At 71.7% G+C, this 57314-nt stretch carries 49 protein-coding genes and 1 tRNA gene; 33 read left to right on the top strand and 17 right to left on the bottom strand.

The genetic code is table 11. The features are described 5' to 3' along the window. Positions 1–58: 58 nt before the first annotated feature. Positions 59–1708, bottom strand: coding sequence for an ABC transporter substrate-binding protein (locus QL987_RS08410; protein ID WP_290157193.1), 1650 nt, complete (start codon positions 1706–1708; stop codon positions 59–61). 32 nt (positions 1709–1740) lie between these two features. Between QL987_RS08410 and QL987_RS08405 the strand changes: the two genes are divergently transcribed. Continuing rightward, the gene (locus tag QL987_RS08405; RefSeq protein WP_181439361.1) at positions 1741–2340 is read left to right on the top strand and encodes a TetR/AcrR family transcriptional regulator; all 600 of its coding nucleotides are present in this window, start codon (positions 1741–1743) and stop codon (positions 2338–2340) included. 72 nt (positions 2341–2412) lie between these two features. Further along, complete coding sequence (locus tag QL987_RS08400) at positions 2413–3279, top strand: hypothetical protein (RefSeq protein WP_290157190.1); 867 nt, start codon at positions 2413–2415, stop codon at positions 3277–3279. Between the two features lie 18 nt (positions 3280–3297). Here QL987_RS08400 and QL987_RS08395 read toward each other — a convergent pair whose 3' ends face one another. Continuing rightward, positions 3298–4371 carry a cation diffusion facilitator family transporter gene (locus QL987_RS08395; protein WP_290157188.1) on the bottom strand — a complete coding sequence of 358 codons (1074 nt, stop codon included), beginning with the start codon at positions 4369–4371 and terminating at the stop codon, positions 3298–3300. Positions 4372–4625: 254 nt separating this feature from the next. Between QL987_RS08395 and ileS the strand changes: the two genes are divergently transcribed. Genes ileS through ndk form a run of 4 tightly spaced genes read left to right on the top strand, consistent with a single transcriptional unit; the run spans position 4626 to position 10259 of the window. Next, positions 4626–7907, top strand: coding sequence for an isoleucine--tRNA ligase (ileS, locus tag QL987_RS08390; RefSeq protein ID WP_290157186.1), 3282 nt, complete (start codon positions 4626–4628; stop codon positions 7905–7907). Continuing rightward, complete coding sequence (locus QL987_RS08385) at positions 7904–9391, top strand: folylpolyglutamate synthase/dihydrofolate synthase family protein (RefSeq protein WP_290157184.1); 1488 nt, start codon at positions 7904–7906, stop codon at positions 9389–9391. Before ileS ends, QL987_RS08385 begins: the two co-directional genes overlap by 4 nt. A gap of 41 nt (positions 9392–9432) precedes the next feature. Further along, positions 9433–9804, top strand: a complete 372-nt coding sequence (locus QL987_RS08380; RefSeq protein ID WP_111076203.1) for a DUF4233 domain-containing protein — start codon at positions 9433–9435, stop codon at positions 9802–9804. 35 nt (positions 9805–9839) lie between these two features. Continuing rightward, positions 9840–10259 (top strand): nucleoside-diphosphate kinase, encoded by a 420-nt coding sequence (gene ndk, locus QL987_RS08375; protein ID WP_111076204.1) that lies wholly within the window; start codon positions 9840–9842, stop codon positions 10257–10259. 77 nt (positions 10260–10336) lie between these two features. Here the strand turns inward: ndk and QL987_RS08370 are convergent, their stop codons facing one another. From QL987_RS08370 to QL987_RS08360, 3 genes are all read right to left on the bottom strand, one after another. Continuing rightward, a complete protein-coding gene (locus QL987_RS08370; RefSeq protein ID WP_290157182.1) occupies positions 10337–10657 on the bottom strand; it encodes a hypothetical protein in 321 nt (106 codons plus the stop codon). A 168-nt stretch (positions 10658–10825) separates the two neighbouring features. Next, a complete protein-coding gene (locus QL987_RS08365) occupies positions 10826–11692 on the bottom strand; it encodes a thioredoxin domain-containing protein (RefSeq protein WP_290157180.1) in 867 nt (288 codons plus the stop codon). A 114-nt stretch (positions 11693–11806) separates the two neighbouring features. After that, positions 11807–12412: a vitamin K epoxide reductase family protein gene (locus QL987_RS08360; RefSeq protein ID WP_290157179.1), complete on the bottom strand. Its 606-nt coding sequence runs from the start codon at positions 12410–12412 to the stop codon at positions 11807–11809. Positions 12413–12739: 327 nt separating this feature from the next. Here QL987_RS08360 and QL987_RS08355 point away from each other — a divergent pair, with 327 nt between their 5' ends. After that, positions 12740–15856: an Rne/Rng family ribonuclease gene (locus tag QL987_RS08355; protein WP_290157177.1), complete on the top strand. Its 3117-nt coding sequence runs from the start codon at positions 12740–12742 to the stop codon at positions 15854–15856. 130 nt (positions 15857–15986) lie between these two features. Further along, positions 15987–16487, top strand: a complete 501-nt coding sequence (locus QL987_RS08350) for a hypothetical protein (protein ID WP_290157175.1) — start codon at positions 15987–15989, stop codon at positions 16485–16487. Between the two features lie 101 nt (positions 16488–16588). Here the strand turns inward: QL987_RS08350 and QL987_RS08345 are convergent, their stop codons facing one another. Then, a complete protein-coding gene (locus QL987_RS08345) occupies positions 16589–16876 on the bottom strand; it encodes a DUF4031 domain-containing protein (RefSeq protein ID WP_221850535.1) in 288 nt (95 codons plus the stop codon). 176 nt (positions 16877–17052) lie between these two features. Here QL987_RS08345 and rplU point away from each other — a divergent pair, with 176 nt between their 5' ends. From rplU to QL987_RS08270, 15 genes are all read left to right on the top strand, one after another. Further along, positions 17053–17361: a 50S ribosomal protein L21 gene (rplU, locus tag QL987_RS08340; RefSeq protein ID WP_111052511.1), complete on the top strand. Its 309-nt coding sequence runs from the start codon at positions 17053–17055 to the stop codon at positions 17359–17361. A 13-nt stretch (positions 17362–17374) separates the two neighbouring features. Beyond that, positions 17375–17626: a 50S ribosomal protein L27 gene (gene rpmA / locus QL987_RS08335; protein WP_110903977.1), complete on the top strand. Its 252-nt coding sequence runs from the start codon at positions 17375–17377 to the stop codon at positions 17624–17626. An 86-nt stretch (positions 17627–17712) separates the two neighbouring features. Then, entirely contained in the window at positions 17713–19257 is a 1545-nt protein-coding gene (gene obgE, locus QL987_RS08330) for a GTPase ObgE (protein WP_290157169.1), read from the top strand. Between the two features lie 61 nt (positions 19258–19318). Next, complete coding sequence (proB, locus tag QL987_RS08325; RefSeq protein WP_290157196.1) at positions 19319–20098, top strand: glutamate 5-kinase; 780 nt, start codon at positions 19319–19321, stop codon at positions 20096–20098. 68 nt (positions 20099–20166) lie between these two features. Further along, entirely contained in the window at positions 20167–21447 is a 1281-nt protein-coding gene (locus QL987_RS08320) for a glutamate-5-semialdehyde dehydrogenase (protein ID WP_290157167.1), read from the top strand. A gap of 41 nt (positions 21448–21488) precedes the next feature. After that, positions 21489–21689: a hypothetical protein gene (locus QL987_RS08315; RefSeq protein ID WP_110903974.1), complete on the top strand. Its 201-nt coding sequence runs from the start codon at positions 21489–21491 to the stop codon at positions 21687–21689. A gap of 11 nt (positions 21690–21700) precedes the next feature. Then, the gene (gene nadD, locus QL987_RS08310) at positions 21701–22300 is read left to right on the top strand and encodes a nicotinate-nucleotide adenylyltransferase (RefSeq protein ID WP_111076213.1); all 600 of its coding nucleotides are present in this window, start codon (positions 21701–21703) and stop codon (positions 22298–22300) included. After that, complete coding sequence (locus QL987_RS08305) at positions 22297–23937, top strand: hypothetical protein (RefSeq protein WP_290157164.1); 1641 nt, start codon at positions 22297–22299, stop codon at positions 23935–23937. Before nadD ends, QL987_RS08305 begins: the two co-directional genes overlap by 4 nt. Before the next feature lie 127 nt (positions 23938–24064). Further along, the gene (gene rsfS / locus QL987_RS08300) at positions 24065–24457 is read left to right on the top strand and encodes a ribosome silencing factor (RefSeq protein WP_221850540.1); all 393 of its coding nucleotides are present in this window, start codon (positions 24065–24067) and stop codon (positions 24455–24457) included. Between the two features lie 130 nt (positions 24458–24587). Next, positions 24588–24663 (top strand) — tRNA-Ala (locus tag QL987_RS08295). A gap of 102 nt (positions 24664–24765) precedes the next feature. Beyond that, a complete protein-coding gene (locus tag QL987_RS08290) occupies positions 24766–25704 on the top strand; it encodes an aldose 1-epimerase family protein (RefSeq protein WP_290157160.1) in 939 nt (312 codons plus the stop codon). Next, positions 25683–27404: an anthranilate synthase component I family protein gene (locus tag QL987_RS08285; RefSeq protein WP_290157158.1), complete on the top strand. Its 1722-nt coding sequence runs from the start codon at positions 25683–25685 to the stop codon at positions 27402–27404. Before QL987_RS08290 ends, QL987_RS08285 begins: the two co-directional genes overlap by 22 nt. Before the next feature lie 256 nt (positions 27405–27660). After that, on the top strand, positions 27661–28287 hold the full coding sequence (locus tag QL987_RS08280) for a hypothetical protein (protein WP_290157156.1): 627 nt from the start codon (positions 27661–27663) through the stop codon (positions 28285–28287). After that, positions 28284–30011, top strand: a complete 1728-nt coding sequence (locus QL987_RS08275; protein WP_290157154.1) for a DNA polymerase Y family protein — start codon at positions 28284–28286, stop codon at positions 30009–30011. The genes QL987_RS08280 and QL987_RS08275 overlap by 4 nt, the downstream gene beginning before the upstream one ends. Before the next feature lie 13 nt (positions 30012–30024). Continuing rightward, positions 30025–33465: an error-prone DNA polymerase gene (locus tag QL987_RS08270; RefSeq protein ID WP_290157151.1), complete on the top strand. Its 3441-nt coding sequence runs from the start codon at positions 30025–30027 to the stop codon at positions 33463–33465. Between the two features lie 49 nt (positions 33466–33514). On the opposite strand, the gene QL987_RS08265 is transcribed toward QL987_RS08270, so the two are convergent. Next, entirely contained in the window at positions 33515–34984 is a 1470-nt protein-coding gene (locus QL987_RS08265) for a HAMP domain-containing sensor histidine kinase (protein WP_290157149.1), read from the bottom strand. Positions 34985–35039: 55 nt separating this feature from the next. Beyond that, positions 35040–35717: a response regulator transcription factor gene (locus QL987_RS08260; protein WP_110903965.1), complete on the bottom strand. Its 678-nt coding sequence runs from the start codon at positions 35715–35717 to the stop codon at positions 35040–35042. 241 nt (positions 35718–35958) lie between these two features. On the opposite strand from QL987_RS08260, the gene QL987_RS08255 reads away from it, so the two are divergent. Continuing rightward, positions 35959–36243: a hypothetical protein gene (locus tag QL987_RS08255; RefSeq protein ID WP_290157146.1), complete on the top strand. Its 285-nt coding sequence runs from the start codon at positions 35959–35961 to the stop codon at positions 36241–36243. Between the two features lie 43 nt (positions 36244–36286). Here QL987_RS08255 and QL987_RS08250 read toward each other — a convergent pair whose 3' ends face one another. Next, on the bottom strand, positions 36287–37348 hold the full coding sequence (locus QL987_RS08250) for an FUSC family protein (protein ID WP_290157144.1): 1062 nt from the start codon (positions 37346–37348) through the stop codon (positions 36287–36289). A gap of 79 nt (positions 37349–37427) precedes the next feature. Here QL987_RS08250 and QL987_RS08245 point away from each other — a divergent pair, with 79 nt between their 5' ends. Beyond that, complete coding sequence (locus QL987_RS08245) at positions 37428–38669, top strand: aminoglycoside phosphotransferase family protein (RefSeq protein ID WP_290157142.1); 1242 nt, start codon at positions 37428–37430, stop codon at positions 38667–38669. Between the two features lie 490 nt (positions 38670–39159). Beyond that, positions 39160–41286, top strand: a complete 2127-nt coding sequence (locus tag QL987_RS08240) for a DEAD/DEAH box helicase (protein WP_290157141.1) — start codon at positions 39160–39162, stop codon at positions 41284–41286. Positions 41287–41445: 159 nt separating this feature from the next. On the opposite strand, the gene QL987_RS08235 is transcribed toward QL987_RS08240, so the two are convergent. Beyond that, positions 41446–41718, bottom strand: coding sequence for a mycoredoxin (locus QL987_RS08235; RefSeq protein WP_111076225.1), 273 nt, complete (start codon positions 41716–41718; stop codon positions 41446–41448). Between the two features lie 68 nt (positions 41719–41786). On the opposite strand from QL987_RS08235, the gene QL987_RS08230 reads away from it, so the two are divergent. The 3 genes from QL987_RS08230 to QL987_RS08220 are packed head-to-tail and all read left to right on the top strand — an operon-like array spanning position 41787 to position 44457. After that, positions 41787–42119: a PadR family transcriptional regulator gene (locus QL987_RS08230; RefSeq protein WP_290157138.1), complete on the top strand. Its 333-nt coding sequence runs from the start codon at positions 41787–41789 to the stop codon at positions 42117–42119. Continuing rightward, on the top strand, positions 42116–42946 hold the full coding sequence (locus tag QL987_RS08225) for a hypothetical protein (RefSeq protein WP_290157136.1): 831 nt from the start codon (positions 42116–42118) through the stop codon (positions 42944–42946). The genes QL987_RS08230 and QL987_RS08225 overlap by 4 nt, the downstream gene beginning before the upstream one ends. Beyond that, positions 42943–44457, top strand: a complete 1515-nt coding sequence (locus tag QL987_RS08220; RefSeq protein WP_290157133.1) for a CYTH domain-containing protein — start codon at positions 42943–42945, stop codon at positions 44455–44457. Before QL987_RS08225 ends, QL987_RS08220 begins: the two co-directional genes overlap by 4 nt. A gap of 112 nt (positions 44458–44569) precedes the next feature. On the opposite strand, the gene QL987_RS08215 is transcribed toward QL987_RS08220, so the two are convergent. Next, complete coding sequence (locus QL987_RS08215) at positions 44570–46774, bottom strand: S9 family peptidase (protein ID WP_290157132.1); 2205 nt, start codon at positions 46772–46774, stop codon at positions 44570–44572. A 9-nt stretch (positions 46775–46783) separates the two neighbouring features. Continuing rightward, positions 46784–47980 (bottom strand): Fic family protein, encoded by a 1197-nt coding sequence (locus QL987_RS08210; protein ID WP_290157130.1) that lies wholly within the window; start codon positions 47978–47980, stop codon positions 46784–46786. A 212-nt stretch (positions 47981–48192) separates the two neighbouring features. Here QL987_RS08210 and QL987_RS08205 point away from each other — a divergent pair, with 212 nt between their 5' ends. Then, the gene (locus QL987_RS08205) at positions 48193–49395 is read left to right on the top strand and encodes an amidohydrolase (protein ID WP_290157128.1); all 1203 of its coding nucleotides are present in this window, start codon (positions 48193–48195) and stop codon (positions 49393–49395) included. Between the two features lie 125 nt (positions 49396–49520). Here QL987_RS08205 and QL987_RS08200 read toward each other — a convergent pair whose 3' ends face one another. Both QL987_RS08200 and QL987_RS08195 read right to left on the bottom strand, forming a co-directional pair. Continuing rightward, complete coding sequence (locus QL987_RS08200) at positions 49521–50411, bottom strand: aminodeoxychorismate lyase (protein ID WP_290157127.1); 891 nt, start codon at positions 50409–50411, stop codon at positions 49521–49523. A 73-nt stretch (positions 50412–50484) separates the two neighbouring features. Further along, the gene (locus tag QL987_RS08195; protein ID WP_111076232.1) at positions 50485–50835 is read right to left on the bottom strand and encodes a tryptophan synthase subunit alpha; all 351 of its coding nucleotides are present in this window, start codon (positions 50833–50835) and stop codon (positions 50485–50487) included. A 65-nt stretch (positions 50836–50900) separates the two neighbouring features. On the opposite strand from QL987_RS08195, the gene QL987_RS08190 reads away from it, so the two are divergent. After that, positions 50901–51419: an NUDIX domain-containing protein gene (locus QL987_RS08190; protein WP_290157125.1), complete on the top strand. Its 519-nt coding sequence runs from the start codon at positions 50901–50903 to the stop codon at positions 51417–51419. Between the two features lie 78 nt (positions 51420–51497). Here the strand turns inward: QL987_RS08190 and QL987_RS08185 are convergent, their stop codons facing one another. From QL987_RS08185 to QL987_RS08175, 3 genes are all read right to left on the bottom strand, one after another. Continuing rightward, positions 51498–51782 carry a hypothetical protein gene (locus tag QL987_RS08185; protein ID WP_111076234.1) on the bottom strand — a complete coding sequence of 95 codons (285 nt, stop codon included), beginning with the start codon at positions 51780–51782 and terminating at the stop codon, positions 51498–51500. Positions 51783–51841: 59 nt separating this feature from the next. Further along, a complete protein-coding gene (locus tag QL987_RS08180) occupies positions 51842–53197 on the bottom strand; it encodes an ABC transporter permease (RefSeq protein WP_111076235.1) in 1356 nt (451 codons plus the stop codon). Positions 53198–53265: 68 nt separating this feature from the next. After that, positions 53266–54954, bottom strand: a complete 1689-nt coding sequence (locus tag QL987_RS08175; protein ID WP_290157124.1) for a sodium:proton antiporter — start codon at positions 54952–54954, stop codon at positions 53266–53268. Positions 54955–55067: 113 nt separating this feature from the next. On the opposite strand from QL987_RS08175, the gene QL987_RS08170 reads away from it, so the two are divergent. After that, positions 55068–56318 (top strand): inorganic phosphate transporter, encoded by a 1251-nt coding sequence (locus QL987_RS08170; protein ID WP_290157195.1) that lies wholly within the window; start codon positions 55068–55070, stop codon positions 56316–56318. After that, positions 56318–56614 carry a hypothetical protein gene (locus tag QL987_RS08165; protein ID WP_111076238.1) on the top strand — a complete coding sequence of 99 codons (297 nt, stop codon included), beginning with the start codon at positions 56318–56320 and terminating at the stop codon, positions 56612–56614. The genes QL987_RS08170 and QL987_RS08165 overlap by 1 nt, the downstream gene beginning before the upstream one ends. Positions 56615–57314: the final 700 nt, after the last annotated feature.

The raw sequence follows: 57314 nt of genomic DNA, 5'->3' as shown, positions 1-57314 counted from the left end.
GAGCGGGATCGTCGACCCGGGCCTCCCGGCCGTCACCGGACTGTGCACCACCGGAGGGTCAGCGGGCGAGCCAGGCGGTCCCGAACCACGGCGTCGAGACCGACGTGGTCGAGATGCCGTGCACGGCCGAGCGGTACAGGAAGTGGTTCTGCTGGTCGTAGAGCGGCAGGACGGTCCGGCTCTCGAGGATCGTCTGCTGCGCCTGCTCGACCAGATCGGCGCGCTCGGCGGAGTCCGCGGTCTGCGCGGCTCGCTCGAGCAGCCGGTCGAGTGCCGGGTCGTCGAGTTGGGCGAGGTTCGCGAAGTAGCCCGACGGTGCCGGCGTGATCGACGCGGAGTCGTAGAGGATGCGGAGGACGTCCGGGCCGACCTTCGTGTAGGGCGCGCTGACGACGTCGTACTGGTTCTTCGCCAGCGCGGCGTACCAGCTGGACAGGTCGAGTTCCTCGAGCTTGACCGAGATGCCGACCTTCGCCTCGGAGGCCTGGATCTGCTGGAACAGGCTGCGCTCGGCCGGGACCGACTGGTTCGTCGAGACCGGGAACGTGACGGTGAGGGGCTTGCCGTCCTTCTCGCGGACGCCGTCGCCGTTCTCCTTCCACCCGGCGGCGTCGAGCAGGCGCTCGGCCTCCGACGGGTCGTACCCGAAGAGCGCCTTGTCCGAGTACGAGGTCGGTTCGACGCTCGACAGCACCGAGTACGAGCGCTTCGCGGTGCCGAGGAACAGCGACTTCAGTCCGGGGTCGATCTCGGCCGCGGCGATGAAGGCCTTGCGGACGGACTCGTCCTGGAACACCCCGTGACCGGAGTTCAGCTCGAGCCGGTTCGACGCACCGGGGCGGGGCGCGTCGAGGTCGCGGATCGCGGCCTTCGACGACGCCGCCTTGAGCTGGTCGGGCTGCGCGTTGTCGATGACGTCGACCTGCCCGGACTGCAGCGCCGCGTAGCGGGAGGTCGAGTCCGGCAGGAAGCGCCAGGTCAGCCCGTCGAGGCGGGGCTTCGTGGTCGAGCCGCCGAGCGGCGTGTAGTCGGCGTTCTTCGTCAGGGTGACGCGGTCGCCGTGCTTCCAGTCGGTGACCCGGAACGGGCCGGTGCCGACGGGGGACTCGCAGTTCGTGGCCTGCTTGCGCTGCAGCGCCTTCGGTGACTCCATGCCGACCCAGGGCTGCGAGAACGACTCGAGCAACGCCGCGTCGGGGCGGCTCAGCGACAGGGTGACGGTCCGGTCGTTCGTGGCCGTGGCCTTCGCGATCGATTGCAGGGCGAGGTAGCCGGTGCTCGACGCGGTCGCCGGGTCCTGCACGTGCTCGATGTTCGCGACGACGGCGGCGGCGTCGAAGGGGGTGCCGTCGGTGAAGGTCACGTCGTCGCGCAACGTGAATGTGAGGGTCTTGCCGTCGTCGCTCGTGGACCACTTCGTGGCGAGTTCCGGCGTCGGCTCGCCGTCGTCGAGGCCGACCAGCTCCTCGATGTACTGGGTCGCGAGCAGCGCCTGCGGGTAGTTGCCGCCGACGTGCGGGTCGAGGCAGGTCGGCTCGGCGTCGCCGGACGCGTAGGTCAGGGTGCCGCCACGAACCGGGGTGCTGCTGTCGCCGGGGGCGCCACCGCCCGAGCACGCCGCGACGGCCAGGAGGATCGTGGCCGCGCTGGCGACGCCGGTCACGATGCGCCGCAGCGCCGGGCTTTTCTGTACTGGGTCCAAGATCATGGCTCGGCCAGCCTAGCGCTTTACTGGGAGGCATGGACGAACCCACCCGCCGAGGCGGTCGACCGCGCCGATCGAGTGCCGAGGTGCTCGCGGACGCCGCCGCCGAGCTCTTCCTCGAGCAGGGCTACACCAAGACGACGGTGGACCACATCGCCGCCCGCGCCGGGGTCAGCCGCGCCACCTTCTTCAACTACTTCGCCGCGAAGTCCGACGTGATGTGGCTCGACCTCGACGCCGCGGTGGCCGACCTGCCGCAGCACCTGGCGACCTCTGCCGAGTCGAGTGTCGTCCGCGCGGTCGAGGACGCCCTGCTCGCCGCGGCCCGCGCCCACGACCCGGACCGGGTGCCGTGGGCGATCGCGCAGGCCGAGGTGATGGACGTCGGCGCCGAACTCGTCGCGAGCGTCGCCACCCGGGTCACCGCGCAGCACCAGGCGGTCGCGTCCTTCGTGGCCGGGCGGACCGGGGAGCACCCGGGGTCGCTCTGGCCGCAGACCGTGGCCGGCGCGATGCTCGGGGCGGCGGCCGCGGCGTTCGGGGTCTGGGTGACGGACGGCGTCGGTCGGCGTCCACTCGTCGAGTACGTCGGTGCCGCGTTGACGCCCGTCGTCGCGGGGCTCGACGCGCGCTGACCCGCTGCCGGTCCGCTGGTAGGTTCTGGGTGCGCCGTCCGAGGGGGACGGCCTTCGAATCCAGGGGGAACCGTGCCCGACACACCCGATCAGCAGCCGTCGTCGTCCGGAACGGGTGGGCCGGACCCGGAGCGCCACGAGGGTGATGCCGCGCAGGCGCCGGAGTACCCCGCCCAGGCGCCGCAGGACGCCGCTGCACCGGCACCGGAGTACCCGGCCCAGGCGCCGCAGGACGCCGCTGCGCCGGCACCGGAGTACCCGTCGCAGCAGCCGCAGTACCCGGCCGGCCAGGCACCGCAGTTCCCGGGGCAGCCCGGCGGCCAGCAGGCGCCGCAGGACAGTGGCCAGCCGCCGCAGTTCGGTGGCCAGCAGCCCCAGTTCGGTGGCCAGCCGCCCCAGTACGGTGGTCAGCCCCCGCACTACCCCGCCGGTGCGGCCGGCCCCCAGGGCCAGCAGCCCTGGCAGGGCGGCGGTGCACCGATGATGCAGCCGGGCGGTGCCGCCGCGTACGGTGGTCGCCCGCAGCAGCCCCGCGGCCGTCGGGTCCTGGTGGCCGTCGTCGGCATCGTGGCGTTCCTCGTCGCCGGTGCCCTGGTGCGCTGGGGTCTGTCCTCGTTCGGCGGTCCGTCGAAGCAGGAGCTCGTCGACGAGGGCGTCAAGAAGATCACCGAGCAGACGACCTTCCCGAAGCAGGTCGACGCGATCACGACCTGGACCGGGGTCGACGCCGAGGACGACGCGATCCACTACCGCTACAGCGTCGCCGCCGACCCGACCGCGATCTCCGAGCGGGCGATCCGCAGCTCGGTGCTGTCGAACCTCTGCTCGACGACGGCGACGCGGGACATCCTCGAGGAGGACATCGCGATGCGGTACTCCTACGTCTTCCCGGGCTCCGACAAGACGGTCGACCTCGAGTTCACCGAAGCCGACTGCTGATCGACCCCCGCGGCCCGGTCAGGCGCGGAGGGTCCCCGCGCCGCCGGCCGCGACGTCCTCGACGGTCCCGTCCTTGACGACCTCGGGGATCTCGTCCCCGGTCGGCACGAGGGCAGCCGCACCCGGCACGGACAACGTGAGCACGGCCTCCTCGACGTACTGGCTGTCCTCGAGGGACTGTTCGATCTTCCGGAGCCGGCCGGCGACGTGCTCCTCGGTGTCGTTGCCGACCAGGTCGACCGCGGCGACCATGTAGACGCGCGACGGGCCGACGAACTCCAGGTGCAGGTAGCTGACGCTCTCGACCTGGTCGCGGGCGAGCAGCTCGACGAGCACGGCGTCCTCGAGCTCGGGCGACGTGCTCTCACCGAGCAGGAACCGGCGGTTGCGGTCGATGAGGACGATCGCGACGACACCGAGCAGCAGGCCGACGGCGATCGACCCGATGGCGTCGAACACGGCGAGGCCCGTGACCTGGTGCAGGAAGACACCGAGGAAGGCGATCACCAGGCCGACGAGCGCGGCGGCGTCCTCGGCGAACACCGCTCGGAGCGTCGGGTTCGACGACTGCAGCACGTGGCGGAGGACCGGCACCCGGCGCTTCGTCGCGGCACCGTGCGCCTGCCGGAAGGCCTGCAGGAAGCTCGTGCCCTCGAGCAGGAACGACACCCCGAGCACGATGTAGTTGAGCAGGACGTCCTCGGCCGGTCCGGTGTCCCCGAGCTCGGTGATGCCGTGGTAGATCGACACGATCGCACCCGCGGTGAAGAGCCCGAACGCGGCGAACATCGACCAGATGTAGGTCTCCCGGCCGTAGCCGAGCGGGTGCCGGGCATCGCGCTTCCGGGCGCCCCGCCGTTCGGCGATGAGCAGGAACACCTCGTTGCCGGTGTCGGCCCACGAGTGCGCGGCCTCGGCCACCATCGAGGCAGAGCCGGTGAGCATCGCGGCGACGGACTTCGCGACGGCGACGAGCAGGTTCGCGCCGAACGCGATGAGGACGGTGAGCAGGGACTCCGGCTTCGCTTGCGAGCTGGAGGACGAGGCGTCCGGAGCGGTCTCCGGAGCCTCGGATGACGTCGACGAGGGCATCGCTCCAGCATGCTCTCGTCCGGTAGAGTCGGGTGCACAGGCATCGATCCGGCCATCACCGGGGAGTCATCCGGAAGAACGCGGCACCCGACGGGGGTCGTCAGTAGAACCGGACGGGTTCGGGACCGTCACCATCCCCGACGCAGAGTGGTCACGAACAGGCGGTCGCGCCGGTCCGAGGCAAGCGAGGTGGTACCGCGGAGCGCAGGCTCCGTCCTCGTGGTCCAGTTCCACCGACCTCCAGGAGCCATCCGGTGCGTTACCCCCTGAACCGCGATCCCGCGAACGAGCCGTCGAACGGTGCGGACGGTGTCTCCCCGTCCCCGTCCTTCCCCGCGGTCGAGGACGGCATCCTCGCCTTCTGGAAGGGCGACGACACCTTCCGCGCCTCCATCGCGCAGCGCGAGGGCTCGGACGAGTGGACCTTCTACGACGGCCCCCCGTTCGCCAACGGCCTGCCGCACTACGGGCACCTGCTGACCGGCTACGCCAAGGACGTCTTCCCGCGCTACCAGACCATGCGCGGCAAGCAGGTGCACCGCCGCTTCGGGTGGGACACGCACGGCCTGCCCGCTGAACTCGAGGCGATGCGGCAGCTCGGCATCACCGAGAAGCACGAGATCGACGCCATGGGCATCGACGTGTTCAACGCCGCCGCCAAGAAGTCCGTCCTGCAGTACACCGACGACTGGCAGCGGTACGTCACCCGCCAGGCGCGCTGGGTCGACTTCGAGGACGACTACAAGACCCTCGACGTCACCTTCATGGAGAGCGTCCTCTGGGCGTGGAAGACCCTCTGGGACAAGGGCCTGGCGTACGAGGGCTTCCGGGTCCTGCCGTACTGCTGGAACGACCAGACCCCGCTGTCGAACCACGAGCTGCGGATGGACGACGACGTCTACAAGACGCGTCAGGACCAGTCCGTCACCGTCGCGTTCCCGCTGACTGGCGCCCGGGCGGACGCGCTCGGCCTGGCCGGCGTGCGCGCCCTCGCCTGGACGACGACGCCGTGGACCCTGCCGACGAACGCGGCGCTCGCGGTCGGTCCGGAGATCGCCTACGCGGTCGTGCCGGCCGGGCCGGGAGGCGCGGCGGACGGTGGCAGCGCCGGTTCGGCGCAGTACCTGCTCGCGTCCGACACCGTGGCCGCGCACGCGAAGGACCTCGGGTACGCGTCGGCCGAGGAGGCCGTCGAGGCCGTCACCCGCACGGTCGCGGGCCAGGAGCTCGACGGCGTCACCTACGAGCGCCTGTTCGACTTCTTGGCCGAGACCGAGGGCATGGAGAACGGCTGGAAGATCCTGGTCGCCGAGTACGTCGAGACCGGCGAGGGCACCGGCATCGTGCACCAGGCCCCGGCCTACGGTGCCGACGACCAAGAGGTCTGCGCGGCCGCGGGCATCCCCGTGGTGCTCTCGCTCGACGACGGCGGCGTCTTCACGTCCCAGTTCGGCGAGGTCGCCGGCATGCTCTGGTCGGATGCGAACAAGCCGCTGACGAAGGCCGTGCGCGACGCCGGACGTCTGCTCCGCCAGGCGTCCTACGAGCACAGCTACCCGCACTGCTGGCGCTGCCGCAAGCCCCTCATCTACAAGGCCGTGTCGTCGTGGTTCGTCCGCGTGACCGAGCTGCGCGACCGCATGGGCGAGCTCAACCAGGACGTCAACTGGGTGCCGGACAACGTCAAGGACGGCCAGTTCGGCAAGTGGGTCGGCAACGCCATCGACTGGTCGGTGTCCCGCAACCGGTACTTCGGCACGCCGATCCCGGTCTGGGTGTCGGACGACCCGGAGCACCCCCGTACCGACGTCTACGGCTCACTCGCGGAGATCGAGCGTGACTTCGGGCGCCTGCCGCTGAACGCCGAGGGGCAGGTCGACCTGCACCGCCCGTTCATCGACGACCTGACCCGCCCGAACCCGGACGACCCCACCGGGCAGTCCACGATGCGCCGGATCACCGACGTGTTCGACGTGTGGTTCGACTCCGGGTCGATGCCGTACGCCCAGGTGCACTACCCGTTCGAGAACGCCGAGTGGTTCGACGCCCACAGCCCGGCCGACTTCATCGTCGAGTACATCGGGCAGACGCGCGGCTGGTTCTACGTCATGCACGTGCTCTCAACCGCGCTGTTCGACCGGCCGGCGTTCACGAACGTCATCAGCCACGGCATCGTGCTCGGCTCCGACGGTCAGAAGATGTCGAAGAGCCTGCGGAACTACCCGGACGTGTCCGAGGTCTTCGACCGCGACGGCGCCGACGCCATGCGCTGGTTCCTGATGTCGTCGTCGGTGATCCGCGGCGGCAACCTCGTCGTCACGGAAGAGGGCATCCGCCAGGGCGTCCGCGAGTTCCTGCTGCCGCTCTGGTCGACGTACTACTTCTTCACCCTCTACGCGAACGCCTCGGGCGCCGACGGGTACCAGGCGAGCCGCAGCACGGCGAGCACCGACGTGCTCGACCGGTACCTGCTCGCGAAGACCCGGGTGCTCGTCGCGGACGTCACGACGCACCTCGACGCGCTCGACACCCCGCTGGCCGCCCAGGCGATCCGCGACTTCGCCGACGTGCTCACGAACTGGTACGTCCGCCGGTCGCGCGACAAGTTCTGGGCGGGCGCCGAGTCCTCCGCAGAGGCGACGGCCGCGTTCGACACGCTGTTCACGGTCCTCGAGACACTCGCCCGGGTGTCGGCGCCGCTGGCGCCGCTGGTCACGGAGGAGGTCTGGAAGGGCCTGACCGGCGACCGCAGTGTGCACCTGACCGACTGGCCGGACGCCGCCGAGTTCCCCGCCGTCGACGCTCTGGTCGCGGCGATGGACCGCGTGCGCGACGTCGCCTCGAAGGGGCTCGCGCTCCGCAAGTCGACGGGCAAGCGGGTCCGCCTGCCGCTGGCGACGCTGACGCTCGTCGTGCCGGACCCCGCCGCGGTCGAGCCGTTCGCGGACATCCTCCGCGACGAGCTCAACGTGAAGCAGGTGGTCCTCGAGGAGCAGGCCGAGGAGTCACTGGCGCAGTACGGCATCGAGCGGAAGCTCACCGTCAACGCCCGTGCCGCCGGCCCCCGCATCGGCAAGGCCGTGCAGCAGGTGATCCCGGCCGCCAAGAAGGGCGACTGGGTGGCGACCGAGACCGGCGTCACCGTCGGTGGCATCGACCTGGTCGAGGGCGAGTACACCCTCGACCTCACCGTCGCGGACGCAGCGACGGCCGTGGCGTTCCTGGACGGCGGCGGCTTCGTCGTCCTCGACACCGTCACGACGCCCGAGCTCGAGGCCGAGGGCCTGGCCCGCGACGTCGTCCGCGCCGTGCAGCAGGCCCGCCGTGACGCCGGACTCGACGTCGGCGACCGCATCGCACTGACGCTCCGGGTCTCGACCGCCGCCGCCGACGCGGTGCGCGAGCACGACCAGCTGATCGCCGGGGAGACCCTGGCGACGTCGATCGACGTCGTCGCGACCGACTTCGGGGCGGACGAGACCGCGACCGAGGTCGGCGACGACGCGAAGGTGTCCGTGGAGGTGGCACGCGCATGAGCGACAGCAACGAGTACGACGCGCACGACGACGACATGGCACCCGACGACACGGACGACCTCGCCCCCGACGGGGTCGAGATCCCCGTCGGCCCGGCCGGCGACACCGCCCCGGGCGACGCCCTGCCCTACGGCGGTGACGACGACGAGGTCAAGCGCGTCGAGGCCGCCCTCTACGCCCGGATCGGCGAGCAGTCGCCCGAGCACCGCCTGACCGCGACCCGCCGTGCCGTCGAGCTGCTCGGCGACCCGCACCTGGCGTACCCGGTCATCCACATCACCGGCACGAACGGCAAGACCTCGACGGCCCGGATGACCGAGAGCATCGTCCGCGCCCACGGCCTGCGCACCGGCCTGATGACCAGCCCGCACCTGGTGTCGATCCGGGAGCGCATCGTCATCGACGGCGAGCCCATCGAGTCGAGCCGCTTCGTCGAGAACTGGGACGACATCACCCCGATCCTCGAGATGACCGACGCCGAGCTCACCGCGAAGGGCGAGCTGCCGCTGACGTTCTTCGAAGCGCTGACCGTCCTGGCGCTCGCGTGCTTCGCCGAGGCGCCCGTCGACGTCGCCGTGATCGAGGTCGGCATGGGCGGCGAGTGGGACTCCACCAACGTCGTGCAGAGCCAGGTGCAGGTCTTCACCCCGATCGCGATCGACCACGCGAAGCAGCTCGGCAACACCGTCGCCGAGATCGCCCGGACGAAGTCGGGCATCGTGAAGCCGTCCTCGTCCGTGGTGTCGAGCGCGCAGACGCCCGAGGCCCTCGCCGAACTCGAGCGGGCCGCCGAACTCACCGAGTCGACCCTCGCGGTCGAGGGAACAGCCTTCCGGGTCACCAGCGACACCCCGGCCGTCGGCGGACAGCTCGTCAGCGTGCAGGGCATCGCCGGCACCTACGACGACCTGTTCGTGCCGCTGTTCGGCGCACACCAGGCCCACAACGCGGCCGTCGCCATCGCCGCCGTCGAGTCGTTCCTCGGCCGCGGCAGCCAGGCCCTCGACGAGGACGTCCTCAGCGAGGGGCTCGCGAACGCCACGAGCCCGGGTCGTCTGCAGCCGATCGCGACCGGGCCGACCGTCGTGGTCGACGCGGCGCACAACCCGCACGGCGCGAAGGCCCTCGCCGACGCGCTGCCGGTGGCGTTCCCGTCCGACCACGTCGTCGGCGTCGTCGGGATCCTCCGCGACAAGGACGCCCGCGGGTTCGTCCGCGCCCTGAAGGACACCGTCGCCACGTTCGTCGTGACGCAGCCGCCGGGGGAGCGGGCCCTCGACGCCGACGAGTTCGCCGGGGTCGTCGTCGACGAGGTCGGTAACGACCGGGTCGTCGTCGAGCCGTCGCTCGCCGGAGCCCTCCAGGAGGCACGTGACCTGGCCGACGACGCCGATGCCGAGGACGCGATGGTCCTGGTCGCCGGCTCGATCGTCATGGTCGGCGCCGTGATGGAACTCGTGCACCGGGAAGGCGGGTCGAAGTGACGGACGCAGGACGGGCCTCCCGGCCGCCGCGCGCACCCCGGATGCGACGTCCGCGTCGTGACCGTGGGGCGCGCGAGAGCCTGCTGTCGATCACCCTGGTGCTCGAGGCGATCATGTTCTTCTTCCCGATGCTCGTCGTCTTCGGCAAGCACACCCTGCCGGCCGGGCTGGCCTTCGGCGGCGGGATCGCGGCGATCGTGATCCTGGCCCTCGCGTCCCGTCTGACCGGTTCCCGGGCCGGTGTATGGTTCGGGTGGCTGCTGCAGGCGGCCATCCTCGCCACCGGGTTCATCGAGCCCTTCATGGTCGCGGTGGGCGTGGTGTTCCTGGCGCTGTGGGTGTTCTGCTTCGTCAAGGGCGGTCAGCTCGACCGCCAGAACGCCGCCCGCCGAGCCGCACTCGGCGAGGACTGACCCACCACCACCCCCGAACCGCAGGGAGTCCCGCTGTGTCCGAACTCGAAGAGACCCTCGTCCTCGTCAAGCCCGACGGCGTCGCCCGCCAGCTCACCGGTGAGATCCTCCGCCGGATCGAGGCCAAGGGCTACGAGATCGTCGACCTGAAGATGCTGACCGCGCCGCGCGACCTGCTCGACAGCCACTACGAAGAGCACCAGGGCAAGCCGTTCTTCGAGCCGCTCGTCGAGTTCATGCAGTCCGGTCCGGTCGTCGCCGTCCGCGTCGCGGGCAACGGCGTCATCGCCGGGTTCCGTTCGCTCGCCGGCACCACCGACCCGACCTCGGCCGCGCCGGGCACCATCCGTGGTGACCTGGGCCGCGACTGGGGCCTCAAGGTCCAGCAGAACCTGGTGCACGGCTCCGACTCCACCGAGTCCGCCGCGCGCGAGCTCGGCCTCTGGTTCGCCTGAGCTGAGTCGCAACGACGAAGGCCCCCGCACTCGAGAGTGCGGGGGCCTTCGTCGTTGCTCACTGAGCAGCCGTACGATCAGGCGGGTCCAGCCGATGCGCGACCGCTCGACAGGCACGACGTGAACTTGTACGTGACGGTGCGACCGGAACCCACCGCGATCTTCGGGCTGGTCTTCGTCCACGACGGGAACGGACCGCCGCCGTCACAGTGCGCCTTGAAGACCATCTTCGGGATGTTCTCGCAGGTGGCTGTCACGCGTCCGGAGACCGGGTCGTACGTCGTCCCGCGGCACCCGGTGGCAGCTGAAGCGGGCCCGGCGACCGCGATCGATCCGAAGACCACCGCGGCGCTGACGACGGTGGCAGCCAGGATCCGGCGCAGAGATTCGTTCTTCATGTGTTTCCCCTCAAACGACCCGTCGATCGAGCCCCCATGACTTCGACCTCGACAGGTCTTATCGGACACTATCGGCGTGACCCGACCCTGAGCAAAAATGCAGCTGCCATCGCAATGAGGAAGGCCCCCGCACTCGAGTGTGCGGGGGCCTTCTTCGTCACGTGGTGGCTACTTGCCGGCGCCGCCGTGCTGCTCGACGAACGTGGCGAAGGAGCTGGTGTCACTCCACGCGGTGGTGTTGTCGGCGTTGTACTGCTTGCCGTTCACGATCACCGTGGGCGTGCCCGTGAGCTTGGGGACGTCGGAGTTGGCGAGCGGCTCGGTCAGGACGCGGTTCGTGGCGTCACCGACCCAGGCGGCGAACTCCTGGTCGGTGATGCAGGACTGCACCTTCGCGTTCGTCGCGCCGGCCTTCTTCGCGATGTCGGCGAGCTCGTCGTTCGTCAGCCCTCGGGTGTTCTCGGACGGCTGGTTCGCGTAGAAGGCGGTGTTGACGTCGAGGAAGGCATCGGGGTCGTAGTTCGCGACACAAGCGGCCGCTGCAGCGGCACGCGTCGAGTACTTCGACCCGAGCGAGGAGCGGTCGAGCAGGTTGAAGGGGTGTACCTCGAGAGTGGCAGTGCCGTCCTTGACCCACTGCTTGATCTGGGTCATGTTGCCGGTCTCGAACTGGTTGCAGACGGGGCACATGTAGTCCTCGTACAGGGTGATGTTCGCGACCGAGTCGTCCTGCTTCGTCGCCGTCGGCTTGCCGCCCTCGGGGATCGCCTTCGTCTCGACAGGGACGATCTTGCCGCTCTTGCCCGTGAGCAGGATGCCGTCGCTCGCCATGTTCTTCGGTCCGGGCCCGACGGGCTGGATCGAGTTCGCGACCACGAGCACGACGATCGCGACGACCGCCAGGGCGCCGACGATGATGCCGCTGATCAGGAACGTCTTGTTCCGACGTCGGCGGGCCTGCTCCTTCTGGCGGGCCTCGCGGGCACGCTCGCGCGCGGCGTTGCGGCGCGCCTTCTTGCTCTCGTTGTCGCTCATCGGGAACGAGCGTAACGGCTCCGACCGTCGGGACCGGGTCCCTGCGCTGGGAAGACCCCAGGAATCAGGTGACACGTCACCGCAGCGTGGCCCTGCCGCGGTGCCGAGGAGGAGCTAGAGCGTGGTGAGGACGTGCGGGAACTCCACCAGGATCACCACGGCGATGAAGAGGTAGTTCGCGAGCGGGAAGGCCCAACAGAACGGCAGGAGCGCGCGCCCGACCCGACGGCCGCCGCTACCGAACGGCAGGTTGCCCTTCGCCAGGTTCCAGATCGTGAACAGCCAGAAGAGCGGGATGGTCATCGCCCAGACGAGCATGCACCACGGGCAGAGGTACCCGATGAACCAGACGGTCTGCGTGAAGAGCCAGGTGACGAACACCCAGGCCAAGAAGAGACCGGAGTTGAACAGCGTCCAGAACCACTTCGTGCCGCGGAAGCCAGCGAGCAACACGACCCCGACGGCGATCGGCGCGACGAACCCCATGAGCCCGAGCAGCGGGTTGGGGAAGCCGAACAGGTGTCCCTGCGCACTGGCCATCACGTTCGAGCAGTTCACGAACGGACTGACGTCGCACGTCAGCACGGCCTTCGGGTTCTCGTACTTTTCGAACTCGTCCAGCACCAGTCGGAAGGCGGCGTAGAGCCCGACGGCACCCGTCACGATCAGCAGGATCGCGACGGCGACGGGACGGCGGGGAGCAACAGACGTCGAACTCACGGCGTCATCTTCGCACGGGCCTCCCGGCGTTCTCCCTGACCGCGTGCGATGATGGGGGAGTCACCCGGCCGATCCGGGTGACGACGAGAACTTGCCGGGCCACCGCCCGGACGTGATGGTGCTGTGACAGAGCACCGTGACCGGACGACGCGTCACCTCCGACGCCGAGCCGCCGTGAGCCGGGTGCCCACGACGACCGGGCGCGGACGAGACGCCGATCGGTCACTGACAGCAGCGAGCGCGGGGGCGGAGTCGCCGCCCGCACCGATACGAGAGAGTTCCCGCCACCCTCGCGGGTGAGTGCGGGGTCGAGGAGTGCACCAGTCCATGGTGGAGCAGAACGAGAACCAGAACCAGAACACCGACGACGCGCCGAAGCGCCGGACCCGCCTGTTCGGCGGCCGTCGCGCCCGGTCCGGCGGCCTGGAGGCCCGTGACCCGTCCGACACGTCGACCGACGCCGTCGAGACGGTCGCCTCGGACGAGGTCGACGAGGCGCCCGCAGCGGCACCCGCGGTCGACGTCGCCGAGGCGCTCGACGCCTCCGACGGTGCCGACGTGACGGACACCGCGGACGTCACCGACACGGCCGAGGCCGACGTCGAGGCGGCCCCGGCCGTCGAGGTCGTCGTCGACACGGCCTCGGGTGCGAGCACCGCGCCGGAGGACGTCAGCACCCTGACGGGCGACATCCCGGTCGTCAGCGACGCCGCCGAGCAGGACACCCAGGCTGAGGCGGCACCGACCGACGCCGTCGAGGGCTCCGACGCGGCCACGACGACGGACGGAACCGACGCGCCGGACGCGGAACGGGCCTCCCGTCCCGAGGACACGACCGCGCCGGCACCTGCCGAGCCGTTCGTCCCGAAGGCGACGAGCACGCTCAGCCTGATCTTCCACGCCCCGGTGCTGCCGGAGCTGCCGGCCCGTTCCGAGCGCGAGCACGACCGTGACCGCGGCGACCGGTACGACCGTTCCGACCGCCCCGAGCGTTCCGGACGCGGCTCCCGCTCCGGCCGGAACGACCGGTACGACCGTTCGGACCGGTACGAGCGCGACGAGCGTGACGACCGCGACGACCGCGACGACCGACCGGCGCGCGACGACCGCGTCGAGCGTTCGGACCGTTCGGACCGCTGGGACGACGAGGACCGCGAGGAGCAGGGTGGCAGCCGCCGCCGGACCCGCCGCCGGGGGAGCAGCAGCGACCGCGAGCAGGCCGAACCGCGCCGCCGCGAGCCCGAGCTGATCACCGAGCCGCAGCGCATCAAGGGCTCCACGCGCCTCGAGGCGAAGAAGCAGCGCCGCCGTGACGGCCGTGACGCCGGACGCCGTCGCCAGGTCGTGACCGAGGACGAGTTCCTCGCACGCCGCGAGAGCGTCGACCGCCAGATGATCGTCCGGTCGAGCTCCTCGACCATCGAGATCGGCGTGCTCGAGGACAACGTCCTCGCCGAGCACTACGTCACCAAGTCGCAGAACGTGTCGCTGATCGGCAACGTCTACCTCGGCAAGGTGCAGAACGTCCTGCCGTCGATGGAGGCCGCCTTCGTCGACATCGGCCGCGGTCGCAACGCCGTCCTCTACGCCGGCGAGGTCGACTGGAACTCCGTCGACACCAGCCACGGCCGTCGCATCGAAGCCGCGCTCAAGCCGGGCGACAAGGTCCTCGTGCAGGTCACGAAGGACCCGGTCGGCCACAAGGGTGCGCGCCTGACCAGCCAGGTGTCCCTGCCGGGCCGCTACCTGGTCTACGTGCCGAACGGCTCGATGAACGGGATCTCCCGCAAGCTGCCGGACACCGAGCGTGCGCGTCTCAAGAAGATCCTCAAGGAGGTCCTCCCCGAGCACGCCGGCGTCATCGTGCGCACCGCGGCCGAGGGCGCCACCGAGGACCAGCTGACGCGCGACGTGCAGCGCCTCACCAGCCAGTGGGAGGCCATCGAGAAGAAGGTCCAGAGCGGCCAGGCGCCGGTCATGCTGCACTCCGAGCCCGACCTGCTCGTGAAGATCGTCCGTGACGTCTTCAACGAGGACTTCACCAAGCTCATCATCGACGGCGAGTCCGCCCGCGAGACGATCGACGAGTACCTGTCGGCCGTCGCGCCGGACCTCAAGGACCGCGTCGAGCTCTACCAGGGCCCGGACTCGTTCGAGGAGCACCGGATCAACGAGCAGATCGAGAAGGCGCTCGACCGCAAGGTCTGGCTGCCCTCCGGTGGTTCGCTCGTGATCGACCGCACCGAGGCCATGACGGTCGTCGACGTGAACACCGGCAAGTTCGTCGGCTCCGGGGGCAACCTCGAGGAGACGGTCACGAAGAACAACCTCGAGGCAGCCGAGGAGCTCGTCCGTCAGCTGCGTCTGCGCGACATCGGCGGCATCATCGTCGTCGACTTCATCGACATGGTGCTCGAGGAGAACCGGGACCTCGTGCTCCGTCGTCTCATGGAGTGCCTGAGCCGCGACCGGACCAAGCACCAAGTGGCCGAGGTCACCTCGCTCGGTCTCGTCCAGATGACCCGCAAGAAGATCGGTGTCGGTCTGCGCGAGTCGCTCGACGAGGTCAACGCCAAGGTCAACGACAACAACGCCGACCCGGGCCCGACCAAGGGTCGTCGCAAGCCCCGCGGCGGGAACGGCAACGGCAACGGGAACGGCACTGCCCCCGCGGCCGAGCCGAAGGCGTCGCAGGCGCACCAGATCACGGACGACGTGAAGCACGCGCTGTCCCGGATCGCCGCGTCGACGATCCCGCACGAGGAGTCCGACGTGCCGGTCACCGGCATCGCCGGTGCCGCGTCGCCGGTGTCGCCGGTCACGCCCACGTCGCCGGTCGCCCCCGCGGCCGAGGCGCCGAGCGAGTCGACCGGTGGCTCGAAGCGTCGACGTCGTCGTGGCAGCCGTGCCGGTGACGCACCGCAGGCGAGCACCGGTGCGCAGCAGGCCTCGGGCGACAGCCAGCAGGCGCAGCAGGCCCCGGAGGCTCAGGAGACGCAGCACGCGCCGCTCGAGACGCCCGCTCCGGAGGTCGTGCTCCCCGCGACGACGACGGGTGTCCACACGCGGTCCACGCGATCCGAGTCCGCACCGGCGGAGTCCTCGTCGGCGCAGCGGTCCGCTGCCGCCGCCGAGCAGCCGGCTGCCGCGCCCAAGGAGCGCCCCGCCGGTCGCCGTCGGGTCAGCTCGTCGGCCCCGGTCACGCCGGCCGACACGACGGTCGCCATCCTCGACATCCCGGTGGGGGTCGCCAAGCGCGAACCGCGTCGGGTGAGCGAGGAGGCTGCGGAGTCGCTCCTGGACTCGGTGCTGCAGGCACTGCCGGAGCCGAAGCAGCCCGGTCAGGGTCGTGCGCGGTCGCGTCGCGTCTCGTCGGGCAGCATCAGTGCCCCGGCGAACCCGACGGACACCGAGGGCGACGGCACCGTCATCCTCGGGCAGTGATGTGACGGACGAGCAGCGTCCGACCGGTCGTGGCCCGGCTGCGGGTCACGACCGGTCCGGATCCGGCTGGGGTGCCGTGCCGCCGCGCGCGGTGCCCCCGCCGGGGCCGTCCGGGTCCCGCTCGGTCCGTGTGCCCGTCGTGGCGCCCGGGGTCTCCACCCTGGCGACGACGGGTGCCGCCCTCACGGTGGTCAGCGTCGTCCTGGTCGAGTTCCTGGCGGGACTGATCGGCCTGGTCGGCACGAGCACGATCGTCGGGCCGTTCCGGAGCCACGGCGGGACGAGCCTGGTCGAGGCGTTCGTGCAGAACGTCTTCGTCGCCCGGTTCCCGTTCTGGCTGGCGGCCTTCCTGGTGCTGGTGTTCCTGGTGCCGGTGGTGCCCCGTGCGCCGCTGCCCGTCGTGCTCCTGCGCGCCGTCCTGGCGGGCGCTGCGGGCACCGTGGCGCTGGCCCTGGTCGGCATCACCACCGGGGCGTACGGCGCCGTCCAGCAGCGGGGCCAGGGCGCCGGGCTCGGTCGACTGCTCGTGGAGGCCGTCACCACGCCGCTGCAGCTCGGGCTGCCGATGACCCTGATGCTCGTCGGCTCGGCGACGGCCGCGTGGCTGTGGCTCGGGCGACACCCGCGCTGACGCCTGCACTGCCGCACCGCGACGCCCGCGCTGCCGCACCGCGACACGCCGGTCCGGGGAGTCCGCGGAACCCGACTTGCCCGGCAGGTCGTTGTCGGTGGTCAGTGCTCCGTGCGGGACGGCTTCCGCTTGTCGCGCTGGGGTACCCGCAGTCCGCTGGCGATCAGGCGCAGCACCAGTTCCCGCCCGGTCACGGCCGAGGCCCCGGAGGCCACCAGTTCGGCGTAGCGGTCCTGCGGCACGTCGTAGTGGTCGTGGTCGAACGCACGCCGCGGGACACCAGCCCGGTCGGCGAAGGCGTGCAGCTCGTCGTAGGATGAGTCACTGACCAGGTGTGACCAGAGCGTGTCGTGCGCGGGCCAGGCCGGGGGATCGATCAGCACGGTCATCCCTCGATCGTACGCGTGTCGGCGTTTGACCCGCCTGGTCGGATCGAGTATTCTCGATCCCTGGTGTCAGCGGGCCGTTCTGCCTGCGTCGCCGATCGTCCCGGGGTCACTCAGGACGCTCGCGCAGAAGTGGGCACCCGAGACTTCCCTCAAGCAGAGTTACGTAAGGATTCCACGTGGTTTACGCAGTAGTGCGCGCCGGCGGCCGTCAGGAGAAGGTCGAGGTCGGCTCGATCATCACCATCGACCGGATCAAGGCCGACGACAATGGCAACATCGACCTCGCGCCGGTGCTCCTCGTGGACGGGGACAAGATCACCTCCGCCGCGGCCGAGCTCGCGAACGTGACGGTCACCGCCGAGGTCCTGGCCGACCTCCGCGGCCCGAAGGTCGTCATCCAGAAGTTCAAGAACAAGACCGGTTACAAGAAGCGCCAGGGCTTCCGCGCGGACCTCACGCGCGTCAAGGTCACCAAGATCGCATAGGCGGGAGACAGACATGGCACACAAGAAGGGTGCGAGTTCCACTCGCAACGGTCGCGACTCGAACGCCCAGCGCCTCGGCGTGAAGCGCTTCGGTGGCGAGGTCGTCAACGCCGGTGAGATCATCATCCGGCAGCGCGGTACGCACTTCCACCCGGGCGCCAACGTCGGCCGCGGTGGCGACGACACGCTGTTCGCCCTCTCGGCCGGTGCGGTCGAGTTCGGCACCAAGGGTGGCCGCAAGGTCATCAACATCGTCAACGCGTAGTCGCTGACGACGAGCTTCACCGGGAGGGGCAGGCCGCGTGCCTGCTCCTCCCTTGCTTTTCCCCGCAACAACAACAGGAGTGACCCATGGCGACGTTCGTCGACCGCGTGACGCTGCACCTCTCAGCAGGCAACGGCGGCAACGGCTGTGTGTCCGTCCGTCGCGAGAAGTTCAAGCCCCTTGCAGGCCCCGACGGCGGCAACGGCGGTGACGGCGGTGACATCGTCCTCGTCTCCGACCCGCAGGTCACCACGCTGCTCGGCTACCACCGCTCGCCGCACCGCTCCAGCCGCAACGGTCAGCCCGGCATGGGCGACCACCGCAGCGGGGTCAGCGGCGACACGCTCGAGCTGCCCGTCCCCGTCGGCACGGTCGTGTACGACGAGAGCGGTGACGTGCTCGCGGACCTCACCGAGCCCGGCATCCGCGTCGTCGTCGGCCCCGGCGGCCAGGGTGGCCTCGGCAACGCCGCGCTCGCGACCACGAAGCGCAAGGCCCCGGGCTTCGCACTGCTGGGCACCCACGGCTGGAGCGGTGACGTCAGCCTCGAGCTGAAGACCATCGCCGACATCGCCCTGGTCGGGTACCCGAGTGCCGGCAAGTCCTCGCTGATCGCCGCGATCTCGGCCGCCAAGCCGAAGATCGCCGACTACCCGTTCACGACGCTGACCCCGAACCTCGGCGTCGTCGAGTCGGGCAGCACGCGCTTCACCGTCGCCGACGTCCCGGGTCTGATCGAGGGTGCCTCGGAGGGCAAGGGCCTCGGCCTCGAGTTCCTGCGTCACGTCGAGCGCTGCGAAGCCCTGCTGCACGTGATCGACTGCGCCACGCTCGACAACGGCCGCGACCCGATCAGCGACCTCGACGTGATCCTCCACGAGCTCGAGCAGTACCCGGTCCCCGAGGGTCAGGTCCCGCTGCTCGAGCGCCCGCAGCTCATCGCGCTCAACAAGATCGACGTGCCGGACGCCGCCGAGCTCGCCGCGTTCGTCACGGCGGAGTTCGAGTCCCGCGGCTACCGCGTGTTCCCGATCTCCACGGCGTCGCACAAGGGTCTGCGCGAGCTCACCTTCGCCCTGGCCGACGTCGTCGAGAAGGCCCGCACCGAGCGCGCCGCCGAGCCCGCGGTCGAGCGCATCGTGCTCCGTCCGAAGGCCGTCGACGAGAAGCCCTTCACGGTGCGTGCCGAGGGCGGCGAGGAGCACCGCTTCTACCGCGTCCGTGGCGGCAAGCCCGAGCGCTGGGTGCAGCAGACCGACTTCACCAACGAAGAGGCGATCGGCTACCTGGCCGACCGGCTCGCCAAGCTCGGGGTCGAGGACGGTCTGTTCAAGGCCGGAGCCGTCGCCGGGTCCACCGTGGTCATCGGTGGCGAGGGCGGCATGATCTTCGACTGGGAGCCGACCCTGACCTCCACCGCGGAACTCATCACGAGCGCCCGCGGGACGGACTCCCGACTCGACCTCAACGCCCGCCCCACGCGCAACGAGCGTCGTTCGGACTACTTCGAGCGGATGGACGCCAAGGCCGCCGCTCGTGCCGAGCTCGAGCAGGAGCGCATCGCCGGCCTCTGGGCAGACGACGACGCCGCAGCCGACCCGGTCGAGCAGACGACGTCCGAGCGCGACTGAGCACGTGGCCGGACCGAACACCGGGGCGAGCTCGGACACCGTGCCCGGACCGAGCACCGTCGTGGAGCGCGCGGACATCCCGCGCGCCCGCCGGATCGTCGTGAAGGTCGGGTCGTCCTCGGTCAGCGGCGACAACGCGTCGCAGATCGGTCCGCTCGTCGACGCCCTGGTCGGCGCCTACCGCCGGGGCACCGAGGTCGTGTTGGTCTCCTCCGGCGCCATCGCCACCGGGTTCCCGTTCCTGGGGCTCGAGGGGCGTCCGGAGGACCTCGCCACGCAGCAGGCCGCAGCAGCGACCGGGCAGGCGGTACTGGTCTTCCGGTACCAGAAGGAACTCGACCGGCACGGGGTGACCGCAGCGCAGGTCCTGCTCACCGCGGGCGACCTGCAGAACCCCACGCACCGGGTGAACGCCCGACGGGCGATGAACCGGCTGCTCGAACTGCGGGTGCTGCCGATCGTGAACGAGAACGACACCGTCGCCACCCACGAGATCCGGTTCGGCGACAACGACCGGCTCGCGGCGCTCGTGGCCCGACAGGTCGAGGCAGACGCCCTGGTGCTGCTCTCCGACGTCGAGGCCCTGTACACGAAGCCGCCGGAGCAGCCCGGCGCCACCCGCATCGACGAGGTCCCCTTCGGCGACGAACTCGCCGGGGTCACCTTCGGGTCGATCGGGGCAGCCGGGGTGGGCACCGGGGGAGCCGGCACCAAGGTCGCCGCGGCCCGCCTCGCGGCCGAGGCCGGCACGTCCGTCCTCGTCACGGCCACCGCGCTCGTCGAGCGCGCGCTCGGTGGCGAGCACGTCGGCACCTGGTTCCGGGCCGCACCACGCGCCTGACGCTGGCTGCACGGCGGACGGGAGGCACGCCTCCCGTCCGACACGGACCGCTGACCTAGGATCGGGTCATGTCGCTCACCGCTCCCGCGCAGGCCCATGCGGCCACGCCCCTCGTCGACACGCTGACGGCCGCCCGGGCCGCCTCGACGGTGCTGGCGACCACGCCGACGGCCGGCAAGGACGCCGCCCTGCGGGCGATCGCGCTCGAACTGCGTGCCGCCACGGCGGAGATCGTCACCGCGAACCACGAGGACCTGGTCGCGGGGGAGGACAGCGGGCTCAGCTCGGGTCTGATCGACCGGTTGCGGCTCGACGTCGACCGGGTGGACGCACTGGCGGACGCGGTCGAGCACGTGGTGGGGCTGACCGACCCGGTGGGGGAGCACGTCCGCGGCTCGGTGCTGCCGAACGGACTGCAGCTCGCGCAGGTCCGCGTGCCCTTCGGCGTCGTCGGGGCCATCTACGAGGCGCGCCCGAACGTCACGGTGGACATCGCGGCCCTGGCGCTGAAGTCCGGCAACGCGGTGGTCCTCCGAGGCGGGTCGGCAGCGCAGCGCACGAACGCGGTGCTCGTCCGTCGGATCCAGGACGCGATCGCCTCGGTGGGCCTCCCACGGGAGCTCGTGCAGACGATCGACCCGCTCGGACGCGCCGGAGCGACCGAACTCATGCGTGCCCGCGGACTGGTCGACGTGCTCATCCCGCGGGGAAGTGCCTCGCTCATCCAGACCGTCGTCACCGAGTCGCAGGTCCCCGTCATCGAGACCGGTGCCGGCGTCGTGCACGTCTTCCTCGACCAGTCCGCATCCCTCGAGCGGTCCGTCGACATCGTCCTCAACAGCAAGGTGCAGCGACCGAGCGTGTGCAACGCCCTCGAGACGCTGCTGGTGCACGAGCGGGCGGCCGAGCGCCTCCTGCCGGTGCTGGCCGACCGTCTCCGCGCCGCCGGGGTGACCCTGCGGGGCGACGACGCCACCCGGACGATCGTGCCCGGGGTGCTGCGGGCCACCGAGGCCGACTGGGCGACCGAGTCGATGGACCTCGACCTGTCGATCCGCGTCGTCCCCGACGTCGACGCGGCGATGGCGCACATCGCCCAGTGGTCGACGCACCACACCGAGTCGATCGTCACCAACGACGTCGACACGGCCGAGCACTTCCTGGCCGGGGTGGACTCCGCCGTGGTGATGGTGAACGCGTCGACGCGGTTCACCGACGGCGGGGAGTTCGGGTTCGGCGCCGAGGTCGGCATCTCCACGCAGAAGCTGCACGCCCGGGGCCCGATGGGGCTGCCCGAACTCACGAGCACCAAGTGGCTCGTGCGCGGGCAGGGACACATCCGCGGCTAGGATGGTCCGGAGTCTTCCTCGATCGATCGGAGCACTGCCAGATGTCACTCCTCGCTGAGGCCGCAGAACACGCGGCCGGCGTCCCCGCGATCGTCTTCCCGATCGTCGCGGCCTGCGTCTTCACCCTCCTCGGCTTCGTCACGTGGAGCTTCCGCGACGTCGCCTACCGCCACTCGCACAAGTTCCAGGCCACCCGGCAGCACGAGACCGGTGTGGACGAGTTCGGCCACTCGAAGATCTGATCCGCCACCCGATGCTCGAGAGCACGGGTCGGCCGCGCATCGGGGTGATGGGCGGGACGTTCGACCCGATCCACCACGGTCACCTCGTGGCAGCGTCCGAGGTCGCCAAGCACTTCGACCTCGACGAGGTCGTGTTCGTACCGACCGGCCAGCCGTACATGAAGTCCGGCGTGACGGATGCCGAACACCGGTACCTGATGACCGTGATCGCCACCGCGGCGAACCCGATGTTCACGGTCAGCCGCGTCGACATCGACCGGCCCGGACCGACCTACACGGTGGACACCCTGCAGGACCTCCACGAGCAGCGGCCCGACGCCCAGCTCGTCTTCATCTCCGGGGCGGACGCCGTCCAGCAGATCGTCGACTGGAAGGACCACGACGGCCTCTGGGACCTCGCGCACTTCGTCGCCGTGACCCGGCCCGGCCACCAGCTGAGCATCACCGGACTCCCAGAACGGGACGTTAGTGTGCTCGAGGTCCCCGCGCTGGCGATCTCCTCGACCGACTGCCGTGACCGGGTACGGAGCGGGTCCCCCGTCTGGTACCTCGTGCCCGACGGTGTCGTCCAGTACATCTCGAAGCACCATCTGTATCGGAGCGTTGCATGAGTCCGTCCGACGCGCAGCCGCCGCTGTCGCGGCGTCAGATGCGTGAGCGCGAGCGCGCCGCCTCTGGCGGTGCCCAGCCCGTGACGCCGCCGCCGACCGTCGCCGCCGCCTCCACCACGCCGGAGGCCCGTCGTCGCCCCGGCTCCCACGTCGCCCCCGGTGCGGCCTCGGCCGCTCAGGCGGCACCGCGATCCGCGGGTGCCGCGACCGGTGTGTCCGACGTTCCCCCGGCCTCCGCGACCGAGATCGTCCCCGGCACGGGCGGGATGTCCCGTCGGCAGCTGCGGCTGCTGCGTGAAGCGCAGCAGCAGGGTGGCCGTCCGGTCCCGCTGCAGAACCCGACGCCGCAGTCGTCCGACCGCACCGTGCAGGACGTCCTCGGCACGCTGACGGACCCGTCCGCCGCGCCCGCTCCGGACGCGCAGGTGCCGCCGCTGTCGACCCCGGTCGAAGCGGCAGCCGCTGGCATCGGCGCGCAGTCGTCCCTCGTGCCGTTGACGGTCGACGGGCCGACGGACGACCTGGTTCACGGGGACCGGGCCGACGAGGACCGGGCTGACGAGGACCGGGCTGACGAGGACCGGGCCGACACCGACACCGATGCCGACTCGCGCGTCGACTCCGACTCGCTCGCCGGATCTGACGAGACTGCGGTCGACGCCGAGCCGTCCGTCGCTGCGACTGATGCTGCACCGGCGGACGTCGACTCCGATGACGACGCGGCCCCGGCGATCGAGGACGACGAGCCCTCGCACTGGCAGGACCCGAACCCCGAGATCTCGCACCTCGAGCCCGCCGCCGTCGAGCAGGCCACCGAGGCCGACGGCTCCCCGGACGCCATCGAGCCCCTCGAGGAAGCCGCTGCGCACGGCGAAGAGCCGCGTCAGCACCGCACGACCTGGGCCCCGCACGACGCCGACCCCGACGCGATCATGGCGGCGACCGATGACGTCGCCGCGCCCGCCACCGACCTGCCCGCAGCGGCCCCCGGTGTGTTCCCGCTCGACCTCGACGACGACGACACGAATGAGGTGCCGGTCGTGGTGCCCGCGGACGCCCCCGTCTCGCGACCGTCGTCCGCGGCGCAGCCCGGGTCGACCCCCCGCCCGACGTCCGCCGACGCCCCGCGCGAGCCGAAGCCCGTGACGACGGCCTTCCAGCCGCCGGCCGGCCACTGGTCGACCTTCGCGCACGACTCCAACGACGCCGAGGTGCACGACGAGGAGACCGGCACCCGCCGCGTCGCCGAGTCGCACACGAACGCGCTGATCCTGCCGAACTCGGCGCTGGCCGACCCCACCGGTGCGTTGAACGCCACCGGCGAGGTCATCCTCACCGGGTCGATCGACCTGCCCTCCTCGCTGTCCTCGACCGGGTCACACCGGCCGATCGACGGCGCCGAGGTCGACCGCCTCCTCGAGCAGCACGACGAGCAGCCCGACACGGACGCCAGCCCGGTCCGAGCGAGCCGTGCCGTGTCGAGCCACACGTCGACGCGCCAGGTCGTGCTCGCCGCCGCCAAGCCGAAGGACTCGAAGACGCCGGTCGTGCTGGCCGTCGCCGCGAGTGCCGTCGGCGTGGTCGCGGCCGGTGTCATCGTCGTCGCCCTCGTCGCGACGAACTTCTTCGGCTCCTGAGCGAGCCCGGAACACCCACGACCAGCTCGGACCGTCTGGCCCCCACACCAGCCACGGTCTGGCCTATGATCGTGACCCATCATGAACATCCAGGCGACCGCGTCGGGATGACCACCGGAAGGAATCCGTGACCGCCTCCGCTCGCGCACTCGAACTGACGCAGATCGCCGCTCAAGCGGCGGACTCCAAGCAGGCCGAGGACCTCGTCGCCCTCGACGTCACCCGACCGCTCCAGCTCACCGACGTCTTCCTGCTCGCCACCGGCCGGAACGAGCGCAACGTGCTCGCCATCGCCGACGAGATCGAAGACCGTCTGCTCCAGGCGGGCGCCAAGCCGCTGCGTCGTGAAGGCCGGAGCGAGGGCCGCTGGGCGCTCATCGACTTCGGGGACATCGTCGTGCACGTCTTCCACGAGGAAGAGCGTCAGTACTACTCCCTCGAGCGTCTCTGGTCGGACTGCCCGGTCATCCCGCTCGAGCTGCCGGCCGACCAGGCGCAGGCTGCCGAACAGTCGGCCTGACACCGGCCACCAGCGCGACGCGCCCGGGTGGCGGTGACGATTTCGTCACCCGGTGTTCGCGTGGTGTACGCTGTACTGGTGCCTCCGGGGAACCGGAGGAACACGAACTGGCCTTCTGGTCAGCCGTTCTGGGTCTGTGGCGCAGCTGGTAGCGCACCTGCATGGCATGCAGGGGGTCAGGGGTTCGAGTCCCCTCAGATCCACCAGGACCAGGAAGCCCCGGCACTCATCGAGTGCCGGGGCTTCCGTCGTTCCGGAGCCGGTGTCCGGCTCGGGGCTCGACCCCGCGGTGCCGATACGCTGAGCGCATGAGCAGCGCTGCACCCCGGTCCGGAACCCAGACGTCCATCGCCGCCGGCGGGTACACCGCCGACATCGCGAGCGTCGGAGCCACCCTGCGGGCACTGCGGCACGACGGCCGAGACCTCGTCACCACGTTCGACGCCGACGAGGTCCGCCCGGTCTTCCGTGGAGCCGTCCTCGCACCGTGGCCGAACCGCGTCGTCGACGGCCGGTACACCTTCGACGGGGTCGAGCAGGAGCTGGCGCTGACCGAGCCGAAGCGGTCGCACGCCCTGCACGGGCTCGTGGCCTGGACCGACTTCGCCGTGCTCGAACAGGACGCCGACCGGGTCGTCCTCACGACCACCGTGCAGCCGCAGGAGGGTTACCCCGCTCGTGTCGAGGTCCGGGTCGAGTACCGCCTGGACGCCGACGGCCTGCACACCACCATCACCGGCACCAACACCGGGGACGACCGTGCTCCGTGGGGGACCGGCCCGCACCCCTACCTGGTCGCCGGCGCCGGCACGGTCGACGACTGGACACTGACGCTCCCCGCAGCCGAGGTGCTCGAGGTCACCGAGGACCGGCTCATCCCGACCGAGCTGGTGCCCGTGCACGACGAGTTCGACCTCCGCCAGCCGACGCCCATCGGCAGTCGCTTCATCGACCACGCCTTCACCGGCTTCGACCGCGACGCCGACGGCACCGCCGCCATCACCGTGACCGCGGCCGACGGGCACGGCGTCCGGGTCGGCTTCGGCACCGACTGCGGGTGGGCCCAGGTGCACACCGCCGACCACGTCGTCCCCGAGTACCACCGCTCCGGACTGGCCGTCGAGCCGATGACGTGCGCCCCGAACGCCTTCAACGCCGACGCCTTCGCCGGTGACGTCGACGCCGGCCTCGTCGTGCTCGAGCCCGGTGCCGCGCACGCCGCCACATGGACGATCTCGGCGGTCTGAGCGCCACGCCGGACCGTCCCGTGGGCTCGCCGCGGATCGTCGTCCAGCGCCTCGCCGACGTCCCCGACCTCGGGGAGCTGGCCGCTGGCAGCGCCGGGGACCTCGTCTGGCTCGACTCGGCGCTGCCGGCCGGCGCACCCCCGGCAGCGTCACGCCGTGCGGCCTGGTCGGTCCTGGCGGTGTCGGACGGCCCCTTCGCCGCGCGACTCCGGCATCAGGACCGGATCGCCCACGTCACGGTGTCCGAGCTGGCCGCCCGGTGGTTCGGACCGAGCCGGACCGAGGACCGCCCGGCCTTCGCCGTCCTCGACGACCTGCTGCACGCCACGCCGACGCTCGACGAGCCCGTGCCGGGGTGCGCGTTCGCCCTCGGCTGGGTGGGGTTCCTCGGTTACGAACTCGGCCGCGAGGTCGACGGACCCGACCGGACCGCGGACGGACACGCCGACGCCGACCTCCGGTTCGTCGACCGGGCGGTCCTCGTCCACGCGGACGGTCCCGCCTGGGCGATCACGATGGTGGACGACGACGCGCCGACGGCTTCGCGAGCGAACCGCGCGTGGCTCGCGGAGGTGCGCGCGTCGACGACGCGGGACGACGTGCCGGCGGTGCCCCCGGGCCTCCCGGCCGGCGGCGCGACCGACGACGTGGTCGTGGCCGGGCGTGTCCCAGCGGCCAGCGCCGTCCCGGTGGCCGACGGCCGCGTCCGGGAGGCCCGTGGACGCGTCCGCCGCGCCGCCTACGAACTCGCCGTGGACGCGTGCCGACATGAGATCCGCGAGGGCAACGCGTTCCAGGTGTGCCTCACGACCGCCTTCGCGGTGCCCGACCCCGAGCCGGCTGTGCTGTCGGGGTCGTCTGAGTCGTCTGGGTCGCTCGTGCCGTCTGCGCCGCCGAGCCGCGACGACGACCGGTACCTGGCGGAGTACCGACGCGTGCGCGCGGGGGACCCGGTGCCGTTCGGCGCGTACCTGCGCTGGGGTGACCTGCGGATCGCCAGCCGTTCACCGGAACGGTTCCTGCGGATCGACGCGGACGGCGGCGTGCTCGCCGAACCGATCAAGGGCACCCGTCCCCGCCACCCGGACCCGGCGACGGACGCGGCGACACGCGCGGAGCTCGCCGGCAGCGCGAAGGACCGCGCCGAGAACGTGATGATCGTCGACCTGCTGCGCAACGACCTGCTGCGGACGGCGCGCCCGGGCACGGTGCACGTGGAGCGGCTCTGCGAGGTCGAGTCGTACGCCAGCGTGCACCAGCTGGTGTCGACGGTCGCCGGGGTGCTGCCGGCGGGGGCCCGACGCGCCCTGGTGGTGCGGGCCGCGTTCCCGCCGGGGTCGATGACCGGCGCACCGAAGCGCAGCGCGACGGCGATCGCGGACCGCCTGGAGGGCGCGCCACGCGGGGTCTACTCGGGGGTGATCGGGTACTTCTCGGCGAGTGGGGCGGTCGATCTGTCGGTGGCGATCCGGACACTGGTGACGGTCCTCCGGCCCGACGGCAGCGTACGGAGGCGGTCGCTCGGCGCCGGTGGTGCGGTGACGTGGTCCTCCACCGCGGCGGACGAGGCGGACGAGGTCGAGACGAAGACCCGATCGGTGCTCGGCGGGGTCGGGGCCGCAGCACACTGGCAGTCCGACCCTCCTGAACTGTCGAACGCGTGTTCGACCGGTTGTCCACCGGATGTCGGTGCCGGTTGACATGATCGAACACATGTTCGAATATGAGGGCATGCAGACGGCGGCGGCACTCCGGTCGCCCGATGAGCGAGGCGACCGCGGACGCGGGGACCTGGAGCACATCGGGCGGAACGGTGCTGCTCGGGACGGTGCTGGTGTGCGTGCTGGTGCTGGTGCTGCGGGTGTGCGTGCTTCCGACCACGTCAGTGCAGCTCGGGCGGCGCTCGACCGGATCACCTCGCTGCGGTCCCGGGTCGCCGACATGGAAGCGACCCGCGTGGACACCGAGGGACTGCCCACGGCGGACGCCCTCGCGCCGCTGTTGCCGGGCGGTGCCATCCGTGCCGGGGGCACGTACTCCGTGCCGGAGTCGGTGCTGCTCGCCCAGACCATGCTGCAGGCGGCCTCCGCGGCCGGAGCCTGGTGCGCCGTGGTCGGGGTGCCGTCCTTCGGTGTCGAAGCCGCAGCGGCGGCCGGCATCGACCTGGACCGACTCGTCCTGGTGCCGGACCCGGGCGACCAGTGGCTGGCGGTCACCGCGGCCCTCGCCGACGTCGCCCAGATCGTCCTCACCCGGCCGCTCGGCCGGGTGGTGCCCGGTGACGTCGCCCGGCTCTCCGCTCGACTGCGACAGCGCGGGGCCGCCCTCGTCGCGCTCGGGTCCTGGCCCGGTGCGGACGTCACGCTGCGCGTCACCGAGTCGCACTGGAGCGGCATCGGCCAGGGGCACGGCTACCTCACCGAACGGCGGGTGACCGTCACGGCATCCGGTCGTGCCGGAGCCGTCCGGCCGACGAGCACGGAGCTGCTGCTGCCCGCGGCGGACGGTTCGGTCCGCGCGGCGGTCCCGGTGGCGGCCTCGGCCGGTGCACGGGTCCTGCGTCCCGTGGCGGTGGCCTCGTGAGCCCCCGCGGACGCCGGGCGTTGGCCGCCGGACCGCGTGGCGGTGCCGTGCTGCCGGGTGCCGGAGGGTCCCGAGCCGGGCTGCCCGGGGTGGGGCTGCCCGGCTCGGGGGCCGTCCGGGCCGATGCGCTCAGCCGCGGTGCCGGTCTCCCCGAACCCCCGCCGACCCGGACGATCGTGCTCTGGTGCCCGGACTGGCCCGTCATCGCGGCCGCCCGGGCCGCCGGTGCACCGCCGGAGCAGCCGTTCGCCCTGATCGCGAAGGGCCTGGTCTTCGCGAGCTCCGCCTCGGCACGCCAGGTCGGGGTGGTGCGTGGTCTGCGGGTCCGCGAAGCGCAGGCGCGCTGCACCGACCTCGTCACGCAGCCCTACGACGACGCCCTCGACCACCGGGCCTTCGAACCGGTCATCCGCGCGATCGAGGCCGCAGCACCCGGGGTCGAGGTCCTGCGCCCCGGGACGATCGCGCTCCGTGCCCGCGGACCGGCGCGCTACCACGGTGGTGAGCGGGCAGCGGCGACCATCCTGGCCGGCATCGCCGCCGACCACGGGGCCCCCGGTGTGCGAGCCGGTGTGGCGGACACCCCGTTCGCGGCGGAGCAGGCAGCCCGGGCACGGCCGACCCGCCCGGGGGAGCGCGTCCGGATGGTGCCGGTCGGCGGATCGGGCTCGTTCCTCGCACCGCTGCCGCTCGGTGTGCTCGGCGACCCCGACCTGGCGATGGTGCTCGGGCGCCTCGGCCTGACCACGCTCGGCGACTTCGCCGCGCTCACCGACGAACAGGTGCGCGACCGCTTCGGCGTGCCCGGGGCGTTCCTGCACCGGCTCGCCGGCGGCCGTGATCCGCGTGAGGTCTCCGCGCGGGACGTCCCGCCCGACCTCGAGGTCCAGGCGTCCTTCGAGCCGCCCCTCGACCGGGCCGACCAGATCGCGTTCGCCTTCCGCCGTTCCGCCGACGAGTTCGCGGCGAAGCTCCGGGCGGCGGGGCTCGTGGCGACGACCATCCGCGTGGGCATCGTCGACGAGCGGGACGTCCTGCTCGAACGGGTCTGGGCGCACCCGCGGTGGTTCGACGCCGCCGACGTGGTGGACCGGGTGCGCTGGCAGCTCGCGGGCGGGGTCGACCCCACCGGGCTCGAGGCGCCGGTGACCACGGTCGTGCTCGAACCGGTCGCGGTGGACGACCTGGCGAACCACGAGCGCGGGCTCTGGGGCTCCGGACCGGACGAACGGGTCCACCACGGGTTGGCCCGCGTGCAGGGCATGGTCGGACACGACGGGGTCGTCACACCCCGCATCGGCGGCGGCCGCACCCTGGCCGAACGCATCGTGCTCGTGCCGTGGGGCGACGCCCCGGCCGGTGGCGAGCGCGCGCTGGCCGTGGTGCGGGACCGCCCGTGGCCCGGCAAGCTGCCGGGCCCGCCACCGGCGACGGTCCTCGAACGACCCCGCCCGGTGGACGTCGTGGCGGCGGACGGCGGGTCCGTGGACGTCGACGACCGCGGCACCCTGACCGGCGAACCCGAACGGTTCCGCTCCGACGGCGACCGCGGGGGGCGGTTCTCCGCCGTCACGGCCTGGGCCGGTCCCTGGCCGCTCGTCGTGCGCTGGTGGGAGTCCGGCGGACGACGACTGCACCGGCTGCAGCTCGTGGACGACGACGGGCGGGCCTGGTACCTGGTCCTCGCCGACCACCGCTGGTGGGCAGAGGCGATCGCGACGTGAAGGACGGTTCCTGATGGGGTACAACAACCCGCCGATCCCGTGGTCGCAGTTCGAGCGCGCCCTCTCGGACAAGCGCAGCCCCGGCACGACCCCCGAGGGCGACGGCGGTGACAGCCCGGCCTGGTCACGGAAGCGCGCACCGTACCGGCCGACGGACCTCGCGACCCCGGACGCACCGCCGGCCGTCCCGTACGCCGAACTCCACGCGCACTCGACCTTCAGCTTCCTGGACGGCGCGAGCCCGCCGGAGCACCTGCTGGAAGAGGCAGCACGCCTGGGCCTGCACGGACTGGCGATCACCGACCACGACGGCTTCTACGGGGCCGCCCGGATGGCCGAGGTCGCCGAGACGTACCCGAGCATCACCACCGTCTACGGCGCCGAACTGTCGCTCGGGCTCACCGAGCCGCAGAACGGCGTCCCCGACCCCGAGGGCTCGCACCTGCTGCTGCTGGCCGACGGGCAGGACGGGTACCACCGGATGGCCGGCGCGGTGACGGCTGCGCACCTCGCCGCGGGGTCCGAGAAGGGTCGGCCGCGGTACGACCTCGACGACCTGGCGGAACGCTCGGGCGGGCGGTGGCGGGTGCTCACCGGCTGTCGGAAGGGCAGCGTCCGCCAGGCCCTCGAGCGCGGCGGTGAGAGCGCGGCCGAACAGGCCCTCCGCGCGCTGCTGGACCGGTTCGGCACCGGCAACGTGGTGGTCGAGCTGTCGGACCACGGCGACCCGCTCGACAGCGCCCGGAACGACGTCCTCGCCCTCCTGGCCGACCGGCACGCGCTGCCCGTCGTGGCGACCGGCAACGTCCACTACGCCACCCCGGACCGGTTCCCGGTCGCGACCGCCCTCGCCGCGGTCCGGGCCCGCCGCAGTCTCGACGAGATCGACGGGTGGTTGCCCGCCGCCGACACCGCGCACCTGCGCTCCGGTGCCGAGATGGCGCGGCGGTTCGCACGGTGGCCCGGTGCGGTCGAGCGGAGCGTGGAACTCGCCGACGAGCTCGGGTTCGCACTGCGGACGGCGAAGCCCGGTCTGCCCGACCTCGACGTGCCGGACGGGCACACCCCGATGAGCTGGCTGCGCGACCTCACCTGGCGCGGGGCCCGCCGGTTCTACCCGGGTGACGCCGACGGGGTCGACGCACACAAGCGGGAGCGCATCGAACGCGAACTGTCCGTCATCGAGGACAAGGGCTTCCCCGGGTACTTCCTGATCGTCCGCGACATGGTGCAGTTCGCCCGCAGCCGGGGGATCCTCTGCCAGGGGCGCGGGTCGGCGGCGAACTCGGCGGTCTGCTTCCTGCTCGAGATCACCGCCGTCGACTCGATCCGGTACGGCCTGCCGTTCGAACGGTTCCTGTCGTCGATGCGCGACGAGGAACCCGACATCGACGTTGACTTCGACTCCGACCGGCGTGAAGAGGTGATCCAGTACGTCTACGACAAGTACGGCCGGTTCAACGCCGCACAGGTGGCCAACGTCATCACCTACCGGCCGAAGGGTGCCGTGCGGGACATGGCGAAGGCACTCGGCCACAGCCCCGGGCAGCAGGACGCCTGGTCGAAGCAGGTCGAGCGGTGGGGCTCGGTCACCGAGAGCCAAGACCACGACATCCCGCAGCCCGTGGTCGACCTGGCCCAACAGGTGCTCGGGTTCCCGCGGCACCTCGGCATCCACTCGGGCGGCATGGTCCTGACCGACCGGCCCGTGGGCGAGGTCGTGCCGATCGAGCACGCCCGGATGGACGGCCGAACCGTCCTGCAGTGGGACAAGGACGACTGCGCCTACATGGGGCTCGTGAAGTTCGACATGCTCGGGCTCGGCATGCTCGCCGCACTGCAGTACTCGTTCGACCTGGCGGCGGACCACTGCGGGGAGCGGTGGGACATGCACTCCATCCCGAAGGAAGAGCAGGGCGTCTACGACCAGCTCTGCCGTGCGGACACCATCGGGGTGTTCCAGGTGGAGTCCCGCGCCCAGATGGGCACACTGCCACGGCTGCTGCCCCGACGCTTCTACGACCTGGTCATCGAGGTGGCCCTGGTCCGTCCCGGGCCGATCCAGGGTGGCGCGGTCCACCCGTACATCCGGCGTCGGACCGGCGAGGAACCGGTGACGTACCTGCACCCGGCACTCGAACCGGTGCTGGAACGGACGCTCGGGGTGCCGCTGTTCCAGGAGCAGCTCATGCAGATGGCGATCGCCGTCGGGAACTGTTCCGGCGACGACGCCGACCTGCTCCGCCGGGCGATGGGGTCCAAGCGCGGCCTCGAGAAGATCGACCGGCTGCGGGACAAGCTCTACCGGGGGATGGCGGAGAACGGCATCCACGGCGAGGACGCCGACACCATCTACGCCAAGATCCAGGCGTTCGCGAACTTCGGCTTCGCGGAGAGCCACTCGATCAGCTTCGCGCTCATCGTCTACGCCAGTGCGTGGATGCGCCTGCACTACCCGGGAGCCTTCCTGGCGGCACTGCTCCGGGCGCAGCCGATGGGCTTCTACTCACCCCAGACCCTCGTCGCCGATGCCCGGCGGCACGGCGTCAGTGTGCTGCGGCCGGACATCCTGCGGTCCGAGGTCGACGCCAGCCTCGAACCCGTCGAGGACCAGGACCGGCCCGGCGGCCCTGCCGGTCATGCTCCCGGCGGGCTGGGGGACGCGTGCCTGGCGACGGAGCAGCCGCCGGTGCTGCCCTTCGACCGGGACGCCGCGGACGACACCGCCGCCCACCGTCGGGACGGCGCGTTCGCCGTGCGGCTCGGGTTGGCCGAGGTCGCCTCGCTCGGCCGACGCAGTGCCGAGCGCATCGTGGCCGAACGGCGGGCGAACGGCCCCTTCACCGACATGTCCGACCTGGCACGACGGGTCGGTCTGACGACGGCGCAGCTCGAGGCCCTCGCCGCCGCCGACGCGTTCGAGTCCCTGGGCATCGACCGTCGTGCCGGCATGTGGTCCGCGGCGCAGGCGGCAGCGGAGCGGGCCGACCAACTGCCGGACACCCAGGTCGTCGTGCAGCCGCCGCTGTTCGGGCAGATGACGAGCGGGGACGTCCTGATCGCCGACATGTGGTCGACGGGGATGTCGACCGACGACCACCCGATGGGACACCTCCGGCAGGGGCTGTCGGACCGCGGGGTGCTCAGCGTCGAGGACACCCGGACGGCGGAGACCGGCCGGCGGGTCGAGGTCGGCGGCATCGTCACGCACCGGCAGCGTCCGGCGACGGCGTCGGGGATCACCTTCCTCAACGTCGAGGACGAGTCCGGACTGGTGAACGTCATCTGCAGCGTCGGCGTCTGGGGGAAGTACCGGCGAGTGGCACGTGAGTCGCCGGCGGTCGTCGTGCGGGGGATCCTCGAACGCTCACCGGACGGCGTGGTGAACCTGGTCGCGGACCGGATCGAGCACCTGCCCCTCGCGGTCCGGACCCGGTCCAGGGACTTTCAGTGACCAGCCTTCCAGCGACCAGCCGCCCAGCGACCCGGTTCGCCGAGGCGTGTCAGCGTGCCGGGCTCGGTGTGGTCCGCACCTCCGGGACACGGATGGTGACCTCGAGGCCACCGGCGGGGAGGTTGCGGAGGGTGGCCGAGCCTCCCGCCCGTTCGGCGACGGCCCGGACGATCGCCAGTCCCAGGCCGGAGCCCCCCGGCATCGGGATGCCGGGGGCTGCGTCCGGGTCGCGACGGGACGTGCGGGCCTCGTCCGGCCGGGTGAAGCGGTCGAACGCGACGGGGACGAACGACTCGGGGACACCGGGGCCGTCGTCGGTGATCTGCAGGACCCCCTCGCCGGGTGTGGTCCGCCAGGTGACGACGACGCTGCCGCCGCGGGGGAGCGCGGCGACGGCGTTGCCGGCGGTGTTCGTGACGAGTTGCGCCATCCCGCCGGTGTCGAGCCGGTACTGCGGTTCCACCGTGCCGCCGCCGATGCCCGGGCCCGAGCCGCCGACCGCGACGGGTGGGTCGAGCTCGAAGTCGACGGTGACGTCCTTGGCGCTCGCGATGAGGCGGACGCGGTCGACGGCGGCCATCACCTCGTCGCCGAGGTCCGACCACGCGGTGGCCGTCTCCGTGGCGCCGTCGGCCGATCGGCGTTCCGACTCCTCGATGCGGGACAGGGTGAGCAGGTCGTTGGCGAGCCTCGAGAGCCGGGCGACGCTGGTCTTCGCCCGCTCGATGTGGGCGGCGAGGGCCTGGGCGTCGTCCCCGTCGAGCGAGGCCAGGTCGAGCTGGGTGGTGAGGATCGCGAGCGGGGTGCGCAGCTCGTGGCTGGCGTCGGACACCATCTGCCGTTCCCGCTCGGTGGCCTGGCGGGTGCGGGCGAGGAAGGCGTTCAGGGTCGTGGCGAGGGACGCCAGTTCGTCCTGGGCGGGGCCGACCGGCAGCTCGGCGCGTTCCGGGGCGACGGAGAGTCGTTCGGCCTCGCGACGCATCCGGGTGACGGGACGCAGCGCGGTGGTCGCGAGCACCCAGGACGCGACACCGAAGGCCACCAGGATCGCCAGTCCGGTGACGGACAGCGTCGTGGTGAGGTCGTCGACGACGATCGCCTCGGCCTGGGAGTTGCGGGCGGCGACCACGGTCCAGCGGCCGGCCTGGTTGACGGGGTGCTCGATGACGACGCGGTACTCCGAGTCGCCCACGTCGATGACGGAGGTGCCGGCGGGGGTGGTGCGCAGGCTGCCGAGTGCCTGTTCGAGACGGCCGGGCATCGACGACAGGGTGATGTCACCCGTCGGCGAGACCACGGCGACGAACTGGGCGTTGCCCGGCGGCGAGAGGTTCGGGTCGCTGTCGACCTCGAGCGTGGCGACGTACGGGTCGGTGTCGGCGTCGAGCAGTGTCTCGGTGGCGCGTGCGACGACGCTGACGACCTGCAGCCGCATCACGAGCACGAGCAGCGCGATGACGACGGCTGCGATGACCGTCGACCCGATGGTGATGCGGAGTCGCAGCGACAGCGCGCCCACGGTCCACCGGGGCGGCCGCGCGGGTGCTGCCGCGTCCGACCGCGTCACGCGGTCGTCACGCGCCGATCAGGTCGAGCCGGTAGCCGCGACCCCGGACCGTGCTGATGGCGACGGTGGCCTCCTGCGCGACGAGCTTCTTGCGCAGGTAGGAGATGTACTGCTCGACGACGTTCGGGTCGACGTGCTGCGAGCCGTCCCAGACCTCTTCGAGGATCTTCGGCCGGTCCACGACGGTGCCGACCGAGCGGGCGAGCAGCCGGAGCAGCGCGAACTCGGTGGGGCTCATCGCGACTCGCTGGCCCTTGATGGACACGCGGCGGGCTTCGGAGTCGATGGAGACGTCGCCGACCTCGATGGTGCGGGGGGCGCCGACCGGCTCGCGACGACCGAGGGCGCGGAGCCGGGCGGTCAGTTCGGCGAACGCGAACGGCTTGGTGAGGTAGTCGTCGGCGCCGGCGTCGAGCCCGAAGACCCGGTCGTCGACGGCGTCGCGTGCGGTGACGAGCAGGATCCGGACCGGGTCCTCTCGCTCGCGGACACGTCGTGCGAGTTCGAACCCGGACATGCCGGGCATCATCACGTCGACCACGGCGATGTCGTACGCCTGCTCACCGAGGGCGATCAGCGCCTCGACGCCGTTCTCGACCGCGGTGACGCGGTACCCCTCTGCCGCGAGCCCGCGCTCCATGAGCGCGCGCATCTCGTCATCGTCCTCGACCACCAACAAGCGCATCTGGACCTCCTGCGACCCATCGTGGCACCGAACCGGCTCCGGCGGGCGGATCGGTACCCGCGAGGCCTGAACACCGTCACAGCAGATCCGGGCTCCGGCTGCGCCCTGTGGACAGGTCGAGACCCGTCGGTACTGGCCGATCGCATCGCGTTGCTATGCTCCGGCCCGGACGCTGTACCCGACAGACCGTCCTGTACTTGGGGGCACCATGCACGACCCGGACCATCCGGAGATCGTCCGCTTGCGCGCCGAACTCGACTCCGCCTGGAAGGGCGTCGTCGGCCTCGGCTCGCTCGACGGACCACATCGCGACCGCGTCGTCGCCGACCTGCACACCGCCGTGCCGGACGCAGCGGGGCGCGCTGCGCGTGCCGCCGGCCGGGAGGCGGTGGTCGCCGAGATCCGCCGGTTCGCCGACCTCGACGTGGCCGGCTCCGACCCGTCCTGGCCGGCCGCCGGGGTGTGGGCGGACGTCCTCGAGACGGCACGCCAGGCAGCGTGCGGCATGGACGAACCGGTCCACTGAACCGTCGAACCGGTCTGCTGGCCCGTTCCGCGGCTCGGACCGCTCAGTCGTCCTCGCCGAGCAGTTCCTCGCGTACGCGGCGGACGTCCTCCAGCAGCGCGCCGATGAGCACCCAGTGCCGCGAGTTCGGCCGGACGACGGCGAGCGGCGCCGTCAGTGCGTGCTCGACCGCGGTCTCCTCCGGTCCCTCGGCGAGCTCACCCGGCGTCAACCGGGCGGACTCGACCTGGGCCCCGAGGCGGCGGACGTCCGAGCCGATCCGGGCGACCTCGGTGGCGATCCGGCCGACCATCGGGTCGTCCCGGAGGTCCGGCGCCGTGTTGTCCCGGACGGCGCGGGTCATGCCGGTGACGCGGGTGACGAGGACGCGCAGGTGTTCGGCGACGGCGACGTCCCGTTCGAGGATCGTCCGGTGCCGTCCGCCGCGGGGGTTCATGGCGAGCGAGTCCCGGGCCGAGGTGAGTGCTGCCTCCGTCCGGGCGTGCTGCTGCCGGAGCGCCCGGGCCTGCAGCAGCGCCGCGTGCCACTGCTCGTGGTCCCACCCCTCGGTGAGTCCGACGGCGATGCGCTCGAACGCCGCCGCGGTGTCGCGTGCCAGGCGGGCGACGGCCAGGTGAGCGGGTTCGAGCAGCACCGGCGGCACGATGACGGCGTTCACGACGAGGGCGACGACCGCTCCGATCACGGTCTCGAGGATGCGGTCGGCCGAGTAGTTCGGCGTGACGACCCCGGCGGTGAGCACGAGCATCCCGCTGATGCCGACCTGGGTGGCCGACGTCGGCGTGAGGCGCAGGGCCCAGGCCAGCAGGATCGCCAGGACGACGACGAGCAGCACGATCCACACCGCGTCGCCGAGCAGCAGGTGCACCCCGGTCGCCAGGACCACGCCGAGCAGGACCCCGGCACTGCGCTCCAGGCCCTTCACGAACGACTGGTTGATGCTCGGCTGCACGACGAGCAGGGCGGCGATCGCGGCGAACGTCGGGAACGGTCCCCGGATCAGCAGCTCGCACAGCAGCACCGCCGCGACCACCGCCACCGCGGTCTTCACGACCTGCAGGAAGGGGGTGCGGCTGGAGCTGCGGAGGCGCCTGACCGGGTTCACCCCTCCACGCTAGCCAGGACCCGCACGCCGAGCCGACCGACTACGCCACGAATCCGCGCACACACGGTTGACTGTCGCCGTGTGGCCGAACCATGAGCGCGTCATCCCCGAGGCCTTCGCCGGGTCGGGGACGAGCGTCGTCGCTGCCCGCGCGCACTCGGTCGAACCGTCGGGCAACGGCTACCTCTACGGCTACGAGGTGGACACCGTCGACCGGAACGGCCAGCGCGCCACGGTCCTGACGTACGTCGACACGGGCGGCACCCACGACCAGAACAGCGCCATCGTCACCGATCCCGCGTCGGGGGAGCCGGTGTCGGTGTGGGCCTACCCGAACGACCCGGGCCTCCCGGTCCTGCCGCAGGTGACGTACCGGGACGCCGTCGCGGAGCTGCTGACCACCCTCGGCATGCCGGTGACGGACCCGACCCTGACGGTGGCCGCGTACCGACCCGGCAAGCGGGCCGTGGTCCGTGTCGACGCGCCGGAGCGCACCCTCTTCATCAAGATCGTCCGCCCGCACCGGGTCGCCCCGATCGTCCGGACGCACGAGCAGTTCGCCGCGGCCGGTCTGCCGGTGCCCCGTGTGCTGTCGAGCCGTGGGGACGGGCTGCTCGTCCTCGAACTCGTCCGGGGCGTGCCGGCCGGCAGCCGGATCACCGAGATCGCCGACGACCCGCGCTTCGTGGCGTCACTGGCGGCACTCACCGGTCGCATCGCCGCGGTGCCGATGACGCAGCAGGCCCGGGCCGACGCGATGGACCACGCGGACTGGCACCGCCGGACCCTGACGACCGCGCTGCCCGGCGACGCCGAGGAGATCGACCGCCTGTACGACGCGATCGGACGTCGGTCGATCGGCTGGAACGCGGCACAGAAGCAGGTGGTGCACGGCGACCTGCACCTCGAGCAGGTGTTCGTCGACGAAGACGAGCCGTGGCGCATCTCGGGTCTGCTCGACATCGACACCGCCGGGTGGGGCTACCCGGTCCGCGACGTCGGTGCGGTCGTCGCGCACCTCGTCGTGACCGGGCTGTGGCACCGCTCCCGTGGCGACGTCGACCGCGGGGCCGCCGCCGAGCGCCTCGCGGACGCGGTCGCGCGCGATTGGGCAGCCCGGAACCCGCAGGAGGCCGAGCGTCTGGGCCCGGCGATCGGCGCGCAGCTCCTCGCACACGCGGGTGGGCAGGCGACCACCGGGTCGGCGAACGGGATCGCGACGGCGGAACAGCTGCTCGCGGCGACGCGAGCCGCCCTGGCGGAACCGGCCCCGGGCCTCCCGTCCGGTGCCGGCCGGCCGCGGTCCGCACCGCGCGTCTGACGCGGTCCGCACCGCGCGTCCGTCACGGTCGCCGCCGCCGTCGTCCCGGTCGTGTCGTGACCCGGCCGGGAGGCCCGCCACGCGCGGGGTGTGGAGAGTCGCCTCCGTCGGTGGCTGGGGAGTAAACTGACCGCGCACGCACGGCGTGCTCGCATGTCGCGGCGATCCCTGCCGCGACGACCGGTCGCTGGCCGGTGCGGGCCGCAGCCGCGTCGCCTGGCAGGTCAGACCTCCAGGACGTTCTCCGGGGGACCTCCTCCGGGATGGGGGCGTGCGTGAGACGCCGCCGGACTCCCGCGCAGACCGTCACATCGACCACCGGCCCGCACCTGGGCCCGCGATGCGGCCTGTCGGATCGATCCGGCGTGCTGCGGGCCACGGCGGCCCGTGGTGGACACCGGTGCGACGGCCACGACACGCGGCAGCCGCACCACACGACTTCCGCCCGTACCGGGTGGCTCGCCCCGACGAGGGCGGAACAGGAGGAGCCTTGGCTCGATCAGGTACCCGTCGCGCTGCCGGTGGCACGCGGACGGCTGCGCGCCGGACCCGGCCGCTCGACAACGACGGCCTCATCCCCGTCCTCGCCCGCGCCGTGCGTGAGGTCGAAGCCGCAGCACAGCGCGGCCCCCTCAAGGCGACGAACCGCACGAAGTTCCAGGCGGTCGCCCTGCTCATGCGTGAGGAGCGTGCCCGCGTCAAGGCGGACGCCACGCTCACCGACGCGCAGCGTGCGGAGCAGCTGAAGCGCCTCGACGGTGTCGCGACGATCCTCGCGAAGACCGCGGCGCGGGACACCAGCGTCATCCAGCTCCTCACCGAAGAAGCGCAGGTCTCCGAAGCGACCCGCACCGTGAAGCGCGACATGATGATCGACGCCGGTCTGGAACTGCAGCCGGAGGACCTGGTCATCGCGGCCGAGCCCACCGCCGCGGTCGAGGCCCCCGAGCGGTCCGTCGTGCCGCAGTCGGTCGTGCGTCGTCAGCTCGCCAACCCGTTCCTGCCGCCGGACTTCGCGCTCGCCGACCAGCCCGTCGCGCACCCGCGCCGCCTGGCGAACTGGGAGCTCTTCGGTCCGCTCTTCAAGTCCTTCGAGTACGGCGCCGGCGGGGGAGCGGCCTCGATGCCGCTGCCCGAGCCGACGACGCTGCAGACCCCGGCCGGTGCCTCGCTGATGAAGCACCAGGCGGAACTCGTCACCTCGGCAGCGCAGGGGCACCGCACCTTCCTGCTCGCCGACGAACCGGGCCTCGGCAAGACCGCGCAGTCGCTGATCGCCGCCGACGCAGCCAAGGCCTTCCCGCTGCTCGTCGTCGTGCCGAACGTCGTCAAGACGAACTGGGCCCGCGAGGCCGAGCGGTGGGTCCCGAACCACCGCGCCACGGTCATCCACGGCGACGGCCAGGACCTCGACGGGTTCGCCGACATCATCATCGTGAACTACGAGATCCTGGACCGGCACGTCGGCTGGCTCGGGAACTTCGGGTTCAAGGGCATGGTCGTCGACGAGGCGCACTTCATCAAGAACAAGGACTCGCAGCGGTCCAAGTTCGTACTGCAGCTCGCCGAGAAGATCCGCGAGCGCACCGCGAACCCGCTGCTCATGGCCCTGACCGGTACGCCGCTCATCAACTCGGTCGAGGACTTCCGCACCATCTGGGAGTTCCTCGGCTGGATCGACGACAAGAAGCCCCGCGCCCAGCTCATGAACCAGCTCGAGGAGATCGGGCTGACCCCGGCCGACCAGGGCTTCTTCAGCGAGGCACGGAAGGCCGTGATCGACCTCGGCATCGTCCGGCGCCGCAAGGTCGACGTGGCCGCGGACATCCCGGCACGTCGGATCGCCGACATCCCGGTCGAGCTCGACGGCGACGAGGGCCGCTCCATCCGCGACGCCGAGCGCGAGCTCACCGCGAAGCTCGTCAAGCGGTACCACCAGGCGCTCGCCGCCCGCACCGGCCAGGCGCCGGTCGAGGGCATCGACGAGAAGCTCGTCCGCCAGGTCGCCCGCTGGGAGCTCGAGGACCAGGACGCCTCGTCCACCGGCGAGAACGTGTTCTCGATGGTGCGTCGCATCGGCCGCGCCAAGGCGCAGCTCGCGGCGGACTACGCGGCGCAGCTCGCCTCGAACGTCGGCAAGGTCGTGTTCTTCGCGAAGCACCTCGACGTGATGGACCAGGCGGAAGAGGTCTTCGCCCGCCGGCACCTGCGCACCGCGACGATCCGCGGCGACCAGACCCCGGCGCAGCGCACGGCCGAGATCGACTCGTTCGTGAACGACCCGGACGTCGCCGTCATCGTCTGCTCGCTGACCGCGGCCGGAGTCGGCCTGAACCTGCAGGTCGCCTCCAACGTCGTCCTCGCCGAACTGTCGTGGACGAGCGCCGAGCAGACGCAGGCGATCGACCGCGTGCACCGCATCGGTCAGGAAGAGCCCGTCACCGCGTGGCGCATCATCGCCGCGCAGACGATCGACACCAAGATCGCGGAGCTCATCGACTCGAAGGCCGGGCTGGCCGCACGTGCGCTCGACGGCTCGGACGAGGAGGTCGTCGACTCCGGCGACATCCAGCTCGACGCGATGGCGGCGCTGCTGCTCGACGCGCTGTCGCGGTAGCGCGCGGCGCTGGCGCGGGCGCGCGGCCGGCGCCCGGCCGGCGCCGTTCGGCTGCGCACAACAGAAACCCGCTCGAACCATGGGAGACCGTGGTTCGAGCGGGTTCCTGTTGTGCGGGTCCGGCTGGCGCCGGGGCCGCGGGCGCCGCGCCGCGGCGGGTCAGACGCGGGACTGCACCTCGGCCAGGGACGGGTTCGTCGCCGTGCTGCCGTCCGGGAAGACCAGCGTCGGCACGGTCTGGTTGCCGCCGTTGACCTCGGCGACGAGTTCGGCCGTCCCGGGGGTGGTCTCGATGTCGACCTCGCGGAAGGGCACGCCCGCCTTGGTCATCTGGTTCTTCAGCCGGGCGCAGTAGCCGCACCAGGTGGTCGTGAACATGGTGACGCCGCCGGCCTCGGGCACGAACGCGTCACGGGTGATCGTCTCGCTCATGTGCTCACGGTAACCCCGGATCCCGGGAGGCGCTTGACCGGCTAGTCCTACATAGGTAGGTTCAAGACATGGAACCGTTGGTCCGCGTCACCGCACCCACGCTCGACGTCCTCGCCGCCCTCCTCGCCGCCGAGGGGCCGGCCTGGGGACTGCGGCTCATCAAGGAGCTCGGTCGCCCGTCCGGCACCGTCTACCCGATCCTCGAACGACTCGAGCGGCAAGGGTGGATCACCTCGGACTGGGACGACGACGCCGATCGGCCCGGCCCGCGTCGCCGCCTCTACGAGTTCACCGCCGACGGGCAGCAGGCGGCGACCGACCTGGTCGCCGTCCGACGGGCGGCCGAGACCAGCGCCTCCCGTCCCGCCACCCGTCCGAGCACCCGGCCGGCGACCTCGTGAGCGCCCTCAGCCGTGTCCTCGTCGACACCGCGGTCGCCGTCTCGCCTGCCGAACACCGGACGGTCCGCCGCGAGCAGTGGCACGCCGACCTCCGCGACGCGGCCGAGCTGGGGCTCTCGCCGACCGCCCTGGCCTTCGGCGCCCTGACCACCGCACTGTTCCACCGCCGAGGTGCTCGGCGCACCACCTGGGGAGACACCATGACCACCACACCGTTCGCCGCACCCGCGGCACCGCACACCATCCGAACCGTCCCGCTGCTGGTCACGGTGGCCGTCCTGTCCGTCCTGATGGCGGGACCGTGGCTGATCCTGCAGCCCAACTCCGGGTACGAGAGCGCCGTCGACCGCATGATCGGCGTCGGCGGTGTCTGGCTGCTGCTCGACCTGGTGCCCGGTGCTGCGATCAGCGCGGCGATCCTGCTCCTGCCCGGCGCCGCTGCCCGCCGTCGGCGCCTCGGTGCGGTCCTCGTCGCCGCCGCAGCCGTCGGGGCGGTCGTCGCGCCGTTCGTCGGACCGCCGTCCGGGTGGCCGGTGAGCATCCTGCCGACGGTCGTGCCGCTCCTCGTGGCACTCGCCGGCTGGCTCGTCGCCATCGACGCTCCGGGCCGTGCCTGGCTGCTCGTGCTGCTCCCGCTCGGAGCGGCCGCCGTGGACGCGGCCGGGGTGCTCTGGCCGCTCGTCCCCGCCCGACTCGTCCCGTGCCTCCTGGCCCTGCCAGCGCTCTCCGTCGTCGTCGCCGGACTGCTCGCCTGGACGACCTCGCCCCTCCGCCGGCGCACCCGTGGCGAGGACCACGCCCCCACCCTGGTAGACAAGACCGTGTGAGCGACACGCACCTCGAGATCGAGCGCACCTACGACCTGTCCGCCGACGCCGCACTGCCCGACCTGGTCGGCGCCGGCGGGATCATGCAGACCGACACCCAGGAGCCGTTCGAGCTCGACGCCACCTACTGGGACACCCAGCGGTACGACCTGGTCGCCGCCCACGTCACCGTCCGCCGGCGCACCGGCGGACACGACGCCGGCTGGCACATCAAGCGCGCCGAGTCCGACACCGTCCGCCACGAAGAGCACTTCCCGCTCACCGAGGACCCGGACACCGTGCCCGTCGAGGTCCTCGCCGCACTCTTCACCGAACGGCGTGGCCGCGGACTGCACCCCGTCGTCCGGATCACCACCACCCGCACCGTCACCCGCCTGCTCGACGAGGACGGTGACCAGGTCGGCGAACTCGCCGACGACCAGGTCGTCGCCGAACGCCTCGACGACGACGCGCCGGCCCACCCGACCACGTGGCGGGAGGTCGAGGTCGAAGCCATCGAGGGCGTCGACCCGCAGATCGCGCACGAGCTCTTCGCCGCCCTGGACGGTCGGTTCGCCGCCGTCGGCGCCGGCCCCGCCGCAGTCGCGTCCAAGCTGGCACGTGGGCTGGCGGGGGCACCGGCACCGCGCCTCCAGACCGAGGAGAAGCCGCACAAGGGCACCGCGGCCCGCGCACTCACCAAGCGGTTGCGGAAACTGCGGGGCACGCTGCTCCGCCTGGAGGCCGGACTCCGGTCCGGCGCTCCGACCGACCTGTCCGAGGTGGCTGAGACCGCCCTCGGCATCGCCGCGGTCCTCGGCTCGTACCGGCCGGCGTTCGCCGACGGCGACGAGATGGACCGCGCCGCCGCTGCGGCCGATGCGCTCGCGGCCGTCACGGCACGAGCCGCCCTGGCGGAGTACCTCGTCGACCGGTTGCCGCGAGCCTCCAGCCCGGCGCAGGAAGCACTCATCGACTCGATCACCCGCGAGCGGATCCTGGCCTCCACGCGCCAGCGCCGCGATGACGCCACCCGCGAGGTCCTGCTGTCCCTGCACGAGGAGTCGTTCCTCGAACTGCTCGACGCCCTCGACGACGCCGTCGAACGCCCTCAGCCGACCGAGTGGGCACTCCGCGACCCGAAGCGTGTCGCCCAGGACGTCTCGGCGATCGAGAAGCCGCGCGTCGGCGACCTCGTCCGTGTCGCCGTCGGGGACGACCCCGCCGACGAGGCCGGCGACCGCGAGGCCACCCAGCGCGCCTGGCACGCCACGCTCCGCGCCCGGATGGCGATGGACGTCCTCGGCGACGACGCGTTCCCGCACGCGCTCTGGAAGCGGATCGGCACCGCGGCCGACGTGCTGACCGAGCGGGTCCGGTCGCTGCACGCGCTCGAGCAGCTCCGCGTGCAGGCCGGCATCGCCGAGCGCGCCGGTGAGGGCACGTTCGGGTACGGCGTCCTGGCCGGCGACCGGGTCCGCGTGGCCGAGGAGTCCTACGACGAGGCGGTGCACGCGCTCAACCGCGTGTGACGGACTGTCCGTCCGCACACGACGACGGCGCGCACCCGAGCAGGGTGCGCGCCGTCGTCGTGAGGCCTGCTGCGTGTCAGCCGGCGTGTCAGCCGGCCGGTCAGCCGGCCGGTCAGCCGGCCGCGATCGGGTCCGCGCTCGCCGCCGCGGGGGAGACGTCGGCGAGGCCGAGCACGTCGAGCAGCCAGGCCAGCTCGGACGCACGCTCCTTCCACGAGTCGTACCGACCGCTGACACCACCGTGTCCGGCGGACATCTCGGTCTTCAGGAGCACCGGCGCACCGACCTCCCGCAGCTTCGCGGTCCACTTCGCCGGCTCGACGTACAGCACGCGGGTGTCGTTGATCGAGGTCACGGCGAGGATGCGCGGGTACTGCACGTCGTCGCGGACGTTCTCGTACGGGGTGTACTCGCTCATGTACCGGTAGACCTCGGGGTCGTGCAGCGGGTCGCCCCACTCGTCCCACTCGATGACGGTCAGCGGCAGGTCCGGGTCGAGGATGCTCGTCAGCGCGTCGACGAACGGCACCGCGGCCAGGATGCCCGCGAACCGCTCGGGCGCCAGGTTCGCGACGGCGCCCATCAACAGACCGCCGGCGCTGCCGCCCTCGGCCACGAGACGCTCGGGTGTCGTCCGGCCGCTGTCGATGAGGTGCTCGGCGACGGCGACGAAGTCCGTGAACGTGTTCTTCTTCGTCAGGGTCTTGCCGTCCTCGTACCAGTGACGGCCCAGTTCGCCACCACCGCGGACGTGGGCGACGGCGAAGACGACACCGCGGTCGAGCATCGACAGACGCATCACGCTGAAGCCCGGGTCGATCGAGTGCTCGTACGAGCCGTACCCGTACAGGTGCAGCGGTGCCGGGGCGTCCGCGTCGACGGCGTCACGGCGCCACACGAGGGAGACCGGGATCCGGGTGCCGTCGGACGCCGTCGCCCAGTCGCGCTCCTGCACGTAGTCGGCCGGGTCGTAGCCGCCCAGCACCGGCTGCCGCTTGAGCACCGTGACCGCACCGGTCGCCAGGTCCAGGTCGCTCACCTCTGACGGGGTCACGAAGGACGTGTAGCCCAGCCGGAGCGTCGGCTGGTCCCACTCGGGGTTGCCGCCGAGCCCGGCCGAGAACAGTGCCTCGTCGAAGGGGACCTCGTGGGCATCGCCGTAGCCGTCGCCCTCGATCGGGATGATCGCGATCCGGGGGAGTGCCTCGGAGCGGTACTCGAGCGCCAGGTGCCCGGCGAAGGCGTCCACCGACTCGATGCGTCGTTCGGTGTGGTGCGGGACGACGACGCGGCGGTCGGACCGGGACGTCGGGTCGTCGGCGGGGACGTCGACGAGCTCGAAGTTCTCGGCGCCGTCGTTGTGCAGGACGAGCAGGCGGTCGCTGCCACCGACGATGGCGTGTTCGATCTCGTACTCGACGCCCTCTCGACGGGGCCACACGACGCGGAACTCGCCGGTCGGGTCGGACGCGTCGAGGACGAGCGCCTCGGAGGTGATCTTCGACCCGAGCTCGATGACGATGTACTGCGACGAGCGGGTCACGCCCACACCGACCCAGTAGCGGTCGTCGGGCTCCTCGAACACCACGACGTCGGCGTCCGCCGAGGTGCCGACGGTGTGGCGCCAGATGCGGTCCGGGCGCCAGGAGTCGTCGACGGTCGGGTAGAACACGTAGCGGCCCGAGGGGTCGAACGTGGCGCCGGCCCCGGTGTTCGGGATCGTGTCGCCGAGGTCCTGCCCGGTCTCGAGGTCACGGACGGCCAGGGTGTAGCGCTCGTCGCCCTCGACGTCGACGCCGTAGACCAGCCGACGACCGTCGTCGCTGATGTCGTAGGTGCCGAGCGAGAAGAAGTCGTGCCCCTCGGCCAGGGCGTTGCCGTCCAGGACGACCTCTTCGCCGGGCAGGGTGCCGGCGCTCGCCGACCCCGCAGCATCCGACCCCGCAGTGTCTGCCTCGAGCGACGGCGGGGTCCAGTCGTCCGGCCCGCTGATCGGGGCGCGGCACTGCACGCCGTACTGGCTGCCCTCACTGGTCCGGGTGAAGTACCACCACTGGCCCATGCGCACGGGGACCGAGAGGTCGGTCTCCTGCACGCGGGTCTTGACCTCGTCGAAGAGCCGCTCACGTAGGGCGCCGAGGTGGTCGGTCTGCGCCTCGGTGTACCGGTTCTCGGCTTCGAGGTACGCGATGGTGTCCGGGGACTCCTTGTCGCGCAGCCACTCGTAGTCGTCGACGAAGTCGATGCCGTGGTGGGTCCGCGTACGAGGCCGCTTGGCGGCGGTCGGCGGGGTGGTCACGTCGTGCTCGCTGGTCACCGGCCCACCCTATGCGCTCAGGGTGGAGGCCCGACCCGGCTCCGGGGCAGCGGCTGCCGGTCCGACCTGCCCCGGTACGGCCCGCCCCGGTGCCGGCACTGCCGCCGCCCGGATGCGCTCAGCCAGCACATCGAGCTCCGCCAGCACGTCCGACGCCACCCACGCCCGGACGTGTCGTCGCTCGGTCACCGGGCGCAGCACACCCGCGTCGACCAGCTCGTCGATCACGGCGTCCGTCCACGGCAGGTCCGGAGGCAGCGCAGCGGTGATCGCCGCTTCGGTCAGCACCGGGTCTGCGAGCAGGACGCGCAGCACCGTCGAGTCGTGTGCCACCCGGGCCCCGCGACCCGCCGGGTGCACCGCAGCGCGGTCCTGCTCGAGCTCGTCCAGCCGGAGGGCCGCGTACTCGACCTCGTCGCACACGGTGCCGATCGCCGCGGCGACCAGGCGCACCACGCCGTCGACGTGCCCGTCCCGGTAGCGGACGAGTTCGGCGAAGTACCCCGCCCGGTCCGCCACGAGCGCCGCCGCGACCGGGACCACGAGCGAGGAGGTCAGTCCGCGCCGGCGGAGCACCGCGTTCACCAGCGCCCGGCCGATCCGCCCGTTGCCGTCGGTGAACGGGTGCACCGACTCGAACTGGGCGTGTGCGATCGCCGCCTGCACGACCGGGTCGAGGTCGTCGCGGTCCAGGAACGCGAACAGGTCGTCCATGGCGTCGGGGACGTCGTCGGCCGGTGGCGGGACGTAGGCGGCGTCCCGCGGTGACGCGCCGCCGCCGATCCAGTTCTGCACCTGCCGCCACCGCCCGGCCACCGGACCGTCGACCGGGTCGTCCCGCATGAGCACCGCGTGCGCGTCGAGCACCGAGCGCTCGGTGATGCCGCCCTGCCCGGCGTCGTCGATCATCGCCCGCAGTGCCGCGGTCGCGCCGACCATCGCGGTGGCGCTGCCGTTCGCGCGGATGCCGACCAGGGCACGGGCGTAGTCGTCGAGCGTCGCGTGCTCGTCCTCGATCCGGGAGGACGAGACGGCCTCGGTCCGGGCGAGCAGCAGGTCGAACGTCGCGGTGCGGTCGCCCAGACGTCGGTCGAGTTCGGCGAGCCGCTCGGCGACCCGCGACACCAGGTCGGCGGTGCCCGAGGACGGGGTCCAGGTGCGGTCGGCGATCCGCGGTGGCAGGGAGCAGCGGACCGAGCGGACCATCCGGTCGGCTCGTGGCGGCCGCCCGCTGCTCCGCCACGGTCGGGTCGTCGTCCGGTGCGCAGGCCAGCCGGGCCGGGTGTCGTCAAGGTGCATCGTGCCTCCGCTCGTCGGGTCCGACAGAAGGTACCGACCACCGAGCGCGCAGCACCAAGAACCTGTATTCCGTACACGAACTCCGTGGTGTCCGGCGACGGCATCGGTACCGTTGTGGGATGACTGACAACTCGTTCGTGATCACCGGTGCCCACGTCGTCCCCGTCGACGGCGACGCGTTCGACGGCGGCGCGGTCGTCGTGCAGGACGGCCGCATCACGGCGGTCGGACCCGACGTCGTGGCGCCCGACGGCCTGCCCGAGGTCGACGCTGCCGGTGCCTGGCTCCTGCCCGGCTTCGTCGAGGCGCACGGCCACGTCGGCATCCACGAAGAGGCGAACGGTTCGGCGGGCAACGACACGAACGAGATGACCGGACCGAACATGGCTGCCGTCCGGGCGATCGACGCGGTCGACATCGACGACGACGGCTTCCGCGACGCCCTGTCCGGTGGCATCACGAGCATCGTCGTGAAGCCCGGCTCCGGCAACCCGATCGGTGGACAGACCGTCGCGATCAAGACCTGGGGTGGCCGCACCATCGACGAGCAGCTCATCTCGGACGCCGTGAGCATCAAGAGCGCCCTCGGCGAGAACCCGAAGCGGGTCTACGGCGAGAAGGGGCAGACGCCCTCCACCCGCCTCGGCGTCGCCAAGGTGATCCGCGAAGCGTTCGTCGCAGCGCAGGACTACCGAGCGGCCCGCGATGCCGCCCACGCGAAGGACGAGCCGTTCACCCGCGACCTCACGAAGGAAGCACTGGTCCGCGTCCTCGACGGCGAGCTCGCCTGGGACCAGCACACCCACCGGCACGACGACATCGCCACCGCGGTCCGTCTCGCAGAAGAGTTCGGCTACCGCCTGGTCGTCAACCACGGCACCGAAGCACACAAGATCGCGGGCCTGCTCGCTGAGAAGGGCATCCCGGTGATCTACGGCCCGCTGTTCACCAGCCGCTCCAAGGTGGAGCTGCGCGATCGCGGCATCCCGAACCTCACCACGATCGCGGCGGCCGGTGTCCGGGTCGCGATCACCACCGACGCCCCCGTCGTCCCGATCAACATGCTCGTCACCCAGGCGACGATGGCGGTCCGGGACGGCCTGCCCCGACAGACCGCGCTCGAGGCGATCACCTCCGCGCCGGCCGACATCCTCGGCTTCGGTGACCGGGTCGGCCGCATCGCGGAGGGACTCGACGCCGACCTCGTCCTCTGGGACGGCGACCCGCTCGACGCCACCAGCCGCGCGCAGCGGGTGTGGATCGAGGGCAAGCAGGTCTACGCGTACGTCGACGGGCAGGGTGTGACGACCCCGCGCTGGTGACGACGCGGGTCGACACGTGACCAGATGACGGACGGGAGGCGCGGTGCGGGCCCGCACCGCGCCTCCCGTCCGACCTCGGGCTCGATCAGTCCGGGCCGGGCCGGCCCGGCCCGGCCCTGCCCTGTTCAGTCCTGGCGCGACAGCAGGAAGTCGTTGATCCGCTCGGTCATGCCGAGGTCCATCTCCTGCGGCACGCCGTTGACGGTGTGGATCGGCGCCGCCTGCCGGATGCTCGACACCAGCCACAGCGCGTCCGCGGCCCGCAGGTCGTCCAGGGTGACGAGTTCGTAGGCGGTCTCGATGCCCTCCTGCTCGGCGAAGCGGAAGACGTCGGCCTGCGTGGTGCCGTCGAGGATGCCGATGTCGGTGCGCGGGGTGACGAAGCGACCGCCGACGGACATGATGAGGTTGGCGCGGGTGCCCTCGAGGACGTAGCCGTCGGTCGAGATGAAGAGCGCGTCGTCGGCACCGCGTCGGACGGCCTCGCGGAGCGCCGCCATGTTGATGGCGTACGACAGCGTCTTCGCCCCCTGCAGCAGCCACGGCGAGGTCCGTTCGACGTCGTGCCGGTAGCCGCGGTCCAGCGTGACGACCCCGATGCCCTCGGTGCGGTCGCGGGTCTGGTCGGCGGACGGTGCGGCGTAGACCCAGCCGGTCGGACGGCCGAGGCCCTCGACGCCGCGGGTCAGGACGGTCTTGGCGTAGGCCTCGCGCACCGGGTCGAGCCGCGCGCAGGCGGCCTCGATGGCCTGGCGCCAGGCGTCCAGGTCCGGCTCGGGCAGGTCGAGCTTCGCGGCGGACCGGCCGAAGCGGGCGAGGTGCGCCTCGAGGGCCTGTGGACGGCCGTCGATGACCGTGATCGTCTCGAACACACCGTCGCCCCGGGTGAGGCCGAGGTCCATCACCTGGATGTGCTCCTCGAGCGGCTTCGCCCAGGTGAACGCGTCGGCCTCCGGGTCGTGCGGCGCTGCGGCGCGGGAGGGCTGGTTCAGGACGGCGAGGACGGTGTCGGTCATGCCCCCATCCAACCCCAGACCGGTGTCAGCGAGCACCGGTGTCAGCGAGCGCGGGTGTCAGCGAGCGCGGTTCTCAGCGCGCACCGGGCAGCGCGTCCATCAGCTTCCAGACCGCCTCGGTGAGTTCCGGGTGCTGGAGCGCGATGCGCCGGAGGCGGTGGTACTCCTCGCCGTGCTCAGTGCGCTGCCCCGATGCCGGGTGCGACGACCACTGTGCGCTGCGCTGACCGATGCGGACGTCGACCTCCATCGCCTCGGCACGGAGGATCAGGACGACCTGCTCGTCGACGCTCGGCAGCGTGTGCATGAAGTCCCAGGGATCGTCACCCTGCCGACACCGGTGTTCGACGATGACCGAGATCTCCTCGGCGGCTTCGGCGCGCAGCACCTCGAGGCTGCGCCCCGTCCTGCGTGACTCAGCCATGACGCCCCCACAGCACGCCTGCCATGCAACGAGCGTACGTCATCGGATCGGCCACACTGGACCACATGACGGACCGCGACGAGAGCAAGACCCAGCACCCGGCCGTCGTCGTCGTGTACCTCCTGCGGAACGGTCCGGACGGGCCGGAGGTGCTGCTCGGCGAGAAGCGACGGGGTCTCGGCACCGGTCGTGTGGTCGGCCCCGGCGGCAAGCGTGAGGGCACCGAGACGGCGGTCGAGACGGCCGTGCGCGAGGTGGCGGAGGAGGTCGGCCTCCGCATCGACCCGGCCGACCTGGAGGCCCGTGGCACGTTGGACTACCGGTTCCCGTTCCGCCCGTCCTGGTCCCAGGTCTCGGACGTCTTCGTGTGCCGCCGCTGGCAGGGCGACCCGTCGGGCGGCGACGAGCTGGAGCCGCGCTGGGTGCCGGTCCAGGACGTCCCCTACGACGCGATGTGGGACGACGCGCGCTACTGGTTGCCCGCGGTCCTCGACGGGGGCCAGGTCGACGCCCGGGTGGTGTTCGCGGAGGACAACGCGTCGGTCGCCGGGTTCACCGGGACGGGGATCGGCGAGCCCGTCTGAGCTGCCGCGCCGCACCTGCCGTCCCTGCCGCGTCAGCGTCGGCGCTGCCGGGCCGCGGAACGCTCGTCAACGTGCCCGTCAGCGTGCGCGCTGCGTGGGAGTGGTGCCGGTGCGCGCGGCTTCGGCCTCGGCCATGACGTCGGCGTCCCCGCTCTGCCCACCGAGCGGGCGGACGAAGAAGTCGACGACGCCGAACGCGATCGCGGCGATGAGGGCGAACATCGCCCAGCCGTCCCAGAGCCCGGCGACGCTGCGGCCACCGCTCGGCGCGAGCACGATGCTCGTGACGTAGGACAGCGCCGCGATGACGAGGAAGACGACGACGATCGTCATGAGCAGGCGGTGCCAGGCGGTTCGGGTCATGATCGGACCAGGATAGCCGTCGCCCCGGCGCTCATCGACGGGCCATCCCCGCCGGGCACTCACCGACGAGGGTTCAGCGGCTCGTTCTCGAGCCCGTCGCGGCCGCCGGTGAAGACGTCCCCGGCGGCACGTTCGTCCTCCCAGTCGTCGTCGCGCAGGACCTGCAGCGTGCCGGTCTCGGTCGAGATGAGGCCGTTCCGCTCGAGTTCGGCGTCACGCTGGCGGCCGAGGAACTCGCGGTTGGCGGTGTTCGCGTCCTGGAACATCGTGGTCCGGCCGGTGACGATCGCGCGGATCCGGCGGCGCTCCCACCACTTCTTGCCGAGGAACATCAGCACCAGCCCGGCCGCGGCGTAGCAGCCCATCGTGATCAGCCCGCGCTCCGGGCCCGGACCGACGCCGTAGAGCTGGTGCTTGATCATGTCGACCATGCTCGAGCCGACGACGACGTTGTTGAGCCACGCGAACGGCTCCGGCATGAACCACTTCGGGTAGGCGCCACCGGAGGACGGCATCGACAGGAAGACGAAGCAGATCATGGCGGGAGCGGCGATGAACCGGCCGACGAAGTAGCTGAGCCCGTTCACGGCCAGGCCGATCGCGACGATCCAGCCCCACGCGATGAGGACGAGCGGGACGAAGTGGCCGTGGATCGCACCGACGACCGGGCCGGCGAGGGTGTTCGTGATGAGCGAGATGACCAGACCGCCGGTGACGATGACCGCCATCCGGGTGCGGTGGCGGAGCGGGCCGCCCATGATGCCGATGAACATCGCGACCATGTAGCCGCCGATGCACCACGCGAGCATCACGTACATCCCGACCGTGCCGTACTCGTCGTACGCCGGCAGGGGAGCGAGTTCGGTCACCCGGGGAGCGGTCAGCCCGGCACCGGTCAGCACGGCGCTCAGGGTCGCCGGCACCAGGTTCGCGACCTGGAACTGGTGCGCGCTGGCCTTGAACAGCTCGTTCGCCGACGGGTCGTACGCGACGGCGATCGTCCCGGCGAGGACATCACGCTTCGCGCTGGCGAGCGAGTCGTAGGAGGAGAACAGGTACTCGCCCGGGAGCGCCTTCTGCACGGCTCCGACGAGGGTCTGGTCGCTGCCGACGATGCCGATCGGCACGTCGTGCGGGTGCGGGGCGTGGAACGCGAAAACGTAGCAGAGGCAGAAACCGACGATGAAGAACAGCGGCATCCACAGCTGGAGCCCGATGAGCTGAAGCGACGGGTGCAGGGTGGCGTACCAACGGCGGTAGCGGCCGATGTGTTGCTTCGGCGGCGGCGTGGGGCGTGCCTCCCGGCCGGGGCGGTGTGCCGGGCGTGACCGGTCGTCCGCGACCCGCGCCGTGTCGCCGGCGCTGCGCGTCGGGAGGTCGTTGTTCCTGCGTGCTTCGTTCCGCGGTGTGCTCACTCGGCGGTGCGCTCCTGTCCTGTCGTCTGGCATCCCAGGGTACGCCTGGGTACCGGAGTGAGGACCGGTCAGGAACGACTGCGGGAGGCCTGCGCCGAGTCCATCGCGAGTTCTTCCGCATCGAGGGTCACGAGCACGCGGCGCATGACCTCTTCGTCGAGGTTGCCCTTCTCGCGCTCCTCGAGGACGATCTCGCGCCGGCGGTCGAGCAGCTCGCGCCGGATGTCCTGGATCTGCGCACCGCGGAGACGCATCGGGGCCATGCGGTCCTCCGACTCCTCTTCCTCGGCGTCCTGCCGGAACGTCTCGGCCTGGCGTTCCAACCGGGCCTTCAGGCGGGAGACCACCGAGTCGACGGCGTCCGTGCCGTACCGCGTGCCCCACTCCGGACGGCGCTTGTCGAGCAGCTCGATCGCGGCGACGGTGGTCCGCTGGTTGAGCAGCATCTCGCTGCGCCGGTCCATGTCGTCCTCGCCCGGGTCCTGCACCTTGAGTGCGCGGATCACGAACGGCAGCGTCAGCCCCTGCAGCAGCAGGGTGCCGACCGTGACGATGAAGGCGATCACGAAGATCGTGTCCTGGGCGGGGATCTTCGTCGGGCTCGCGACGACCGAGACCGCGGCGGCCAGCGTCACCACGCCACGCATGCCGGTCCACGAGATGACCGTCAGTTCCCGCCAGTTGAGCTTCGGTTCGGCCGTGCCTCGGATCCAGCGCAGGGAACGGTGCCCTCGGGAGGCGCGGATCCGCAACGGACGGATGAACCGGCCGTGCAGGCGGTTGCGTGCGTACGACTCGAAGATGAAGAGCGGGCGGACCACGATCACCACCACCAGGACGACGGCCGCGGCGGTCAGCGTCTGGCCGAGGCTCCGCTCGCTCTCGACCAGGTCCTGCACGACGGTGTTGAGCTGCAGACCGATCAGCGCGAAGACGAAGCCCTCGAGGATCACGTCGACACTCGTCCAGAGCGGGCGCTCCTGCAGGCGGGTCGCGTAGCCCTCCTTGGGGGAGTTGTAGCCGATGTACAGCCCCGCGGTGACGACCGCGATGACGCCCGAGCCGGAGAGCTCCTCCGCCAGGATGTACGCCACGAACGGCAGCAGGATGCTCATGATCGTCTCGACCACCGGGTCGTTGATCCGCATCCGGATCCAGTGCACGACCACACCGAGGACACCGCCGACGACCAGGCCGACGCCGATCGCCAGGCCGAAGATGCCGAGGTCCTGCCAGATCGTCAGCGATGCGCCGGCGATGATCAGCGTGAACACCCGGACCAGCGTCAGGGACGCGGCGTCGTTGATCAGGCTCTCGCCGGACAGGACCGTCATCACCCGGCGGGGCAGCCCGAGCTTGCGGCCGATCGCCGCCGCGGACACCGCGTCCGGCGGCGCCACGATCGCACCCAGGAGGATCGCGGCCGGCCACGTCATGTCGGGGATGATCAGGTAGGCGGCCAGGCCCACGGCGAGCGCCGTGATGATGACGAGGAAGATGCCGAGTCGTCGGATCTGTTTGATCGACCCGCGGAAGCTCTGCCACGACACGTCGAGCGCCGCCGAGTAGAGCAGCGGCGGCAGGACCACCGTGAGGATGACCTCCGAATCGATCTCGATGTGCGGCAGACCGGGGATGAACGACACGCCGAGGGCGACCGCGGTGACGAGGAGCGGAGCCGGGAGTCCCCACGCTCGGGCGAACCCGGTGACGGCGAGCGATCCGACCAGCAGGATGAGCAACTCGGCGATGTCCACGGGTCCATCTTCCCATCCCGAGGGTGTGGACCTGAGCGGACGTGAAGGGCAGATGAACAACAGGTGTCCGTTCGGCTTGCCCGATGCCCCTCCGCCTGGGACACTTGCCCGCGGTGGACATCACGCTCATAGTCGTCCTGGTCATTGCGTTGGCCCTCTTCTTCGACTTCACAAACGGTTTTCACGACACCGCCAACGCAATGGCGACCCCGATCGCGACCGGCGCCATGAAGCCCACGGTGGCGGTCTCCGTCGCAGCGGTGCTCAACCTCGTCGGGGCGTTCCTCAGCACTGCTGTGGCGACGTCGATCTCGCACGGGCTCATCAACGAGGGACCCGGTGGCGTCGCCATCAGTCCGGAGATGATCTTCGCGGGGCTGATCGGCGCGGTGGTCTGGAACATGATCACGTGGCTGCGCGGCCTGCCGTCGTCGTCCTCGCACGCGCTCTTCGGTGGCCTCATCGGTGCCGCGATCGTCGGTGCTGGGTTCGACTCGGTCAACTACGCGGCGCTGCTGACGGTGGTGATCATCCCGGCCTTCCTGTCGCCGGTGATCGCGGCCCTGGTGTCACTGCTCGCCACGCGCATCGCGTACCGGATCACCCGGCGCCCGGTGTTCCCGAACGAACGCGGTGGCTTCCGCATCGGCCAGATCTTCACCTCGTCGATGGTGTCGCTCGCACACGGCACGAACGACGCGCAGAAGACGATGGGCGTCATCACGCTCACGCTCATCGCGTCCGGTGCCCAGTCGGCGAACCAGGGCGTGCAGTTCTGGGTCGTCGTGGCCTGTGCGCTCGCGATCGCCCTCGGCACCTACACCGGCGGCTGGCGCATCATCCGCACCCTCGGCTCCGGCATCACCGAGATCCGAGCGACGCAGGGCTTCGCGGCCGAGGCCTCGACCGCCGCGACGATCCTGGCCTCGAGCCACCTCGGTTTCGCGCTCTCCACCACGCAGGTGTCCTCGGGCTCGATCATCGGTGCGGGCCTCGGCCGCCGCGGGTCGAAGATCCAGTGGTCGACCGCGGGCAAGATCGTCATCGCCTGGTTCATCACCCTGCCGGCAGCCGCCGCGGTCGGAGCGATCGCCTCCGGCATCGCCCGCTTCGGCGTGATCGGCCTGGTCATCGACGCCGTCGCCGGTGGGATCGTGGTCCTCGGCCTGTACCTCTGGTCGCTGCGCAAGCCGCACGACTCGGCCATCGAGATCGACGTCGCCGCGAACGCCGTGCTCACCCGCAAGGAGCAGCGCGGCCTGCAGCGCAAGAAGCGTGCCGAGGCCGTCGCCGCCCGCCGCGCCGAACTGAGCCGTGAGCGGACCCTCCGCCGCATGGCCGGACGCAAGGGAGGCCGTCGCTGATGGGCATCGACTGGGGAGCGTTCCTGCTCGTGGCGCTCGTCGCCGTCGTCTCGGCCTGCTTCGTCGTCTCCGTGTACTCGGTCGGGCTGCGCTTCTGGAGCGCCGCCGACACCCGTGCGGGCAAGTACACCGTGAAGGACGACGGCACGATCGGCCCGGCCACCGCCGGCTTCCCCGACCCGAACGCCGCCGCCGGGGCCGTCCGGATGCTCCGGGCGCTCGCCGTGGTCTGCTTCGTGCTCTGCGGTGCGGCCGTGCTGTACGGCATCTACCTGATCGTGCCCGCCTTCCATTGACGCGCGGTACGTCCTCTCCGGCAGCGGCCGGCCTCCGGGCCGGCCGTTGCTGCGTCGTGGAGTGCGCCCGTCCGCCCTCGGTCACGCGAGCGGGCGGAATGCCAGGGGGCGTGGCGGACGGACCGCGCGTTCTGGCCCGCTCGCCGTCTGCGGGCCGGGAGGCGCGTGCCGGGCTGGTCCCGTGCCTCCCGTGCGCCCTGGCCTTGAGCGGGCGGAATGCCAGGGTGCGTGGCTGGCGCACCGCACGTTCTCGCCCGCTCCCCGCCACCCTGAGGTGAGCGGGCGGAATGCCAGGGTGCGTCAGCCGTGCGCGGCGCGTTTGTGCCCGCTCGCCGTCTGCGGGCCGGGAGGCGCGGGGCGGGCTGGTCCTGTGCCTCCCGTCCGCCCGGACCGTGAGCGGGCGGAACACCAGGTTGCATGGCGGACGGACCGCGCGTTCTCGCCCGCTCGCGGATGCCCCTGGGGCGAACGGGCGGAATGCCAGGGTGCGTCAGCCGTGCGCGGCGCGTTTGCGCCCGCTCGCCGTCGGCCCGACGGTGGTCGGCGGAAGGGAGGCGCGTGGTGGCTGGTGCCGCGCCTCCCGTCCGCCTCGTGCGTGAGCGGGCGTAATGCCAGGGGTCGTCGGCCGCGCGCGGCGCGTTTGCGCCCGCTCGCCTTCGGGGCGTCCGCGAGCGGGCGGAATGCAAGTGCCCGTCAGCCG

The sequence above is a fragment of the Curtobacterium sp. APC 4022 genome (assembly GCF_030407555.1).
GTDB lineage: Bacteria > Actinomycetota > Actinomycetes > Actinomycetales > Microbacteriaceae > Curtobacterium.
The sequence above is the reverse complement of the archived record's forward strand: the minus strand, read 5'-3'. Positions and strand labels throughout refer to the sequence as shown.

What these genes read in the sequence shown, in the direction of transcription:
- QL987_RS08165 (WP_111076238.1), top strand. Translation starts at nt 56,318, where the DNA reads ATGGGCATCGACTGGGGAGCGTTCCTGCTCGTGGCGCTCGTCGCCGTC.
- QL987_RS08290 (WP_290157160.1), top strand. Translation starts at nt 24,766, where the DNA reads ATGAGCAGCGCTGCACCCCGGTCCGGAACCCAGACGTCCATCGCCGCC.
- QL987_RS08235 (WP_111076225.1), bottom strand. Translation starts at nt 41,718, where the DNA reads ATGAGCGAGACGATCACCCGTGACGCGTTCGTGCCCGAGGCCGGCGGC.
- QL987_RS08395 (WP_290157188.1), bottom strand. Translation starts at nt 4,371, where the DNA reads ATGCCCTCGTCGACGTCATCCGAGGCTCCGGAGACCGCTCCGGACGCC.
- QL987_RS08190 (WP_290157125.1), top strand. Translation starts at nt 50,901, where the DNA reads ATGACGGACCGCGACGAGAGCAAGACCCAGCACCCGGCCGTCGTCGTC.
- QL987_RS08305 (WP_290157164.1), top strand. Translation starts at nt 22,297, where the DNA reads ATGAGTCCGTCCGACGCGCAGCCGCCGCTGTCGCGGCGTCAGATGCGT.
- QL987_RS08380 (WP_111076203.1), top strand. Translation starts at nt 9,433, where the DNA reads ATGCGACGTCCGCGTCGTGACCGTGGGGCGCGCGAGAGCCTGCTGTCG.
- QL987_RS08365 (WP_290157180.1), bottom strand. Translation starts at nt 11,692, where the DNA reads ATGAGCGACAACGAGAGCAAGAAGGCGCGCCGCAACGCCGCGCGCGAG.
- QL987_RS08385 (WP_290157184.1), top strand. Translation starts at nt 7,904, where the DNA reads ATGAGCGACAGCAACGAGTACGACGCGCACGACGACGACATGGCACCC.
- QL987_RS08210 (WP_290157130.1), bottom strand. Translation starts at nt 47,980, where the DNA reads ATGGTCCGCTCGGTCCGCTGCTCCCTGCCACCGCGGATCGCCGACCGC.
- QL987_RS08285 (WP_290157158.1), top strand. Translation starts at nt 25,683, where the DNA reads ATGGACGATCTCGGCGGTCTGAGCGCCACGCCGGACCGTCCCGTGGGC.
- QL987_RS08410 (WP_290157193.1), bottom strand. Translation starts at nt 1,708, where the DNA reads ATGATCTTGGACCCAGTACAGAAAAGCCCGGCGCTGCGGCGCATCGTG.
- QL987_RS08200 (WP_290157127.1), bottom strand. Translation starts at nt 50,411, where the DNA reads ATGACCGACACCGTCCTCGCCGTCCTGAACCAGCCCTCCCGCGCCGCA.
- obgE (WP_290157169.1), top strand. Translation starts at nt 17,713, where the DNA reads ATGGCGACGTTCGTCGACCGCGTGACGCTGCACCTCTCAGCAGGCAAC.
- QL987_RS08185 (WP_111076234.1), bottom strand. Translation starts at nt 51,782, where the DNA reads ATGACCCGAACCGCCTGGCACCGCCTGCTCATGACGATCGTCGTCGTC.
- QL987_RS08260 (WP_110903965.1), bottom strand. Translation starts at nt 35,717, where the DNA reads ATGCGCTTGTTGGTGGTCGAGGACGATGACGAGATGCGCGCGCTCATG.
- QL987_RS08195 (WP_111076232.1), bottom strand. Translation starts at nt 50,835, where the DNA reads ATGGCTGAGTCACGCAGGACGGGGCGCAGCCTCGAGGTGCTGCGCGCC.
- QL987_RS08355 (WP_290157177.1), top strand. Translation starts at nt 12,740, where the DNA reads ATGGTGGAGCAGAACGAGAACCAGAACCAGAACACCGACGACGCGCCG.
- QL987_RS08345 (WP_221850535.1), bottom strand. Translation starts at nt 16,876, where the DNA reads ATGACCGTGCTGATCGATCCCCCGGCCTGGCCCGCGCACGACACGCTC.
- QL987_RS08320 (WP_290157167.1), top strand. Translation starts at nt 20,167, where the DNA reads ATGTCGCTCACCGCTCCCGCGCAGGCCCATGCGGCCACGCCCCTCGTC.
- QL987_RS08230 (WP_290157138.1), top strand. Translation starts at nt 41,787, where the DNA reads ATGGAACCGTTGGTCCGCGTCACCGCACCCACGCTCGACGTCCTCGCC.
- QL987_RS08270 (WP_290157151.1), top strand. Translation starts at nt 30,025, where the DNA reads ATGGGGTACAACAACCCGCCGATCCCGTGGTCGCAGTTCGAGCGCGCC.
- QL987_RS08370 (WP_290157182.1), bottom strand. Translation starts at nt 10,657, where the DNA reads ATGAAGAACGAATCTCTGCGCCGGATCCTGGCTGCCACCGTCGTCAGC.
- rpmA (WP_110903977.1), top strand. Translation starts at nt 17,375, where the DNA reads ATGGCACACAAGAAGGGTGCGAGTTCCACTCGCAACGGTCGCGACTCG.
- QL987_RS08205 (WP_290157128.1), top strand. Translation starts at nt 48,193, where the DNA reads ATGACTGACAACTCGTTCGTGATCACCGGTGCCCACGTCGTCCCCGTC.
- nadD (WP_111076213.1), top strand. Translation starts at nt 21,701, where the DNA reads ATGCTCGAGAGCACGGGTCGGCCGCGCATCGGGGTGATGGGCGGGACG.
- QL987_RS08405 (WP_181439361.1), top strand. Translation starts at nt 1,741, where the DNA reads ATGGACGAACCCACCCGCCGAGGCGGTCGACCGCGCCGATCGAGTGCC.
- QL987_RS08315 (WP_110903974.1), top strand. Translation starts at nt 21,489, where the DNA reads ATGTCACTCCTCGCTGAGGCCGCAGAACACGCGGCCGGCGTCCCCGCG.